Below are 55495 nucleotides of genomic sequence, written 5' to 3'. Positions count from 1 at the left end.
GAGGCTGCCAGTGCTCGCCGCCGGTGGCATCGCGACGGGGCGCGGGCTTGCCGCGGTTCTCGCCGCGGGAGGCGAGGGCGTCCTCATCGGCACGGTGCTGCTCGGCAGCCCGGAGGCGATCGGCCCGCGCTACGCGGTGGACCGGCTGCTCGAGGCAGGAAGCACGGACACCGTGTATACCGATGTGTTCGACAAGGCACGGCACCAGCCGTGGTCGCCGCGCTGGTTCGGCCGCGCGATCCGCAACGATTTCAGCGATCGCTTCCATGGCGCAGGAGCGGAGGAGGACCAGATCGCGGCGGCGTACGAACCGGACGATCCGGACGCGGGCGTGGTGTATGCGGGGCAGGCCGCGGGGCTCGTGAACGCCTCCAGGCCTGTGGCAGATGTGGTCTCGGGCATCGGAAGTGACGCGGAGAAACTACTGAGTCGGTTTTGCGGTATGTGACCGGCACGACGTTGGCTCGCCCGCGCCGATCGGGTCGCAGTGCCCTAGGATTCAGGCATGCGGATCCGCCCCACGGCGGGTCCCGCGACCAGGGTCGGCGTGCTAGCTAAGGAGAACCAATGACTGTTTCACCCCCGGAGACGACCAAGGGCTGGGGCCCGGGCCGCAAGATCAAGCAGCTCACCAACGCGGTGCTCAACCTCGACGAGACCCTCGGCCGGCTCGACATCATCACTGACCGCCTGCTCCTCGTCCTCGAGAAGCTCGACAGCACCCTTGGCAAGCTCGACGGCAGCCTCAACACCCTGAATACGTCGCTCGATTCGCTCAACGAGTCGCTGAGCCGGCTCGACAACGTGCTCGACAACGCCGACTGGATGCTTAGCCCCGCGCAGTCGCTTCGCAAGCCGCTCAAGCGGCTCACCTCGCGGGGCGGCAAGGAAGCCGTTGTCGCCCGCGAGGAGGACTTGAAGGATACCGAGCTCGAGAAGTAGGACAACCGAGGCGGCCCGCCATGCGGAGGCTGCGCTCCATTGCGACGACGATCCCGCTCTGCCCCCCCGCCCGAAGAGGGTGGTGGCAGAGCGGGATCTGTCGTCCGGGCGGCCGCTGGCGCGGCTCCGATCCCACGTGCTCCCCGAGATCTGCTAGCTAATGTGCTCCGCCACGCCGCGACACGAGGCTGGGAACGTGACAATGACTAGCAAATCCGGCAGGAGCCGCCCGTACCCAGCCCGGACCGGGCCCAGCCCGTGCGCCGAGCCCCGCGCTACTGGTGCGGGTGGGCGGGGCTGAACGCCCCAGCCTCCTGATCCTCCTCGGCGCGGATGACATGCACGACGGCATTGATCAGCGCGAGGTGCGTGAAGGCCTGCGGGAAGTTGCCGAGGTGCCGCCCGGTGCGCGGATCGATCTCCTCGGCGTAGAGCTCGAGCGGGCTCGCGAAACCAAGGAGCCGCTCGAGCAGGTGCTTCGCGCGCTGCACCTCGCCGATCTCCACCAGGGCAGAGACGAGCCAGAACGAGCAGATCGTGAAGGCGCCCTCGTCGCCGCTGAGCCCGTCGTCGGTCTCGTGCACGCGGTAGCGGAGGACAAGTCCTTCCTCGGTGAGCTCATCAGCGATCGCGAGCACAGTGTTGCGCACCCGGTAGTCGTCGGCGGGCAGGAACCGCATCAGGGGCACGAGCAGCAGAGACGCGTCGAGCGCGGGGTCGCCGTAGCGCTGGGTGAACACGCCGCGATCGTCGACGCCGTGCGCGAGGATGTCCTCCTTGATCTCGGTGGCGATGACCGACCAGCGCGTGGCGTAGTCATCCTCGCCGTGCATCGCGGCGAGCTTGGCGCCACGGTCGAGCGCGACCCAGCACATGACCTTCGAGGAGGTGAAGTGCTGCGGGGCGCCGCGGACCTCCCAGATGCCGCGGTCGGGCTCGCGCCAGTTGTCGATGGCTTCCTCGACCTGCCGCTTGAGCAGGGGCCATAGCGATTCGGGAACCTGGTTGCGCGACCGCACGTGCAGGTAGACCGAGTCGAGGATGATGCCCCAGATATCGTGCTGCTTCTGGTCGAACGCGCCATTGCCGATGCGGACGGGCTGGGCTCCCTCGTAGCCCGTCAGGTGGCCGAGCTCGGCCTCGGTGAGGGTCTTCTCGCCGCCCACGCCGTACATCACCTGCAGGGGCACTGGCTCGCCGTTCTCGTCCCTGCCCATATCAGAGATGAAGGCGAAGAAGTCGTTCGCTTCCCGGTCGAGGCCGAGCGTGTAGAGGCCCCATAGGGCGAACGTGGAGTCGCGGATCCAGGCGTACCGGTAGTCCCAGTTGCGCTCGCCGCCGGGGGTCTCGGGAAGCGAGGTAGTGGCGGCGGCGAGAAGCGCCCCAGTGGGCGCATAGGTCAGCCCCTTGAGCGTGAGCGCGCTGCGTTGCAGGTAGCTGCGCCAGGGGTGGTCGGGGAACCGGCCAATAGTGTTCCACTGCCGCCAGCACTCGGCCGTCTGCCACATCTTCTCCGCGGCCGCGTCGTAGGACTGGGGCGCGGCGAGGTCGCCCCAGGAGAGCGCCACGTACACGCGGTCGCCCTCGCTCAACCTGGTGCGGGCGCGGGCCTCCCTGCCCTCGAGGCCCAGTCGCAGGTTCGTGGTGAGGGTCAGCTGCGGCTCGCCGTCAGGAGACTCGATGCAGTACGCAGTGGCCTGCTCGTACACCTTGCCGGAGTAGTCCCAGGCCGCGGACTTGCGGTGGTAGTCGAAAGCGGGCTCGCAGCTCAGCTCGAGCTCCACCGTGCCACTGACACACTTGACGGTGCGGAGCAGCATGTGCTCGGCATCCCAGTCGGTAGGCGTGCGGCGGTGGGTGCGGGACCGTTCCTCGGTGTTGTGCCAGGGGCCCATGACGAGGGCATCACGGACGGTCAGCCAGCCGGTCTCGGTCTGCCAGGTCGTCTCGAGGATCAGCCCGCCTGGCAGATAGCGGCGCGCGGCGGGCACGGACTGGCCGTAGGGACCGATGCGGAAGTGCCCGGCGCTGCGATCAAGGATGGCGGCGAACACGGATGGCGAGTCGGGACGGGGCACGCACATCCACTCGACCGACCCATTGGGCGCGATGAGGCAGGTGGTCTCGCAGTCGGAGAGGAAGCCGTAGTCTCCGATCGGCGGGAATCCGCTGTGGTGGGCGCGCGGCGGTGCGGGCAGCCCGGGATCGGCAGCGCCTCGGTCGCGGCGGTCGGTGGGGGTCGCCTCCGGGGAGGTCTCCTGAGGGGGTGTCGCCATGGCCTTATTGTGGCCCGGCAAGCGGGCGCTCGCGCGCATTCGGCATCCGGCGGTTCCGCGGCGGCCTCGAGCTGGCGCCGGGGAGCCGGGAGCTGGCGGCCTGCCCGAGCGTGATCCTTCGGAGCGGTCCACCGGGTTGCTCCCGCACCGCGCCCGCTAGAGTGGGGGCGTGGATATGGTGGCCCGCTGGTGGGATGGTGCCGAGCTGTGGATCACTGGCTTGTCGTTCCTGCCGCAGGTCACCATCGTTGCCCTGATCGTGGTGCCACTGTGCTTCCTCCTCGCTCGCTGGCTCGATGCTGTCGGCAGCGCCGTGTACTACAACGTGCTGAAGCGCGCCAGGCGATGGGGCGGCGAACAGGCATCGCAGCGGGGCAATGATGGAACGACGGCTAGGAATGGAGAGCACTGATGCCGAGGTCCCGTGTATCGCTGGCGCTGGTGGCCCTGCTCGTGCTGGTGCTCATCGCGTGGGGGATCTCGATGCTCTGAGCCGCGAGCGCGAGCAGGGGCGGTGGCTGCGCGTTTTCCCGCTTGCGGCTGCCCCTGTTAGGATTGGCGCCGTGGAAGCAGCCGAGCAATATGTAGTACGCCATCAGTTGGCGCTCATTGCTGTCGGTTTTCCTGCTGTCGCCGACATCATGTGTTGTCGCTGAGCCAAGCCTTGCTCGTCACGCCTTGCGTGCACAGGAGCTGGCCGGGTGCCGCCCCCGAATCATGGCGGCTGTTCACATCCTCGGAATGATCGTGGCTGCACGCCGCCGATGTGAATCGCTCAGTGTCATGTCAGTCGAGACGGGAAGGCTAGTTCACCAATGCGACCTCAGCCGCGTGGATACTGGGGGAGGCGGATCTCTGCTCTGGCCGCCGCGGCCGCCCTCATGCTGGCAGGCTGCGCGGGCGGGCCCAGCGACATCCCCGGGAAGGCCACTATCGGTGGCGACGGCAGCCGTGGCACGCTGGCGCTATTCGCCTACGCTGTAGCCAAGCCTGGCTTCGACGAGGTCATCCCGGCGTTCGCGGAGACCCCCGAGGGCGAGGGCATCTCTTTCCTCCAGTCCTTCGGCGCCTCCGCCGACCAGTCCCGCAAGGTCACCTTCGGCGCCCCCGCGGATGTCGTGGCTTTCTCCACTGCGCCCGATGTGGAGCGGCTCGTTTCCGAGGGGCTCGTGCGCGAGGACTGGAACGACGGCGAGCATGGCGGGGTGCCCTTCGGGTCAGTGGTGACGCTGGTCGTGCGCGAGGGCAATCCGCTGGGCATCACGGAGTGGGATGATCTGCTGCGCCCCGGCATCGAGGTCATCACCCCGAACCCGTTCAGCTCCGGGTCGGCGAAGTGGAACCTGCTCGCGCCCTACGCGGTGGCGAGCAAGGGGGGCGAGGATCCGGAGGCGGGCCTCGAGTTCGTCGAGCGCCTCGTCAACGATCACATCACCATCCAGCCAGGCTCGGCGCGCGAGGCCACCGAGGCGTTCCTGCAGGGCCGCGGCGACGTGCTGATCACCTACGAGAACGAGGCGATCTTCCTTGAGCGCAATGGAGATCCGCTCGAGCACGTGATCCCGCCCCGCACGCTGCGCATCGACAATCCCATGGCGATCGTGGACCGGCCCGGCTCAGCCACCCGCCCGCTCGCCGAGGACTTCCTCGAGTTCCAGTACACCGCGGCGGGCCAGCGCGCCTGGGCCGAGGCCGGGTATCGGCCGGTGATACCGGGAGTCCTCGCGGAGTTCGACGAGGAGTTCCCCGAGCCCGAGCAATTGTGGACCGTCGATGAACTCGGTGGCTGGGACGAGGTCAACGCCACCTTGTTCGATCCCGAAAAGGGCTTCATCTCCGTCATCTACTACGAGGCATTGAGGTAGCAGCATGACTACGACATCCGTCCCGGCGCGGGCCCGGCGCCGATCACCGAGCTTTGGCTCGCTTGGCGTCGGCATGGCTGTCCTGTGGCTCAGCATCATCGTGCTGCTGCCGCTCGCCGCGCTCGCCGCCACCGCGCTGGCCGGGGGCATCGGAGGCTTCTGGGACGCCATCACCGCGCCCGGCGCGCTCGCCTCGTTGCGCATCACCGTTCTCGTCTCGATCGCGGTCGCTCTGCTCAACGTCGTGTTCGGCACGATGATCGCCTGGGTGCTGGTGCGCGATGAATTCCCCGGCAAGCGATTCGTCAATGGCATCATCGACCTGCCGTTCGCGCTGCCCACTATCGTGGCGAGCATCGTGCTGCTGTCCCTGTACGGCCCGGGCAGCCCGATCAACGTGCACCTCAACGCCACCAAAGCCGGCCTCGTGGTGGCGCTCGCGTTCGTCACGCTGCCGTTCGTGGTGCGGTCGGTGCAGCCCGTGCTGATGGAGCTCGACCGGGATGTCGAGCAAGCGGCGGCCTCGCTCGGCGCGGGCAACCTGACGATCCTGTGGAAAGTCGTGCTGCCCGTGCTCGCCCCCGCGATCCTCGGTGGCGCAGGGCTAGCCTTCGCCCGCGCGATCGGCGAGTTCGGCTCGATCATCCTCATCGGAGGAAATATCCGCGGCGAGACGCAGGTGACCTCCCAGTACATCCAGCAGCTCCTCGAGATGGACCGGCCCAGCGACGCGGCCGCGACCTCCGTGGTGCTGCTCGCTATCGCGTTCGTCACGCTGCTCGCGCTGCGCGTCCTCGCCAACCGCGCTACCCGGCGGGAGGAGCAGGACACATGATCCTCAGCAAGAATGCCCGCTACCTGCTGCGCTTCGTCTCGCTGGCCTATCTCGCGCTGCTGCTGCTCATCCCGATCGGCATGATCCTGTACCGATCCTTCGAGAGCGGCTTCATCGCGTTCTGGGAGGCCATCAGCACCCCCGCTGCGATATCCGCGCTGAACCTCTCGCTGCTGATCGTCGCTATCGTCGTGCCGCTCAACGTTGTCTTCGGCATCGTTACCGCTCTGGCCCTCGTGCGGGGCAGGTTTCCCGGACGCCGGATCCTTGAGGCCGTGGTGGATATTCCGTTCGCGGTCTCGCCCGTGGTGGTGGGCGTCGCGCTCATCACCCTATGGGGCGTCGGCGGCTGGTTCGGCAGCCTCATGGAGCTCACCGGCATCCGCGTCATCTTCGGGCTGCCCGGCATGGTGCTCGCCACGATCTTCGTGACGCTGCCATTCGTCGTGCGGGAGGTCGAGCCGGTGCTGCGCGAGATCGGTGAGGAGCAGGAGCAGGCGGCGTCCACCCTCGGGGCCAACAACTGGCAGACATTCCGCTTGATCACCCTGCCGGCGATCCGCTGGGGGCTCACCTATGGCGTTGTGCTGACCGTGGCTCGCGCCCTTGGCGAGTTCGGTGCCGTCCTCATGGTCTCGTCCGGGTTCGCGGGGGTCTCGCAGACCCTCACGCTGCTCGTTCACGCCCGCTACATCGACGATCACAACACGTTCGGCGCCTACAGCGCCGCTACCCTGCTAATGGGCATCGCGATCCTGACGTTGCTGCTCATGACCCTACTCGACCGCAAGCGGAGCACACCATGATCACCGTGACCGACGTCCGCAAGAACTACGGGGACTTCGTCGCGCTCGACGGCGTCAACCTCGACATCCCGTCGGGCAGCCTCACCGCGCTGCTCGGCCCGTCCGGTTCCGGCAAGTCCACCCTGCTGCGGTCCATCGCCGGGCTCGAGAGCCCCGACTCGGGCATCATCACCATCGGTGGGGAGGACGTCACCGGGGTGCCGCCGCAGAAGCGAGGCATCGGGTTCGTGTTCCAGCACTACGCGGCGTTCAAGCACATGACCGTGCGGGACAATATCGCCTTCGGGCTACGCATCCGCCGCCGCCCCAAGAACGAGATCAACGATCGTGTCGACGAGCTGCTGCGCATCGTGGGGCTCGACGGCTTCCAGCGCCGCTACCCGTCCCAGCTGTCCGGCGGGCAGCGGCAGCGCATGGCCCTCGCCCGGGCGCTCGCGGTCGACCCCAAGGTGCTGCTGCTCGACGAGCCCTTCGGGGCGCTCGACGCCAAGGTGCGGGCCGATCTTCGTGAATGGCTCCGCCGGCTGCACGACGAGGTTCACGTCACCACCGTTCTTGTCACCCACGACCAGGAGGAAGCACTCGATGTCGCCGACCGCATCGCGGTGATGAATCGCGGCAACATCGAGCAGGTTGGCACGCCCGACGATCTCTACGAGCGGCCCGCGAACGACTTCGTCATGTCCTTCCTCGGCCCCGTGGCCACGATCAACGGCGCTCTCGTCCGTCCCCACGACCTTCACCTCGACCGGACTTTCCATCCCGGTGCCATCGAGGCGACCGTTGATCGCATCGTCCGGCTCGGGTTCGAGGTGCGGGTGGAACTCGTGCCGCTCAATGATGATCCCCGACTCTCTGCCCAGATCACCCGCGGTGATGCCGACGATCTCGGCCTCGAGCGAGGGGAGCAGATCTACGTGCGGGCCGCCCATATCCCCGGAGTCGCCCCCGCCGGGGCTCGATAATCCGAGCAGGGGAGCGCGATGAGCACCTCCTGGCGGCAATATCCAGTGGTGAACTCGGGCAATGTGGCACAAGCTAGGGATGACACGCATTAGTGTCGGATTCATGGCGCACCCTGGGCACGCGAACAGGACACACCACGCTCCGCCGAATCGTGGCACGGCTCGGCGCCATCTTGCTGCCCTCGCGGTAGCACTGCTCGCCGCCTCGTGCTCGTCCACGCCGGACGATTCCCCCGAGGCCTCCACCGAGCCTTCCCCGGAGACCACCGAGGTGCCGCCAGCCGAGCTGCGGGAGCTCACCACCGCGCCGGTCGATGTGCCGGGCTCGCTGTTCCGGACCGGTGAGTTCGCTGGCCGTGGCCTCGACCTGCTGCCCCCGGCCGAGAACGCGCCCTACGCCGTCGCGCTCAATATGGCCGCCCCGGGCCGCTCGACCCGGCCCGTGGTGTGGGTCGCCGACAATGGCGAGGCGTGGTCTCCCGTCGAGGTGGCGCCCGACTACCCGCACGCCTTCTCGGGCGGTCTCGTCGGCAATGATGCCGTGAGCGCGGTGGTGGGAACTGCTTACGAGGAGGGCGCCCTGGTCTCCCGCGTCTGGCGGTCCGCCGATCGCCGCGCATGGGACGCGGTGCCGCTGCCCCCGGAATACGCCAACGAGTTCCGGGTCGTCACCGGAACCGTTACTGGCAACAAGATCATTACGGCCGGGAACTCGCTGGACAAGGAGCTCGGTGTCGCCATCATCGAGGGCGACTCGGTCGAGTACACGCTGCTGCCTGGCATCCCGGACCGCGAGCAGCGCCTCATCGTGGACATGGCGGCCCACGGCGACACCGTCGTCCTCATCGCGCAGCGCGGCGACGAAGGAACCGCTGGCACCTTTGTCTCCTATGCCTCGACCGACGCGGGCAGCACGTGGGATGGACCCCACCCCATCGGCAGCAGCACTGACATGGCGGTCTCCGGCGTCGAGAGTGTCGGCGATCAATTCGTCCTGACCGGCGGAACGCTCGCCCCCGAGGCCGAGAGCGGACAGGTCCCGGCCGCATGGGTCTCCGGCGACGGCGCCGAATGGACCGCGGAGACCGTGCCCGCGCCCCCTGCGGAATCGGTCTTCTTCATCGCCGAGGGAGTAGACACCACGCTCGGGCGGCCCTCGGCGCGCGGCGGCGATCTCTTCGCCGTGGCAAGCAACAATGATTCCCTCCGGGCAGGCTTCTACCACCGCACCCCCGACGGCCAATGGTTCTTCAACGGCGTCTCCGAGCCCATGGAGTTCCCCGGCGTCGGCGGAGTCGTCATCGGGATGAACCCGGAGCAACGCGCCGCCCTGCTCGGCTCGTTCGCCGTCGGAGAGGTCGTCATGGGCGTCAAGGGCCCCGGCGAGGAATGGCGCGAGGTGCAACGGGTCGGTACCAGCGAGCAGATCGCGCAGGTCGACGATATCGTCTCCGCTGCTGGCCGCGTGCTCGCCACCACACTGCAGGTGCGCTACGAGATCGACGGAGCGGACTTCAGCAGCGCCGAGCAACGCGACCTCTTCGAGCTTCGTGGCGGCACCGCGCCCGAGGATCCACTGGTTCTCGCCCCGATCACCCTCGATCCGCCCGAGGTGGCCGACCTCATCGGCGGCGTGGTCTCCAGCACCGAGGCCGGTGAGATCATCACTCTCGGCTCCCAGTTCAGCCTCGAGAGCAACCGCATCGAAGCGCGCGGCTGGTTCCAGCCCGCCGGCGACCAGCCCTGGGTTGCCGTCGAGGGGTTCGGCGCGGTCGCGGACGCCAGTCTCACCGCGGTCACCCGGACCGACGAGGCCTGGTATGCCGTCGGCACGTCCACTGGAGCCGAGTCTGATCATCCGCCCGCCGCCACGGTCTGGTCATCCGAGGACGGGCGCACCTGGGCGATGGAGCAGATCCTGGGCGGCACCGACGAGGGCAGTTCCGCGAACGCGGTCTGCCAGGTCGCCGACGGCCCCGTGCTTGTTGCCGGATCGACCGTCGATGATGGCTCGCCCGTGCCCGCGATATGGCGCAAGGACACCGACGGATGGACCCGCGCCACCGCCGAGATCCTCGGCAGTGGCCAGGGCGAGCTCACTGGATGCGCCACCAGCGAGGATGAAGCCATCCTCAGCGCCACCACCGGTGGTCGCAACATCGTGCTCCGCACCGAGGATGGCATCCAGTTCGAAGGCACCTTCCGCACCGGGTTCGGCGCCACCATGCGCGAGCCCGTGCGCGTCGCGGGAGGATTCGCCGCCGCCGGCCGCTACACCTCCAACCAGGCCAGCGGGCCCGTGGTGTGGCTCTCCGACCACGGCGTGCGATGGGAGCCCTGGCGGGTCCCCTCCCGCAGCGACGGGATCGTGCGCGACGTCCAGCCCTTCCGCGACGGCATCGCCATCACCATGGACTCCGAGGTCGGTCACCCCATGCAGGTCGCCGAGCAGCTCGACTTCACCCCGCAAGGTGGCGGCGAGTAGGTAGCGCGCGACATTCGGCGGGTAGCGGCCGGCTTCCGCTGGCGGGAGCGGGACCACGGCTCGTGGTTGTTGGCCCGCCGGTGCTGGACGCCAGGATTCCGTTCGCGGAGGGGTGCGCGCCGGAGGGGTGCGCGCCGCTAGTGGAAACTTCTCCCGGCCAGAGCGGGAAAAGTTTCCACTAGCGCGCGACATTCGGCGGGTAGCGGTCGGCTTCCGCACCGCCGGTTGCATTTCTCGGCTAGTGCCTCGCACGGGGAGCCAGTGGCTGCTCGCAGTATGCCGAGCGCCCCGGATCTGCCACTGCTAGCCCGGTGCTGCCACGGATCGGCCCCAGCTGCCACGTGTGTGTCCGTGGCAGATTCGCGCAACGGTGGCGCCTGTGCAATAGGGGTCGCGGATGCCAGCGGTGCCCGCGGATTCCGCCAGCCGCGCGAACCCAGCTAGCTGTTGCGCCGCTCGCCGATCTCCACGGCGGAGAGGACGTCTCCGACGAGCCCGGCGGCGAGGGAGTTGCCGCTGGCGGGATCGATCAGCAGGAAGCTGCCGGTGTGGCGGTTGATGGCGTAGTCATCGGCCACGATGGGGCTTGCTACACGGATCTGGATGCGCCCGATGTCATTGAGCGCGAGAGTCTCGGGCGCGGGATCGGCGCGCAGCTCCTGCTCGTTGAAGCGCTCGATGAGGGAACCGACGATCGCCTGGGTGGTGTGGGTGCCGTGCTTGAGCAGCAGCCGGGCACCGGGTCGCAGCGCCTTATCGGCGAGCACGCACACAGTGGCCTCGAACTCACTGATGGGCTCGGGGGCATCGCCGGGGGAGGTGATGACGTCGCCGCGGGAGATGTCGATGTCATCGGTGAGCAGGAGGGTGACGGAGCGGCCAGCCTCGGCGTGGTCGAGCTCTCCGTCCATCGTGTCGATCTTCGCGATGGTGCTGCGGATGCCGGCGGGCAGCACGAGCACCTCATCACCGGGCCGGACTTCTCCGGCGGCGATCTGGCCGGCGTAGCCGCGGTAGTCGGGGTACTCGGCGGTGCGGGGGCGGATCACGTATTGAACGGGGAAGCGCAGGCCGACATTGTGCGGCTCGGCATCGACGGGCACGGCTTCGAGGTGATCGATGAGCGTGGGGCCGCTGTAGTAGGGGGTGCGATCCGACGGCGTGGCGATGTTGTCGCCGTGCAGGGCCGAGACGGGGATCTCCTGCACGTTCTCCGGCGCCCACCCGAGCTGGGTGGTCAGCGAGGTGAACTCGGTGCAGATCTGGGTGAAGACCTCGGCGGGATTGTCCACGAGGTCGATCTTGTTGACGGCCAGCACGAGGCGGGGCACGCCGAGCAGCGCCATAACAGCGGCGTGGCGGCGCGTCTGCTCGATGACACCCTTGCGCGCGTCGACGAGGAGGATCACGAGCTGCGCGGTGGATGCCCCGGAAACGGTGTTGCGGGTGTACTGCACATGCCCGGGGGTGTCGGCGAGCACGAACGAGCGGCGCGGGGTGGCGAAGTAGCGATAGGCCACATCGATCGTGATGCCTTGCTCGCGCTCGGCACGCAGGCCGTCGACGAGCAGGGAGAGGTCTGGCGTGGAGAGGCCGCGGTCCACGGAGGCGCGGGTGACAGCATCGATCTGATCGGCGAGCACTGACTTGGTGTCGTAGAGCAGCCGTCCGACGAGGGTGGACTTGCCGTCATCGACGCTGCCGGCGGTGGCGAGGCGAAGTAGGTCGCTCATGCTCAGAAATATCCCTCTCGCTTGCGGTCTTCCATGGCGGCCTCGGAGACACGGTCGTCGCCCCGGGTTGCTCCTCGCTCGGTGAGCCGGGATGCGGCGACCTCGGCGAGGATCGCGAAGTTGTCGGTGGCGTCCGACAGCACCGCGCCGGTGGTGGATCCGTCGCCGACGGTGCGGTAGCGCACCGAGAGGGACTGGAGCTGCTCGCCGTCGCCAGGACCGCCCCAGGGCCCGGGGGCGAGCCACATGCCGTCGCGCTGGTAGACCTCGCGCTCGTGCGCGTAATAGATCGGACAGAGCTCGACGTTGTCGCGGGCGATGTAGCGCCAGATGTCGAGCTCGGTCCAGTTGGAGAGGGGGAAGACCCGCACGTGCTCGCCGGGGGAGTGGCGCCCGTTGTAGAGGTTCCACAGCTCGGGGCGCTGCTTCTTCGGGTCCCACTGGCCGAAGGCGTTGCGGAGGCTGAAGATGCGTTCCTTCGCGCGGGAGCGCTCCTCGTCGCGGCGGCCGCCGCCGAACACGGCGTCGAAGCGGTGCTCGCTGATCGCGTCGAGCAGGGGGACCGTCTGGAGGGGGTTGCGGATGCCGTCCGCGCGCTCCTCGAGGCGCCCGTCGGCGATGTACTCCTCGACGCTAGCGACGTGCAGGCGCAGGTTGTACCGCTCGACCATGCGGTCGCGGAAGTCGAGCACCTCCTGGAAGTTGTGCCCGGTGTCGACATGCAAGAGAGTGAAGGGCAGCGGTGCTGGCCAGAACGCCTTGATGGCCAGGTGCAGCAGCACCGTCGAGTCCTTGCCGCCAGAGAACAGGATGACGGGGCGCTCGAACTCGCCCGCAACCTCTCGGAAGACGTGGATCGCCTCGGATTCGAGGGCGGTCAACGTGTCGAAGTTCGTTGCTGCCGCATGGTGCTGTGGTGAGTCTTCGTCAGCGCTGTGCGTGCCCACGTCAGGCAACACCCCGTTCATCTCTCGTGCGGACGCCAGTCCGGCTGTCTGTGATGGTGTCATGATGCGTGCAGGCCGCATTCGATCTTGTTCTTCCCCGCCCAGCGGCCGCTGCGCGGATCAGTGCCAGGCGTGGGCTTGGCCGTGCACGGCGCGCAGCCGATCGAAGGGTAGCCTTCGTCGACCAACGGGTTCACCAGTATGCCGTGCTTGTCGATGTAGTCCTGCATCTGCTCGTCGGACCATGCCGCCAGCGGGTTGATCTTCACGAGGCCGAATGCCTCGTCGTAGGAGATCAGCGGGGCATTGGCCCGGGTGGGAGCCTCGACGCGACGGATCCCCGTGACCCAGGCATCATAGCCCGCGAGGTTCTCCCGCAGCGGCACCACCTTGCGCAGGAAGCAGCACCGGTTGGGCTCGCGCGCGAACAGATCCTTGCCCTCGATGCTGTCCTGCTCGGCGACGGTGTGCTCGGGGGTGGCGTTGATGATGTTGACGCCGTAGACCTGCTCGACGGCGTCGCGGGTGCCGAGGGTCTCGGCGAAGTGGTAGCCAGTATCGAGGAACAGCACATCCACGCCAGCGTGGACCTGCGCGGCGAGATGCACGAGCACGGCGTCCTGCATGTTGGATGCCACGATGTAGCGACTGCCGAAGGTGTCCTCGGTCCACTGGAGCAGTTCCTCGGCGGACGCGCCGTCGAGATCGGCAGCGCCTCGCTCGGCGATGCGGCGCAACTCGCTCTCGGTCGCGATACTCATGATGTCACCTTTCGGTCGGGAACGGGCCGGCCGCCGGCGATGCCGGTCGGATGACCCTGTTCCGGTTGCCGGTCAGCGGGGCTGCGCTGCCGGCCACGTGCGTTCACGGGACGCGCGAGGGGGCAATACAGTGGAACGGCGCGCGGACGGGTTCTGTTCCCGCCGCCCCGCTGCCGGGCTCCACCGCTGTCCCTCCTCATGCGTGCCTGCTCCTCGACCTTCCCTGCTCAGCGCAGCTTGTCCTCGTCGGCCCGCAGCACCCAGTCGGCGAAGCGCTCGCCCTGGTCGCGGTCGTCGATGAACTGCCGCACTACTCGTTCCACGTAGTCACCGAGCTCGTCGGTGGTGACCTTGTGCTGGCGCAGCTTGCGGCCAAAGTCCGCGGCGAGGCCGAGGTGGCCGCCGAGATGCACCTGGAAGCCCTCCACCTGGTTCTCGTCCTCGTCAAGCACGAGCTGTCCCTTGAAGCCGATATCGGCGACCTGTGCGCGCGCGCACGAGTTGGGGCAGCCGTTGATATTGATCGTCACGGGCACATCGAGCTGCTCGTTGAGATCCTTGAGCCGCTCCTCGAGCTCGGGAACGAGATCCTGCGAGCGCTTGCGGGTCTCGACGAACGAGAGCTTGCAGAACTCGATGCCAGTGCAGGCCATCAGGTTCTTGCGCCACAGCGACGGCCGGGCGGGCAGCCCGAGCTCGGCGAGCTCCGCGACGAGCGGCTCGACCTTGTCCTCGGGGACATCAACAATGATGAGCTTCTGGTAGGGCGTCAGGCGCACCGCGTCCGAGCCGGCACGCTCGGCGGCATCCGCGACAGCGAGCAGCTTGGTCCCGGAGACACGGCCCGCGATCGGTGCCACGCCTACCGAGTAGTTGCCGTTCTTGAGCTTCTGGATTCCCACGTGGTCGCGGGGCATGGTCTGTTCCTCGGGCGCTGGGCCGTCGAGGAGCTTGCGCCCGAGGTACTCGTCCTCGAGGACCTGGCGGAACTTCTCGACGCCCCAGTCCTTCACGAGGAACTTCAGGCGTGCCTTGCCGCGCAGGCGCCGGTAGCCGTAGTCGCGGAAGATCGCGACGATGCCTTCCCACACATCGGGCACCTCGTCGAGGGGCACCCAGGCGCCGAGGCGCTGCGCGAACATCGGGTTCGTGGACAGTCCGCCGCCGACCCACACATCGAGGCCGGGGCCATGCTCGGGATGGTCCACACCGATGAACGCGCAATCGTTGATCTCGTGGGCGACGTCCTGCAGGCCCGAGATGGCGGTCTTGAACTTGCGCGGAAGGTTCGAGTAGCGCGGATCACCGAGGTAGCGGCGGGTGATCTCCTTGATCGCGGGGGTGGGGTCGATCACCTCGTCGCTGGCGAGCCCGGCGAGCGGCGATCCGAGGATGATGCGCGGGGTGTCGCCGCACGCCTCGGTGGTGGTCAGGCCCACGCCCTCGACGCGCCGCCAGATCTCGGGCATGTCCTCGACCCGGATCCAGTGGCACTGCACGTTCTGGCGATCGGAGAGGTCCGCGGTGTCGCGGCCGAACTCCTGGGCGATCCCGCCGATGGCGCGCAGCTGCTCCAGATCGAGGAGCCCGCCATCGCAGCGGATGCGCAGCATGAAGTGACTGTCCTCGAGCACATCGATGTTCTCGTCACCCGTCCAGGTGCCGTCGTAGCCCTGGGCGCGCTGGGTGTAGAGGCCGTACCAGCGGAAGCGGCCGCGAAGGTCGGCCTTGTCGATGCTGTCGAAGCCGCGCACCGCGTAGATGTTCTCGATGCGCTGGCGGACGTTGAGGGGGTTGTCGTCCTTCTTGGACTGCTCGTTGGCATTCAGCGGCTCGCGGTAACCGAGCTTCCACTGCCCCTCGGACTTGCGGCGGCGCGGCCGCGTCGAGCGGGCACGGCCGCCACGGTCACTGCGCGCGGTGGCGTCGTGGGCTGACGACATTCAAGTCTCCTGGGAAATGGTGTGCTGGGGACGATGCCATGTGGCGGTGCAGGGCCTGCACGGCACACCCTGGCAGCAAGCGGAAAACTGTGGGGCCATGGGCCAGACGCGCGAGCTCGGCCAGCCACGCAAGGGGAGCGGGCGCGCGTTCAGGCAGTGGTGCTGCGACAGCAGCAACTGCAAACGCGCTTGAAATCGATATGGCGGCGTTGCACCAGGTGCATCCCTGCCAGCCATTCTTCTGGTCCACTCACGCGTTCATTGTGCCATGAACACCGACGGCCGCCACAACGTGCAGCTAGAGCATCGATTTCCAGGCAGGGGCCGCGGGCGGGCACACTGGCACGAGGGGCCCGCAGCGAGCCCCGGTAGGCCCGGCCAGCACGATAGCGAGGACATGCCCGTGACCAGCGAAGCCCGATCCGTCTTCCCCGAGCGGGCGCGCGCCAGCCTGCCGGATCGGCCGCTCGGGATCTATGTGCACGTGCCGTTCTGCGCGACGCGCTGCGGCTACTGCGACTTCAACACCTACACCGCGGGCGAGCTCGGCACCAGCGCCTCGCCTGGTTCCTGGTTCGGCGCGCTCTCCCGCGAGCTCGAGCTTGCCGTCGAGGCGTGCGGCCCGGGCGCGCCCGCGGCGAGCACGGTGTTCATCGGCGGCGGCACGCCGTCGTTGCTCGGCGCGGAGATGCTCGGCGATGTGCTCGGCGTGATCCGCCGGACCGTGGGGCTCGTCGAGGGCGCCGAGGTCACCACGGAATCCAATCCCGAGTCGACCTCGCCGGGGTTCTTCGGGTCGCTGCGCGAGGCGGGATTCACCAGGGTCTCGCTGGGCATGCAATCAGTGGCCCCGCACGTGCTCGCCGTGCTCGACCGGACCCACACCCCCGGACGGGCGGTTGCCGCGGCGGGGGAGGCGCGGGCCGCCGGCTTCGAGCACGTCAACCTCGACATGATCTACGGCACCCCGGGCGAGACCGATGCGGACCTCGCAGCGACCCTCGATGCGGTGCTCGACGCCGGAGTCGATCATGTCTCTGCCTACGCGCTGATCGTCGAGGAGGGCACGGCGCTGGCCCGGCGCGTGCGCAAGGGCGTGGTGCCCGCCCCCGACGATGACGTGCTCGCCGCCCGCTACGAGCTGATCGATGACCGCCTCTCCGGCGCGGGCCTCGAATGGTACGAGGTCTCCAACTGGGCCTCGGGCCCCGATGCCCAGTGCCAGCACAACCTGGGCTACTGGAACGGCGACAACTGGTGGGGCGCGGGCCCTGGGGCGCATGGGCACCTCGGGGGCATCCGCTGGTGGAACGCCAAGCATCCCGCCCGCTATGCCGAATCCCTCGGCCAGGACGAGTTGCCCATCGCTGGGCAGGAGGAGCTCACCGCGGAGGACCAGCATCTCGAGCAGATCATGCTGCAGGTCCGCATGCGGAGCGGCCTGGATCTGGCGCTGCTAGCGGACCCCGAGCTCGAGGCCGCGCGCGCGTGCATCCGGGAAGGGCTGGGCACCGAGGCTGGTGGCAGGCTGGTGCTCACGGGCCGTGGGCGATTGCTCGCCGATGCCGTCGTGCGGCGCATCGCGGCCGCCAGCTGAGCAGCGCTGGGGGCAGCTGTGGCCGAGGCAACCCCGGCAGTACTGCCGATCGCGCTAAAATGGGAGGTCGACCATGGATCTCCCGGCGGCAACGCCGCGGCTCCCCTCGAGAGGGTGGGCCGGCAGTGGGGATCCGGACGCTCGCGAGGCCGGCGAACACCGGCGAACTCAGAGGAACTACGGGGAGGTGGTGGACGCATGCCAAGCCCGGAGGACAGGCGTTTTGCCGTGCTGCAGGCAATCGTGTCCGACTACATTTCCACGCATGAGCCCGTGGGATCGAAGACTCTCGTGGACCGCCACAGCCTTGGGGTGTCCTCGGCGACGGTGCGCAACGATATGGCCGTGCTCGAGGCGGAGGGCTACATCCGGCAGCCCCACACCTCGTCGGGGCGCGTGCCCACTGACCGGGGATACCGGCAGTTCGTGGATCGCCTCGCCGAGATCAAGCCGCTCTCCCCGCCGGAGCGCCGCGCCATCATGGAGTTCCTCGAGGGCGGCGTGGACCTCGATGATGTGCTGCACCGCGCGGTGCGGCTGCTCGCGCAGCTCACCCGGCAGGTGGCGGTCATGCAGTATCCGCGGTTGACGTCCTCCACGGTGCGGCACATCGAGGTCGTGCCGCTGAACCCGGCCCGGCTGCTGCTCGTGGTCATCATGGATACGGGACGAGTGGACCAGCGCCTCGTCGAGCTTGGCGATGTCATCAACGAGGAGCAGGTCGCCCGGCTGCGCTCGCTGCTCGGCACGGCGCTCGAGGGCAAGCGGCTTGCTGCGGCGTCGGTGGCGGTGGCCGAGCTCGCCTCGCAGGCCCCGCAGGACGTGCGCGACGCGGTGGTGCGCTCGGCGACGGTGCTCGTCGAGACGCTCGTGGAGCGTAGCGAGGACCGGCTCGTGCTCGGCGGCACCGCGAACCTCACCGCGAACGCTGCTGACTTCGGAGGAACCACCACGGGCATGCTCACGGTCCTCGAGGCGCTCGAGGAGCAGGTGGTCGTGCTCAAGCTGCTCGCAGCGGTGCAGCAGCCTGGCATGGTGACTGTTCGCATCGGCGAGGAGATGGAGGACGAGCAGATCCGTGGGGCCTCCATGATCACCACGGGCTATGGGTCGGCGGGCACCACCTTCGGTGGCGTGGGAGTGCTGGGCCCTACCCGCATGGACTATCCGTGGGGCATCGCCGCGGTCTCCGCGGTGGCCCGATATGTCGGCGAGGTGCTGTCGGCGCGATGATGAGGCGCTGGCGATGTGGCAACTCGGGAATGAGCGAGTACCGTCGTTCAATGGCCGTCGTCCGCCGCGACGGCAGGGCATACGATCCGCAGAGCGAGAACAGGACGAGACACAGACGTGGCACGTGACTACTACGGGACGCTGGGACTGACGAAGTCGGCGACCGAGCAGGAGATCAAGCGCGCGTATCGGAAGCTCGCACGCGAGTATCACCCGGACGTGAACCCTGACCCAGCTGCGCAGGACCGCTTCAAGGAAGCCACGACGGCCTACGAGGTGCTCAGCGACCCCCAGAAGCGCAAGATCGTTGACATGGGCGGCGATCCGCTCGAGGGCGCGGCCGGAGCGGGCGCTGGCGGTGGATTCAACGGCCAGGGCTTCGGAGGCCTCGGCGATGTGTTCGAGGCATTCTTCGGCGGGCAGGGCATGGGCTCGCGCGGGCCGCGCAGCCGCGTCCAGCCCGGTGCTGATGCACTGATCAAGGTGCGCCTCGATCTCGCCGAGTGCGCGCGTGGCGCCACCAAGCAGGTCACGGTCGATACCGCCATCCTGTGCGACCTCTGCCACGGATCCGGCGCCAACGGCGACTCCAAGCCAGTGCAGTGCGACACGTGCCGGGGCGCGGGCGAGATCCAATCGGTGCAGCGCAGCTTCCTCGGCCAGGTCATGACCAGCCGTCCCTGCCCCACGTGCAACGGCTTTGGCAGCATCATCCCCGACCCCTGCCGCAAGTGCAGCGGCGATGGGCGCGTGCGGGCCCGCCGGGACATCAGCGTGCGCATTCCCGCCGGGGTGGCCAGTGGCATGCGGGTCCGCCTGGCCAGCCAGGGCGAGGTCGGTACCGGTGGTGGCCCCGCTGGCGACCTGTACGTCGAGGTCGTCGAGCAGCCCCATGACACGTTCGTCCGCGATGGCGATGCCCTGCACTGCACCGCGCGCGTGCCCATGGTCGATGCCGCGCTCGGCACCACGGTCACGCTCGAGAGCCTCATCGACGGGCCGATCGAGATCGACGTCGAGGCAGGTACCCAGCCGGGCGCCGTGGCGACCGTTCCGCGCCAGGGCATGCCGCGGCTGCGCGCTGACAGCCGCGGAGACCTCTACGTGCACCTCGAGGTGGTCGTGCCGACCAAGCTTGATCACAAGCAGGCCGATCTGCTGCGCTCCTTCCGCGAGTCCCGGCATCGTGACACCGCGGAGGTCGTCACGAGCGGCTCCCACCATGGCAGCAAGATCTTCTCGAAGCTCCGAGACTTCGTGAGCGGTCACTAGCACCGTGGCCGCATCGATCTTCCATCTGGATGTCCTGCCCGACCACAACGGTGGGCTCGTCGTGCTCGCTGGCCCCGAGGGCCACCACGCTGCCACCGTCCGCCGCATGCGCGTGGGCGAGGAGCTCGTGCTCACTGACGGCGCGGGCGGCACTGCCCGGGGAATCGTGGAGCGCACCGCCAAGGACCTCGTCGAGATCCGCGTCACCGAGCGCGCGCAGGTGCCGCCGCACGGCCCCCGCATCACCATCGTCCAGGCCCTGCCCAAGTCGGAGCGATCCGAGCTGGCGGTGGAGCTGGTCACCGAGGCCGGGGCCGATGTGATCGTGCCGTGGTCGGCATCGCGCTGCGTGGCCCGGTGGGATGGCTTGAAGATGAAGAAGGGCGTGGACAAGTGGCGCAAGACCGCGTTCGCCGCGGCCAAGCAGGCGCGCCGCACCCACTTCCCCGAGGTGCGTGACCAGCACTCGTCGAAGCAGGTTGTCGAGCTCATCGAGTCCACCCTCGGTGCGGGCGGGATCGCACTGGTCCTCCACGAGTCCTCGATGCGCCACATCAATGACATTCCCCTCGCGGAGGCATCCGAGCTGCTGCTCGTCATTGGCCCCGAGGGGGGCGTGGCGCCGGAGGAGCTCGATCTCTTCGTGGGCGCGGGCGCTCGCTGCGCGCTGCTCGGGCCGACGGTCCTGCGTACCTCCACCGCCGGCGCGGTGGCGCTCGGTGCGCTCGGCGTGCTGACGTCCAAGTGGAGCACCACTCCTATCGACTGACACGGCAATCGACTAGCGCGGCTATCGATTGGGCCAGGTGGGCCCGGATCTCCACCGGCGGCCGTGCCCGCGCAGGATTCTCGCGCGACGCCGGGCGGCAACCCGGCATAGACTGAAGCCATCCGATCACGCGCTACGCGTGGTTCCCGCATCGCTACCAGGAAGCAGGTTCGCGACCCATCGTGTCGGCCCAGGACGATGACCAGAACACGTCGACCCCGTCGACGCCCATCCAGTCGGCGCGCGCTGCATTGGAGCGCTCGGTGCGCTCGAGCTTGCAGTTGCCGCCCCACACGGTGCTCCCGCTGCTCGGCTCGGCGGACGAGAACCTTCGCCTTCTCGAGCGCTTGCTCAACGCTGATATCCACGTGCGCGGCAACGAGGTGACCCTTACCGGCCATGCCTCGGACGTGGCGCTCGCCGAGCGCGTGCTCGATGAGCTGCTCACCATCGTGGGACGCGACCAGGCGCTCACCCTCGATGCCGTGGAGCGCAGTGTCGCGATGCTCACCGAGGGCACGCATGAGTCTCCCGCCGAGGTGCTCAGCCTCGATATCGTTTCCCGGCGCGGCAAAACGATCCGCCCGAAGACCGTGAACCAGAAGACCTATGTCGATGCGATCGACGAGTCCACGATCGTCTTCGGGGTCGGGCCCGCGGGCACGGGAAAGACGTACTTGGCCATGGCCAAGGCCGTGCAAGCGCTGCAGGCGAAGAATGTCACCCGGATCATCCTCACGCGTCCCGCTGTGGAGGCGGGGGAGCGGCTCGGGTTCCTGCCGGGCACCCTCAACGAGAAGATCGACCCGTACTTGCGGCCGCTGTACGACGCGCTGCATGACATGCTCGATCCCGATGCGATCCCCAAGCTCATGCAGGCCGGGGTGATCGAGGTGGCTCCGCTTGCCTATATGCGCGGCCGGACGCTCAATGACGCGTTCATCATCCTCGACGAGGCGCAGAACACGACTCCCGAGCAGATGAAGATGTTCCTCACCCGCCTCGGGTTCGGGTCGAAGATCGTCGTCACCGGTGACGTGACGCAGGTGGACCTGCCCTCGGGCACTCGTTCTGGCCTGCACGTGGCCTCCGAGATCCTGCAGGGCATCGACGGCATTGCTCGCATCGAGCTCACCAGCAAGGATGTGGTGCGCCACCGGCTCGTCTCCGACATCGTCGATGCCTACGCGCGGTTCGAGGATGCCGAGCGGTCCGCCGGGCCGCGGCCGGTGGGGGACGGTCCGCGCCGGCGTGGTCCCGATCACCGGTTGCCGCGCAGGTAGGAGCCGACCCCGGTGGGCGGTAGGGTATGAGCACCATCGGCAGCGCACCGCGCGCGGCACGAGAATCGGGCCAGCAGAACCATGAAAGGTAGCACCGCAGGGTGAGCATCGAAGTCAGCAACGAGAGTGGCGTGGCAGTACCGGCGAAGCGCCTGATGGCGGTGGCGCGATACGCCCTCGACCGGCTTGATGTGCACCCGGCGGCAGAGCTATCGATGGTCTTCGTGGACAAGGAAACCATGGCGGAGCTGCATGTCCAGTGGATGGATTTGCCTGGCCCCACGGATGTGATGTCGTTCCCGATGGACGAGCTGACGCCGGGCGGGCGGCCCGATGCGGCGGAGCCAGGTCCCGCGATGCTCGGCGATATCATCATCTGCCCCCAGGTGGCCGCGGAGCAGGCCGAGCAGGCCGGTCATTCGCCCGAGCACGAGCTCGCGGTCCTCACCGTGCACGGGGTTCTCCACCTGCTCGGCTACGACCATGCCGAGCCGGACGAGGAGAAAGAGATGTTTGGGCTGCAGAACCAGCTGCTCGCCGATTGGGTCTCGGCCCAGGAGGAGAAAGCGCGCAAGGCCGCGCAGGTCGAGCGTGACCGGCGGCTCCTCGGCAAGGTCGGCCTCCTCGACGACTCCTCGGATCGGTGACGGGACCGGCCACGGAAAGCCTCGACGCCATGCTGCTCGCCACCATTGCCCTTCTTGTCCTTCTCGGCGGAGTCTTTGCCGCCATCGATGCCGCCCTCAATACGCTATCGGTGGCGCGCGTCCAGGAGATCGCCGAATCGGGCGCCACCGGTTCCCGCGGTCTCCGCAGGCTCGTCGATGATCGCGCGGAGTACATCAACCTCGCCATCCTGCTGCGGGTGGTGTGCGAGATCGCCTCGACGGTACTGCTCGCGTCCCTGCTCCTCGACCGGCTCGAGACCCACTGGGCGCTCGTGCTCAGTGCCATCATCATGGTCGTCGTGTCCTACGTGCTCATCGGCGTGGGGCCGCGCACGCTGGGGCGCCAGCACGCCTACAGCGTCTCGGTGGCCGTCGCGATCCCGCTGCGTGTCCTGGGCACGCTGCTGGGTCCATTGATGCGCGGCATGATCCTGCTGGGCAACGCCGTCACGCCGGGCAAGGGTTTCCGGCACGGTCCGTTCACCTCGGAGATCGAGCTGCGCGAGCTGCTTGATCTCGCGCAGGAGCGGGGAGTCGTGGCGGCCGACGAGCATCGCATGATCCAGTCCGTGTTCGATCTGGGAGACACGATCGCGCGGGAGGTGATGGTGCCGCGCACCGAGATGGTGTGGATCGAGCAGGACAAGCACGCGGGCCAGGCGACCTCGCTGGCGATCCGCAGCGGGCACTCGCGGATCCCCGTGGTCGGTTCGAACGTCGACGACATCCGCGGTGTCGTCTACCTGAAGGACCTGGTGACCAAGACGTACACGGCGGTCGATGGCGGGCGGAGCGTCGTGGTGCGGGAGCTGATGCGCCCCGCGGTGTTCGTCCCCGACACCAAGCCGCTCGATGTGCTGCTCGCTGATATGCAGCGCGATCGCAACCATATGGTGGTGCTCGTCGATGAGTACGGCGGCGTGGCGGGCATCGTGACGATCGAGGACATCCTCGAGGAGATCGTGGGCGAGATCGCCGACGAGTACGATACGGACGAGACACCGCCCGTTGTCCCGCTCGAGGACGGCATGTTCCGCGTATCGGCTCGCATCTCCATCGATGATCTTGGCGAGCTGTTCGACGAACGGATCGAGGAGGATGTCGAGACCGTCGGCGGGCTGCTCGCCCACGAGCTCGGACGTGTCCCGCTGCCCGGCTCCGAGGTGCACATCAACGGCATCAGGCTGGTGGCCGAGGGTGGCAAGGATCTCCGCGGGAGGGTGCGTATCCATACCGTGCTCGCTAGCCGGGTCATCGAGGCCGACCCCGAGGTCACCGAGCATGAGGAAGAGCTCTCGGGCGCAGCCATGACAGATGCTGGCCGGAAGCCGGACAAGACAAAGGAACACCACCATGACCACTGACTTCCGATCCGGGTTCGTCTGCCTCGTGGGCCGTCCCAACACGGGCAAGTCCACCCTGACCAATGCGCTCGTGGGCGCCAAGATCGCGATCACCTCCTCGCGCCCGCAGACCACCCGGCACACCATTCGCGGCATCATCCACCGCGGGAACGGGCAGATCGTGATGGTCGACACCCCGGGCCTGCACCGCCCCCGCACGCTGCTCGGCCAGCGGCTCAACGACCTCGTGCGGGATACCTACGCCGAGGTCGATGCCGTGGGCGTGTGCATCCCCGCGAACGAGAAGATCGGCCCTGGTGATCGCTGGATCCTCGAGCAGCTCCAGGCGGTGGCCCCCCGCACACCTGTGATCGGGGTGGTCACCAAGATCGACAAGGTGTCCAAGGCCGAGGTGATCGAGCAACTCGTTGCTGTGTCCCAGCAGCTCGGGGACAAGGCCGAGGTGATCCCGGTATCGGCGAAGACCGGCGAGAACGTCGAGCGCTTCACCGAGCTGCTGCGCACGATGATGCCCGAGGGACCCGCGCTGTATCCCGAGGGGGAGCTCACCGACGAGCCCGAGATCGTGCTGATGGCCGAGCTCATCCGCGAGGCCGCGCTCGAGGGCGTGCGCGATGAGCTGCCCCACTCCCTCGCGGTGGTCATCGAGGAGCTCAAGGACAGCACGAACAAGAAGGGCCAGCCCGTGCTGACCATCTTCGCGAACCTCTACGTCGAGCGGCCCAGCCAGAAGTCCATCATCATCGGCAAGGGCGGTACCCGGCTGCGTGCGGTCGGCAGCGCGGCCCGGGCGCAGCTCGAGCGGATCTTCGGCACGAAGGTCTTCCTCGACATGCATGTCAAGGTTGCAAAGGATTGGCAACGCGATCCCAAACAGCTGGGAAAACTAGGCTTCTAGGACCAATGGGACAAGCTTGTCCGGGTGTCCCAGGACACACCCCCGGCAGAGGTTCATTGCGGCGATCAGCTCTGTTCACCTTTCGTTTGCCTACAGGCACTCCTCGTTCATTCGAACCGGATACGTTCACCTTGTTTGGCGGAACCGCTGAAAACGAGAACGAACTCTTCCAAGGAGAAAAGCATGGGCAAGTGGCGTTCCCTGATCGCCCTCGGCGCGACGGTGCCGGTCGTGGCATTCGGCGCGGCCTGCAGCAGTGATAACGGCGGCGGCGAGGGCTCGCTCAACGGCACCCTGACCGGTGCCGGTGCTACCTTCCCCAACCCTGTCTTCCAGGAGTGGGCTGCTTCCTACCAGCAGACCGAGCCCGGCGTGCGCATCAACTACCAGAGCATCGGCTCCGGCGGCGGCATCGAGCAGTTCCTGCGCCAGACCGTCGACTTCGGCTCCTCCGAGCGCTTCCTCACCGACCAGGCCCTCCAGGAGGCCTCTGACGGCCGCGGCTGCGAAGCCATCCAGTTCCCCGTCATCTTCGGTTCCGTGGCAATCGCGTTCAACGACCCCGCGCTCGACGGCATGGTCCTCACCCCTGAGGTGATCGCGGACATCTACGCGCGCGACATCACCAACTACAACGATCCGGCCATCGCGGAACTGAACCCGGACATGGATCTGCCCGACCTCAACATCATCCCCGTGCACCGCTCCGACGGCTCCGGCACGACCTTCGTGTTCTCCCACTTCCTCAACACCGAGGACGAGGACTGGGCCAGCGAGTTCGGCGAGGGCACCGAGATCCAGTGGGCCAACGGCACCATCGGTGGACAGGGCAACGAGGGCGTCTCCGGCCAGATCGAGCAGAACCGTGGCGCGCTCGGCTACGTGAACCAGGCCTACGCTCTCGAGCTGGGCATGCCGCAGGCGGCCGTCGTCAACTCCGATGGCAACGAGATCTACCCGACACTCGAGGCCACCACCGCGGCCTCCGAGGAAGCGGAGATCCCGGAGTCGTTCCAGTTCACCATCGATGGCATCGGTGGCGACGGGTACCCGATCACCGGCACCAACTGGATCTTCGCCTACGAGTGCGGCTACGAGGAGAACACTGCCGAGATGCTCAAGGACTACTGGACCTGGGTGCTCACCTCGGAGGAGGCTGACGAGCTCGCCCTCGAGCTCGGCTACGCCCCGATGGGTGACGGCCTCAAGGATCGCGTGCTCGAGCAGGTCGAGCGCATCAACTCGCAGAACTGAACGCAGTGACTGCTAGGCGGTAGAACCCCAGCGCGGTCGGTCATCGCCGACCGCGCTGGACCGCGTCCCCAGCACCACCCTTGCCCCGACGCAGACATACGGAGACAAGACCCCATGTCGGTACTCACACCACCTAGTGGTCCCGAGTTGCGAAACCGCTCGCGCGGCCGCTTCGCAGACCCCATATTCCGCTGGACGATGGCCATCGCGGCCACGACCGTCCTGATCATCCTCGCCATGATGGTCATCCGCACCACGCAGGACGCGTTGCCGATCTTCCAGAAGGAAGGCTTCTTCGGCTTCCTGTTCGGCCCCGACTGGGAGGCCGGGTACTCCCGCACCGAGATCACCGGCACCTACGGCGCCTGGCCGTTCATCTATGGAACCTTGGTCAGCGCGCTGATCGCCATCGTGATCGCCCTGCCGCTCGCCATCGCGGTCGCGCTGTTTCTCACCCAGCTCGCCCCGAACAAGCTCCGCGGCCCGCTCTCCTACAGCGTCGAGCTGCTCGCCGCGGTGCCCTCCATCATCTTCGGCATGTGGGGCTTCTTCTGGTTCATGCCCAACGTGCTGCGCCCCTTCGTGCTCGAGCCGCTCGCGGATACCTTCGGCTGGTTCTTCCTCCTCGAGGGCCCTGTCTTCGGCACCAGCTACCTCAGCGCTGGCATCGTGCTCGCCATCATGATCCTGCCGATCATGACCGCGATCTTCCGCGAGGTCTTCCTCGTCAACCCGATCGACCAGCAGCACGCTGCCTACGGTCTCGGGGCCACCCGCTTCGAGGTCATCCGCAAGGTCATCCTGCCCTCGAGCCTCTCGGGCATCGTCGGCGGCACCATGCTCGGGCTTGGCCGCGCGCTCGGCGAGACCGTCGCCGTCCTGTTCCTCATCGGCAGTACCCAGAAGGTCAGTACCAGCCTCGTGCAGGGTGGTGACTCCATGGCCGCGCACATCGCCGCGACCTTCCAGGACGCCGCCCCCGAGGCCATCCGGGGCCTCATGGCGATCGGTGTCGCGCTCTTCGTCGTCACCATGATCGTCAACGTTGTCGCTCGCATCATCGTATGGCGGCTCGGTCGCATGACGGGAGACTCAGCAGTATGACCACCCAGCTCGATAAACCAACCCCCGGCGCGGAGCATCGCAGCCTGCGCAACCGGGCCGGCAACGCCGGTCGGCGCACCATCTCGAACACGGTGTTCAGCAGCCTCCTCACCGCAGGCATGGCGATCGCCGCGATCCCCCTCGTGCTGATCGTCTCCTACATCGCCTACCGCGGCGCGGGCGTGATCGGCATCGAGTTCTTCACCGAGAACGAGCCCCCCTACACCCGCGAGGGCGGCGGCTACCTGGCCGGCTTCTTCGGAACGTTCTACATCACCGGGCTCGCCATCCTCATGGCCGTGCCGCTGGGCATCGCCACGGCGGTCTATCTCGTCGAATATGGCACGGGCAAGCTCTCCATGGTGGTCCGGTTCTTCACCGACGTCATGACCGGCATCCCCTCGATCTTCGTGGGCCTGTTCGTCTACGGCCTCTTGGTCTCGGGCTGGATCTCGCTCGGCTTCGGCACCTTCGCCGCGGCCGTCGCCATCGCGATCATCATGCTCCCGATCGTCACCCGCTCGGCCGAGGAAATGCTCAAGCTCGTCCCCGACGAGTGGCGCAATGCCTCGTATGGGCTCGGCGCGGGCAAGGCGCAGACCATCATGCGGACCGTGCTGCCTGCTGCGGCGCCGGGGCTGATCACCGGCTCCATGCTCGCGGTGGCTCGAGGCATCGGCGAGACCGCGCCGCTCATCCTCACCGCGCTCGGCTCCGTCTTCCTCGTCACAGCCTTCCAGGGCGATCCCCAGGCCGCCGTGCCGCTGCAGATCTACAACGGCGCCCGGCAGCCCTTCGAGGCGGGCCTCGAGCGCGCCTTCGGCGGAGCGCTCGCACTGTTCGGGCTCGTCCTGTTCATGATCATCGCAGCCCGCATCATCGGGGCCCGGGCCAACAAGCGGAAGTGATAACCATGACAGTCCAGGAAAAAGCAGCTTCGGCCACACCGACCGGCAGTGCCAAGGATCCGGTGTTCGAGATCGACCAGGTGTCGGTCAAGTACGGCAGCTTCACCGCTTTGCGCGATGTGAGCTTCACCATTGCCCGCAACGAGGTGACCGCGTTCATCGGACCCTCCGGCTGCGGCAAGTCCACGCTGCTCCGGTCGCTCAACCGCATGAACGATCTCGTGGCCGGCGCCAGCGTCGACGGCGAGATCCGCTTCAACGGCGAGAACATCTACGAGTCCGATATCGACGGGGGCGAGGTGCGCCGCCGCATCGGCATGGTCTTCCAGCGCCCCAACCCATTCCAGATGTCGATCTACGACAATGTCGCCTTCGGCCCCCGCCTCAACGGCTACAAGGGCAACATGGATGACCTCGTCGAGAAGTCCCTGCGGCGCGCTGGGCTCTGGGACGAGGTGCACAAAAAGCTCAAGGAAAGCGGCACTGCCATCTCCGGCGGGCAGCAGCAACGCCTGTGCATCGCGCGCGCGATCGCCGTCGAGCCCGAGGTGCTGCTGATGGACGAGCCCTGTTCAGCGCTCGATCCAATCGCTACCCTGAAGATCGAGGATCTGATCCGCGAGCTCGCCGAGTCATTCAGCATCGTGATCGTGACGCACAACATGCAGCAGGCAGCCCGCGTGTCCGACAAGACTGCGTTCTTCAGCGTCGAGGACGGGGACGGCGACCGCCGCGCGGGCGAGCTCGTGGAGTTCGCCAGCACCGACTACATCTTCACCAAGACCACCAACAAGCGGACCGAGGACTACATCAGTGGCCGCTTCGGCTGACGCCGAGTCACCGGACGGGCAGGAAACCCCGACCGTCCGGCCCGATTGGACCCACACCACGCGAGGAGCAAACCCCATGGCCCATGTGACGTCATCTGGAACGGATCTGTCCCACACCACCGACGCTGGCGCGAAGCCTGGCCTCCGCCTCGATCTGGGGCATGCCCGCCCAGCACGTTCCGCGAGCCGCAGCGGCCCCGCCATCACCTGCGATGACGTCCGGGTCTTCTACAAGAAGCACCTGGCCGTGCGCGATGTGAACATGACGTTCGCGCGCAACGAGGTCTCTGCCCTCATCGGTCCCTCGGGCTGCGGAAAGTCCACCGTGCTCCGGTCGCTCAACCGCATGAACGACCTCATCCCCGGCGCGCGCGTCGAGGGCATGGTCCGCTTCGAGGGCACCGACATCTACGGCGAGGGCGTCGACGCCACCGAGGTGCGCCGCCGCATCGGCATGGTCTTCCAGAAGCCCAACCCCTTCCCCAAGTCGATCTACGAGAACGTCGCCTACGGCCCGCGCGTGACCAACATGCAGGTCGACAACATGGATGACCTGGTCGAGGAAGCCCTCCGCAAGGCCGCGATCTGGGACGAGGTGAAGTCCAAGCTCAAGGACAGCGCCCTCGCGCTCTCCGGCGGGCAGCAGCAGCGCCTGTGCATCGCCCGGGCCATCGCCACCAAGCCCGAGGTCATCCTCATGGACGAGCCGTGCTCCGCGCTCGACCCCATCGCGACCCTCAAGATCGAGGACCTGATGGCCGATCTCGCCCAGGAGTTCACCATCGTCATCGTCACCCACAACATGCAGCAGGCCGCGCGCGTCTCGCAGCGCACCGCCTTCTTCACTGCCGAGGCTGATGACCATGGTGATCGCACCGGCCGCCTCATCGAGTACGACGACACCGCCAAGATCTTCTCCAACCCCAGCGATCAGCGCACCGAGGACTACATCTCCGGCCGCTTCGGCTGATGGTCCTTCCCCGCGCCGCTCGCCACAGGCAGGGCCCCGAGCAGAAAGTGAAGTGACAACGCGGTGGTGGCGAACATCGATGTCGCGTTCGTGGGCGCGCGCAAGCTATCCGAGCTCAGTGATCCAGCAACCGCCCGCCACCATCCGATGGTCCTCGTGGTCGACGATGACAAGGACGCCGTCACCGCGCTCGCCGAGGGCCTGCGCGGGCAGCCCTACACCGTCCAGGCGTGCCTCGAGCCCGCGGAGGCGCTGCTCATCGTCGGCAGGCTCCGGCCCGACCTCGTGGTGCTCGCCCCCGTCGGTGGCTTGATCAGCTCCTTGGAGTTCCTCGAGCTCGTGCGCCAGGGCGATCCCGACCTGCCGATCCTGGTCGCAGCGGCACCCAGCGACGGCGACTTCGTCGCCCGTGCCTCCACCGCGGCGAACATCGTGGTGCCCAAGCCCTACCGCACCCAGGAACTTGCCGTGATCGTGCAGTCCTACCTCAACAGCGTTGCCATCCACGAGGCCAGGCGCAGCACCATCGATCTCGGCAGGCTCCGCATCGACGGCGCGGCGCCCCAGATGTGGCTCGACGGTGACTGCGTGCGCCTGCCCCCGCGCGAGTACCTCCTGCTGCGCTACCTCGCCGAGCGCCCCGGCATGGTGGTGCCCCGCACCGAGCTCGTCCATGCGGTGTGGGGGAGCAATGCCACCAACAGCAATACCCTCACCGTCCACATCGCCCGGCTGCGCAAGCGCTTCGGCGATGACGAGCACGATCCCGAGTGGCTGCGCGCCATCCGCGGCCTCGGCTACCAGTTCCAGGTGCCCGAGCGGCACGCAGCGCCTCCCGCGCGTCGTGCGGTCCCGGCCCAGCGCGAGCCGCGGTGAACATGTCGTACCGCGATGGCACACTAGGTTCGTGAGGTTATACCGGGAACGCGCGATCGTGCTTCGCCAGCACAAGCTGGGCGAGGCTGACCGCATCCTCACCCTGCTCACCCGCGAGCACGGCATCGTCCGTGCCGTCGCGAAGGGCATCCGCCGCACCCGCTCCAAGTTCGGCGCGAGGCTGGAGCCCGGCAACCACGTCGATGTGCTGCTCTACCCCGGCCGCAACCTCGACATCGTCACCCAGGTGCAGGTGCTCGATGGGTTCGCCGCGGAGACCGTCACCGACTACGGCATCTATACCACCGCCTGCGCGATCCTCGAGACCGCCGAGCGCCTCGCGGGGGAGGAGCACGCACCCGCCCCGCGCCTCTTCCACCTCACCGTGGGCGCGCTGCGTGCCTTGGTCGCCGAGGAGCGCCCCACCGAGCTGATCCTCGACGCCTACCTGCTGCGCGCCATGGGCCTTGCCGGATGGGCGCCCGCCCTGTGGGATTGCGCGCGCTGCGGCACCAGCGGCCCGCACCGGGCCTTCCACGTCGCCGCGGGCGGAACCGTGTGCGTGGCCTGTCGCCCCGCCGGTGCCGCTACCCCCAGTGCAGAGGTGCTCGCCCTGATGGCCGCGCTCGTGCAAGGGCACTGGGACCACGCCCTCGCCACGACGCCCGCGGTGCGCAGCCAGGCCAGTGGACTCACCGCCGCGCACCTGCAATGGCACCTCGAGCGGCAACTGCGCACGCTGCCCCTCATCGAGCGAAACCGCCCTCACACCGGGCCCGCCCCGGACCCGGTCGGCGCGCCCGCCTAGACACCGCGGGTCCGGCCCGTGCGTCCCCGTTCCCAGGCCGCAGCGCCCGTCAGGCAAGATGAGAACCGTGGCACAGCGACGATCATCCTGGCGGAAGACTGCAGCAAGCGACGCGCGCGAGGTCCGCCCCCCGGACCCGCACCCCTCCGGCGCGACACCGCCCCGGCTGCCCGCCGAGTTCGTGCCCCGCCACGTCGCCCTCGTCATGGATGGCAACGGCCGCTGGGCCGAGCAACGTGGCCTGCCGCGCACCGAGGGCCACAAGCGCGGCGAGTCCGTCCTCATGGACGTCGTGTGCGGTTCCCTCGAGATCGGTGTCCAATGGCTGTCGGCCTACGCCTTCTCCACCGAGAACTGGCGCCGCAGCCCCGAGGAGGTCCGCTTCCTCATGGGGTTCAACCGCGACGTCATCCGGAACCGTCGCGACGAGATGCACGAGATGGGTGTGCGGGTGCGCTGGGCCGGGCGCAGGCCGAGGCTGTGGCGCAGCGTCATCCGCGAGCTCGAGATCGCCGAGGAGATGACCAAGGACAACACCAAGCTCACCCTCACCATGTGCGTCAACTACGGGGGCCGCGCGGAGATCGTCGACGCCGCCCGGGAGCTCGCCCGCAAGGCCGCCGCGGGGAAGCTCGACCCAGACCGCATCACCGAGGCCATGCTCGCCCGCCACCTCGACGAGCCGGACATGCCCGACGTCGATCTCTTCCTGCGGCCCTCCGGCGAGATGCGGACCTCCAACTTCCTGCTGTGGCAGTCCGCCTACGCCGAGTTCGTGTTCCAGGAGACCCTGTTCCCTGACTTCGACCGGCGCGACCTGTGGAACGCCTGCGTCGAGTACGCCAAGCGGGACCGCCGCTACGGAGGGGTCAACACCAGCTAGGGGCTCTGGGGCCGGGGCGTGCTCGCCCCTACCCGGCCGCGACAGTGCGAAGAACGACAGCTCCCGTGCTCGAGCCTGTCGTTTTTCGCACTGTCGCGGGGTACGAATCGCGGGGCATGGCGAGGCCTATCCCTTGCGCTGGCATTCCCCGCACACGCCAAAGATCTCCACGATGTGGGAGACGTCCGAGAACCCGTTCGCCTTCGCCACTGACGCGGTCCACTTCTCGACGACATCGCCGTGCACCTCCACGGTGTACCCGCACTCGCGGCAGACGACGTGATGGTGGTGCGAGCTCGAGCACCGGCGGTACATCGCCTCGCCAGTGTCGGTGCGCAGGACGTCGACCGCGCCCGTATCCGCCATGGACTGCAGGGTGCGGTAGACGGTGGTCAGCCCGATGGTCTCGCCACGCTGGCGCAGCACGTCGTGGAGCTCCTGGGCGGAGCGGAACTCGTCGACGTCGTCGAGCAGTGCAGTGATGGTGCTGCGCTGGCGGGTGGAGCGCACGCCGATGGTGGGCGCGGCGCGCTTGCCGGTGCTGGTGGGGGGGTTGGTGCTCATCGGGTTTCCTCCGAGTGTGCGATGGCGTCGGCGACGATGTGCGCGAGGTGGTCGTCGACGAGGCGGTACAGGACCTCGCGGCCGGAGCGCTCGCCCTCCACGACGCCCGCGGACTTGAGGATGCGCAAATGCTGGCTGATCAGTGGCTGGGTGACGCCGAGGGCGTCCTTGAGCTCGTGCACGCAGCGCTCGGACTCGCGCAGTTGCAGGACGATGCCGATGCGCACGGGCGCGGCCAGGGCGCGGAGGAGCTCGCCGGCGGCGATGAGGGTGCGCTGCGGGGGGAGCGGGGCCGCGGGCGTGGTCGGCTTGGTGTGCTCGACCTCGCTGCTGTCGTCGAAGATGCCGGTGCCGGTCAGGGTAAGCTCCTCACGATTAATGGAAACAATAACCATGATTATATGCACGGATGTGCATGTCAAGGCGCAAGCCTAGCGCAGCAGGCCGGGCCGGTTTAGCGTTCGTCCCAGCGTTGCCTAGACTGGCCGGGACTGAGAAGTCTCCCGGCTGGCCCCACAGTGCTGGCCGACAGCGCTGAAGAGATCAGTGACCTCGCGACAAGATGGAGTGCACCCCCAGTGGCAGGCAAGTCCAACCGTATCGACACGGTCGTCAACCTATGCAAGCGCCGCGGTCTCGTTTACCCCTGCGGCGAGATCTACGGCGGCACCCGCTCCGCCTGGGACTATGGCCCGCTCGGTGTCGAGCTCAAGGACAACATCAAGAAGCAGTGGTGGCGCAACATCGTCACTAGCCGCGATGACGTCGTTGGTCTCGACTCCTCGGTCATCCTGCCCCGCCAGGTCTGGGAGGCCTCCGGCCACGTCGATGTCTTCACCGACCCTCTCGTCGAGTCGCTGCACACCCACAAGCGCTACCGCGCCGACCATCTCATCGAGGCGTACGAGGCCAAGCACGGCCACCCGCCCGAAAACGGCCTCGCCGACATCAACGATCCCGACACCGGCCAGCCCGGCAAGTGGACCGAGCCGCGCGCCTTCTCCGGGCTCCTCAAGACCTTCCTCGGCCCCGTCGATGACGAGGAGGGCCTGCACTACCTGCGGCCCGAGACCGCCCAGGGAATCTTCGTCAACTTCGCCAACGTCATGACCTCCTCGCGCAAGAAGCCCCCGTTCGGCATCGGGCAGATCGGCAAGAGCTTCCGCAACGAGATCACCCCCGGCAACTTCATCTTCCGCACCCGCGAGTTCGAGCAGATGGAGATGGAGTTCTTCGTCGAGCCCGGAACCGACGAGGAATGGCACCAGTACTGGATCGACTACCGCCTCAAGTGGTACACCGACCTCGGCATCAACCCCGAGAACCTGCGCCTGTTCGAGCACCCCAAGGACAAGCTCTCGCACTACTCCAAGCGCACCGTCGACATCGAGTACCTCTTCGGCTTCTCCGGCAGCGGCTGGGGCGAGCTCGAGGGCGTCGCCAACCGCACCGACTACGACCTGAGCACCCACGCCAAGCACTCCGGTGTCGACCTGTCCTACTACGATCAGGCCACCGGAACCCGCTACACCCCCTTCGTCATCGAGCCCGCGGCCGGACTGACCCGCTCGCTCATGGCATTCCTTGTCGACGCCTACAGCGAGGACGAGGCGCCCAACTCGAAGGGCGGCGTGGACACCCGAGTCGTGCTGCGCCTCGATCGTCGCCTCGCCCCCGTCAAGGCCGCCGTGCTGCCGCTGAGCCGCAACGCTGACCTCACCCCCAAGGCCAAGGACCTCGCCGCCCAGTTGCGCCAGCACTGGAACGTCGAGTTCGATGACGCCGGAGCCATCGGTCGCCGCTACCGCCGCCAGGACGAGATCGGCACCCCGTTCTGCATCACCGTCGACTTCGACACCCTCGACGATCAGGCCGTCACCATCCGCGAGCGCGACACCATGACGCAGGAGCGCATCGCCCTCGACAAGGTCGAGGAATACCTGGCACAGCGCCTCATCGGGGTCTAGCTGCTAGCTGCCACTCGGCAGAGTCCCTGCGCGGAGCCCGCTTGGCTGGATCCGCGCAGGGACTTCTCGCATTGTGCGGGTCCGCGGCGGGGCGCCTATCGAGGTGCCGCCACCGCACGTCGCCCTCCCGACGCTGCGTTCGCCCTCCCGTCGCCAAACGCACCGGAAACTGTTCGACACGCCGGGGTGACACGCCGGTTCGAGAGTGGTTTCTATCGCGTTTGCCGGGGTCGGCGCCCAGCCACCGCCGAAGCCCAGCCACCCGCCAACCGGAAGCCCTAGCCCGGCCACACCCCGGAGCTGCCGCGGCGGTGGCTGCCCACGAGATGTGTATCGATCACCCCGATCGCCTCCATGAGCGCATGCATCGTGGTGGGCCCGACAAACCGGAACCCGCGCCGCTTGAGCTCGCGGCTCAGTGCCACGGACTCGGGCGAAGTGGTCGGGATCTCGGCGAGAGCGCGCGGCGCGGGGGTACGCGAGGGCTGGAACGACCAGACCAGGATGGGCAGCCCGGGCTCGAGCAGGGGAGCGCGGACCTGGCGCTTCCCAAGCGAATTGAGCGCGGGATCGTCGCGGAGCGCGAGGGTGGCGCGGGCATTGGCGATGGTGGCCTCGATCTTGCGGCGATTGCGCACGATCCGCGCGTCGCCCATGAGCCGGTCTATATCGCGCTGGTCGAATCCCGCGACCGCTTCGGACTCGAAGCTTGCGAACGCCTCGCGGAAGGCGGGGCGCTTGCAGAGGATGGTCGCCCAGGACAGGCCCGACTGGAAGCCTTCGAGGCAGAGCCGCTCGAGCACGCCCCGCTCGGTGGTGACGGGCACGCCCCATTCGGTGTCGTAGTAATCGCGCAGCAACTCGTCGCGGGCGGCCCACGGCGGGCGGGCGAGTCCATCCGGGCCGAGGACGAGGTCGTTGGCCGGTTTCATCCAGGCAGTCCCGTCATGCGGAGCGTCATGTTGATGCGCCCGGTCTCGAGGCCGCAGCCCGGCGGGGCGGTGCCGGGGTGGATGCGGGTGACGCCGTGGTAGGCGAGCCGTGCCGCGCCCTCGAAGACGAATGCGTCCCCGGAGGCGAGCGGGATGTCCACGTAGGGGCGAGCACGGGTGCGGGTGTTGCCGAACCGGAAGGTGCAGGTATCCCCGATGGAGAGGGAAACGACGGCGGCGTGGGCGTGCTCGCCCTTGTCCTGGTGCATGCCCATGCGGGCATCGACCGAGTAGTAGTTCGCGAGGATGACGTCGGGCTCGTAGTCGGGAGCGGGCTTGCCGCGGGCGGCGGCGACGGCAGCCCGGCCGAGGCGTATGGCCCACTCGGGGACGGGCAGAACCTGCTGGCCGTTGACGTCGATCGCTTGACGGCGGTATCCGGTGGGGGTCCAGTGCCAGCCCAGGCACACCATGCGGGTGGACATGCGGTTGCCGCGGATCAGTGGCGAGGAAACAGGGACGGGCCCCTCGGCCCAGGCCCGGAACTGGTTCGCCAGCCATCGCTGCTGGTGCGGAGCGAGCCATCCAGGCAGCCAGGTGGCACCCTCCGCGACGGGGACGGTGCTGGTATCGAGCAGGTCAGGGAACTCGTCAGTCATGCTCGAGCTCCAGCAGGAGGGTCTTGGCGTCGAGCCCGCCGAGGTAGCCACCAAGAGTGCCATCGCTGCGCAGCACGCGGTGGCAGGGCACCACGATGGGCAGGGGGTTGGTGGCGCACGCGGTGCCAACGGCCCGGACGGCGCGCGCATTGCCCACGGCCTCGGCGACTTCCTTGTAGGAGCTGGTGCGCCCGTAGGCGATATGGGGCAGGTATTCCTGCACGGTGCGGCGGAATCCGGTGGTCAGCGACCAGTCGAGCGGGATCGTGAAGGTGGTGCGACGGCGGTCGAAGAACTCGTCGAGCTCGCGGCGGACGTCGTCGAGGACGCGGGGGCTGGTGAGGATGCGCGGGCCGAGCGTTCGGGAGAGCCGCTCGAGCACGGCATCGTGGTCCTCGCTGGCGAAGGCGATGCGAGCGAGGCCGGCGGGTGTGGCGGCGAGCAACAGCTCGCCCACGGGGGTGTCGGTGGTGCAGATGGCGACGTCGAGCAGCTCGTCGCGGGCGGCCTGCTGGGCGAGCCGGTCGCGGAGCGCGGAGAGGTGCGCGGAGCTGGTACCGGAGAGCGTTCGCAGGAGCTCCGGGGGCAGCATCTCGGGGGGCTGGTTCATCGGACGTCCTCGGTGGTGGCAAGCGTGCGGCGGAGGGTGGCGATGCCGTCCGCGGCGGCGCGGCGGGCTGCGGCCGCGGTTCCGCCGGTGATGGTGGCGATGTCGGAGTAGGGGAGCCCGGCGAGGTAGCGGTAGGCAAGCACCTGCCGCTGCCGGGGTGGCAGCGCGGCGACCTGTTGCCAGATGCCAGTGTCGGCACTGTCGGGTAGATGGTGCGGTGGCGGCTCGGGCACCTCTGCGAGGGGGACGGGTCGCCGGTGCCGGGAGCGGACCACGTCGATGGCCTTGCGGTGCGCGATGGTGACCAGCCACGCCTCGGTGTTGGCGTCGGCGGGCAGCTGCGGGTAGGCGCGCAGCGCGGAGAGGAACGTCTCGGACCAGGCATCGTCAGCATCGGCGCCAGGGCCGAGCAGGGCACGGCATACGCGGAGCACCATCGGGCCGTGCTGTTCCACGACGTTCTCGAAGGGCGGCGCGATGCGCGATCGGGTGGACATCACCAAGGTAGACGCGCGGGGCGCGCAGGATGTGAGGTGAGGCTGGTCACGGCGCGGGCCACCATCGGTCAATGCGGGCGAGGGAGCGATCCGTGCCTAGCTCGTCGCGGTCCGCGGTGGCGATCGCATAGTGCGCGAGGCAGGCAGCCAGCACTTCCGGCGGAACCCGGAAGCGGCGGGTGTCGAGGTCGATGATCGGGACCACCGCGACGCGGTCGATGCGCCACAGCCGGACGGTGTAGGCGTGCTCCCACTTCTTGCCGGGGTCCCCGATCAGCTGGATGCCATGGTGCCGATCCTCGAATACGGGCTGCGCCACGAGCAGGGTGCGCCAGGGCATCGTGGACTCGAAGCTCCAGCCTCGGTGATGCACGCCTCCGGCGGAGAGATCGAGGTGCCCGGCGGCGAGCGCTCCGGTCGCGGCGGCGAGCACGTAGGAGCCGAAGAAGCCGGCGAGCAGCACATAGATGAGCACCCCGAGCAGGCCTTCGCTGCCGGTGGTGGCGTAGTGATCGATCGCGGAGATGGCGAACGCGAGGGCGAGCGCGCTCATGATGGCGGTGCGCAGGTGGAAAAGGGTCGCGGACTGGCGGATACGGGTCACCGGGGTGCCATCCCGGTTGGTGGTGGCAACGATGTCATGGTGCTCGCGCTCGGGGCGGATGCTGCGCACCACCAGGTAGGTGGCTGTCAGGCCAAGGGCGGTCGTGAAGAGCAGGCCGATCGCCAGGACCACGAGCTTGCCGTCGGCGAGCCCGGCGATTCCTGTCCCGAGGGCAGCGGCGGCGAGGAGGCCGAGCAGGATGATGCCAAGCCACGTCCGTCCCAGGGGTGCGGTGCTCGGCCACTCCGGTGGCCAGGGTGCTCGGGTGGTGTCGTTCACGAAGCTCCTTCGGATCAGTGCCACCGATCTTAGAAGCGGCCGCCGGTGCCGCGCCGCCCGGAAGTGCGGGGGCCACCGAACGAGCGGGTCTGCGCGGCCCGGCCATGTCGGCGCGCGGGCCGGGCGGCCCTGCTGGGCTTGCTGCGGTTCTGCATCCCGTGGGCGAGCGCGCCACCAAGCACCCCGCCGAGGACAGCGCCGGTCGCGGGATTGCGGGACTGCCGGAACGTCGCTCCACCGCCAGGGGTGTATCCGAACGCGCGCTGCTGCTGGCCTTCCCAGGTGCGGACCTCGTTCTGGGCCTCGGCGAGGGCTTGCTGGGCCAGTTGCATCGCGGCGCGCGCGAGGTTGATCGCCGCGATCGGGTCGGTCGACGACTTCGCCTCGGCCTCGGCGAGATGCCGGTGGGCCTCGGAGAGGCGGGTGCGGGGCTGCGCGCCCACCGCGCCGCGCCGGGTGGAGATGTAGTCCTGCGTCGCAGTGACGTTGGCCCGGGCGGCAGCGAGGTCGTTCGCCAGCGCGCGGGCGGCATGCTGGCGGCGCCGCTCGTTCTCGCTGGCCTCGTCGAGCACATCATCGAGGGCATCGTCGGCGAGCACGATGTGCTTCATGCTGCCGAGGGGATCACTGCCCTGGGCGCGGCGCGCGTGCGCGAGGGCCGCTTCGGCACGGGCGCGTGCTTCCGCGAGCCGGGTGCCGCCGCTACTGGCGAGGCGATCGGCCGCTGCGATGTCGCGCTCGAGATCCGCCATCGCGGCCGGCAGCTTGTTGATCGCGGAGCGGATGTCGTTCTCGGCGTTCTCCACTCCGGCGATCAGGGCGCTGGCGTGGCTGACCGCGGACTCGGCCGCACGGACCTGGGCGACAGCGCCTTCAGCGTCGCCGCGGCCGAGGGCCTCGTGGCCCTTGCTGCTTGCTGATTCCGCGAGCTGCAGATGGTCACGGGCGAGGCCGGTGTTGGTGTTGATCGACGCCAGTGCCTCGGGGGCGAATTGCTCCTTGAGGGCGGCGAGCGCCTTTTCCGCCTCGGGGAGGCGCACGCTGATCGTGACGATGTCGCGGGCCACGGCGTCGAGCTTGTCCGGTGCCTGGACGAGAAGATCACGCTTCTCGTCGAATGCCTCGACCTGATCGTCGAGGGCAGCGTCGGCGCGCGCGCAGAGCGTCACGAGATCCACGAGCATGGCATGGCGCTGCAGCATCGGGATGCCGGTGCCGGTATCAAGCTGCTGGCGCAGCTGGAATGCTCGCACGAGATCGTTGCTGGCGGCATCCACGGCGGCGCGGAAGCTCGCGGCGCCACGGTCACCGAACTCGTCGGCGGCGCGCGCGAGCTCCTCGGCGCTGGAGCTGATGGCGTTGTCGGTCTCGACGAGCATGGTGCGCGAGAGCGGGTCGAGGACTGTCACGGGCTGCTGCGCCACGATCGCCCGATTGGTCAGGTCGAGCCCCGCGAGCCGCGCCGCTTGCTGGCTGGCGCTGGACCTGCGGCGGCGCACGAGGAGCACGGCGAGCACAGCGATGCCCGCGATCACACCGACCACGATGACAAGTCCCGCCGCGCCGCCGCTGGTGGAGGGTGCCGCGGCCCGCTCGAGCCCGCTGGCCGCCCCGATCGCCGCGGCGGCCCACCGGTCCGCCGCGAGGTGCGGCTCGATATCGTCACGGGCGATCGCCTGCTCCTCCGCGCTGGTCACGCGGGTGAGTGCCGACGCCAGGTCCAGGTAGTAGTCGCGATCGCCGACTGCCACGGCGAGCAGGACATCCTCGTCGCCCAGCCTGCTCAGCTCTGCCACGCTGTCTGTCCAGGCGCTGCCCTCGATGCCGGAGAAACTGTCGGTGAGCACCACCCACAACCGGATGCCACGCGTATCGGAGAGCGTGTTCATCGCCTCCCGCACCGCGGCTGTCTCCTCGGCGGTCAGCACGGCGGCGTTGTCGGTGATGCGATCACGCAGCTCGAATGGTTGCTCGGCATGGGCGATCGAGAGACCCGGCCCGAGGGCGACGCCCGGGGCGATCACGAGCAGCAGGGCGAGCAGCGCAGCCCATGCTGTGCGGCGAGGACCTGTGCGGACGGCAGGGCGCGGGCGATGCATGGCGTTGAATCTAGTCGATATGCCTGACGGGTGAAGGACGTCACTCTCCGCGGACCGTGCAAGCTGGCACACTGGTGGACGCGGACCCCGCAGCGGGCGCGCTGGCATGGTGGCGAGGCAGGAGGAACGCGACAGTGATCCTACGGTGGATCGGTCGGATCGTGATCGGGGCAATCCTGATCGCGCTGGTCGTCGTGCTCGGCACCGCGGGGCGGGTGTGGCAGGTAGCCCGGACGACCGACACCGGGCCCGCTGATGCGATCGTCGTCCTCGGCGCGGCCCAGTACAACGGCGTTCCCACCGATGTGTTCCAGGCTCGTCTTGATCAGGCGGCATCGTTGTACCGCGAGGGTGCAGCGCCGCTCATCGTCACTGTCGGCGGAAAGCTCGAGGGCGATGCGTTCACCGAGGCCGGGGCCGGTCGCGACTACCTGATCGAGCAGGACATCCCCGCAGCCCATGTCCTTGCCGTGGAGGAGGGCAGCGACACCCTCAAGAGCGTCGATGCTGTCGCCCGCGAGCTCGTCGAGCGTGGCCTCGGCTCGATCATCATCACCACCGACCCCTGGCACAGCCTGCGCACCCGCATCATGGCCAACGACGCCGGGCTCGACGCGACCACGGCCCCGGTACGATCCGGTCCTGCCGTGTGGACCCGCGAGTCCCAGGTCAAGGGAATAGCGCGAGAGACCGCGGCCCTGCTCTACTACCAGGTGACGCACTCTTCGCTGGACCTGCCGTACGCGCCCAGCCTGTAGGAGCGCGAGCTCCCCGAGACCGAGGACGGTGCATCATGACGCAACGCCGTTACATCTATGCCGACCATGACCTCGAGCGCAGGGTCGACGAGGCGCCGAAGCGCTCCGCCCTGCCCGGGGCAACCTCGACGCACCGGGGACAGTTCAGCCGCGACCGCGCGCGGGTACTGCATTCCGCGGCGCTGCGCCGCCTCGCCGACAAGACACAGGTGGTGGGCCCGGGGGAGGGCGATACGCCGCGCACCCGCTTGACCCATTCGATGGAGGTCGCGCAGATCGGACGCAGCATCGCCGATGGGCTCGGTGCCGACCCGGACCTCTGTGATCTCGCGGGCCTCGCGCATGATCTCGGTCATCCCCCCTACGGGCACAACGGCGAGCGGGCCCTCGAGGAGGTCGCTGAGGGTTGCGGCGGATTCGAGGGCAATGCCCAGAGCCTCCGCATCCTTGCCCGCCTCGAGCCGAAGGTGCTCGATGAGGAGGGGCGCAGCGTGGGCCTCAACCTGACGCGGGCCTCGCTCGACGCGGCGACGAAGTATCCCTGGACAGCCTCGTCCGCCCCGGGTGGCTCCCGGAAGTTCGGTGCCTACGATGACGATGCCGCGACCCTGGCCTGGCTGCGCGATGGCGCTCCTGGTGCCGAGCGCGCCCTCGAGGCACAGATCATGGACTGGTCCGATGACGTCGCCTACTCGGTGCATGACGTCGAGGACGGCGTGATCGAGGGCAGGCTGGACCTGCGGGCGCTCACCGACCCCACCGAGCAGCGTGACCTCGCCGAGGTCGGGTGCCGCGAGTTCGGGTTCGCCGACCCCGCTGTGCTCGTGGAGGCCGCCAACCGGCTCGCGGCACTGCCAGTGGTCGAGGCGGTCGGCAAGTATGACGGCACGCTCGGCAGCTCGGTCGCGATGAAGACCATGACCAGCGAGCTCGTGGGACGTTTCGCCTCCGCCGCGATCCTCGCCACGCGCTCGGCCGCGGCGGACGGGCCCATCGGCCGCTATGCCAGCGGCCTGCGGATCCCGCCCGTCGTGGAGGCAGAGGTGATCCTGCTCAAGACAATGGCCCTGCGCTATGTGATGACCAATCCGCAGCACCGGGCCGGGCAGGAGCGCGAGCGCGATCGCATCCACCGCGTCGCCCAGTACCTCCTGCACACCGCGCCCGTGGGCCTCGATGCGCTGTTCGTCCCGGCCTGGGACAACGCGGCCGACGACGCCGCCAGGATGCGCGTCATCGTCGACCAGATCGCCTCCTACACCGAGCACCGGCTCGAGCGGGTCGACAAGTCCAGCCGCGGCGCACAGGCGGCCTGGGGCTAGCAGCGCGCGGTCGGCAATCCGCGCGCCGGGCCGTACACTCGTCGCGTGGCTGGCCGTATCCCTGACAGAGACATCGCGGCGATCCGCGAGCGCATCGCGATCGACGAGCTGATCGGCGAGTACGTGTCCCTCCGTCGCGTCGGATCGTCGATGAAGGGACTGTGCCCGTTCCACGACGAGAAGACCCCGTCGTTCCATGTGCGCCCCAGCCACGGGCACTTCCACTGCTTCGGCTGCGGCGAGGGCGGCGATGTCTACTCGTTCCTGCAGAAGATCGAGCACGTCAGTTTCGCCGAGGCCGTCGAGCAGCTCGCTGACCGGGTCGGCTACCGCATCAGCTACGAGGGCGGCGGCACCTCCGTGCAGCGCGACCGTGGCACCCGCGCCCGCCTGGTCGCCGCCAACGCCGCCGCGCAGGAGTTCTACGAGCAGCAGCTGCTCTCCCCGGAGGCCGAGACCGCCCGCCGCTACCTCGCCGAGCGCGATTTCGACCAGGCCGCGGCGGGACGCTTCGGGTGCGGGTACGCGCCATCGGGCTGGGACACCCTCACCAAGCACCTGCTGCGCAATGGCTTCGAGTTCAAGGAGCTCGAGGCGGCGGGACTGTCCCGCGAGGGCAAGCGCGGACCCATGGACCGGTTCCACCGGCGCCTCGTGTGGCCCATCCGCAACCTCTCCGGCGACGTCATCGGTTTCGGCGCGCGCAAGATCTTCGAGGACGACCCCCAGGCCAAGTACCTGAACACCCCCGAGACGATGCTCTACAAGAAGTCCAACGTCCTGTTCGGGCTCGATCTCGCCAAGCGCGACATCGCCCGCCAGCACCAGGCAGTGATCGTCGAGGGCTACACCGACGTGATGGCGCTGCACCTCGCGGGCATCACCACCGCCGTCGCGGCCTGCGGCACCGCGTTCGGCGACGAGCACACCTCGGTGCTGCGGCGCCTGCTGATGGACGACGACTACTTCCGCGGCGAGATGATCTTCACCTTCGACGGCGACGAGGCTGGCCGCAACGCCGCCCTCAAGGCGTTCGACGGCGACCAGAAGATCACCGGCCGGACCTTCGTCGCCATCGCCCCCGATGGAATGGACCCCTGCGACCTGCGCAAGGAACGTGGTGATGCCGCCGTCCGGGATCTCATCGCCCAGCGCACACCGATGTTCGCGTTCGCCGTGCAATCCATCCTCGCCGAGCATGATCTCGACACCCCCGAGGGCCGCGTCGAGGCGCTGCGGCGCACCGTGCCCATCGTCGCGCGCATCAAGGACAGCGCTCTGCGCGATGACTACGCCCGGCAGCTCGCCGAATGGGTCGGCTGGGACAAGGTGGCGCAGGTCCGCAAGCGCGTGCGCGAGGAAGCACAGCACGCCCGCTCCACGGCCACGACAACGACCACCAGCCACCAGGACAAGCGGACCAAGGCGCCTGGTCCGGAGGAGGCCACGAGCGCTCCCGCCGCCCCGCGCATGCCAGCCCCGCGCGACCCCGCCCTCTGGCCCGAGCGGGAAGCGCTCAAGGCCGCGCTGCAATACCCCGCCATCGCGGGAACGATCTTCGCCGCGCTGCCCGACGAGACCTTCACCCACCCCGCCTACCACACAGTTCACGAAGCAATCCTCAACGCGGGCGGCACCACTGCCGGGATCAGTGGAGCGGACTGGATCACCGCGGTGACCGCCAGCCTCGACACTCCCTACATCCGGCTCGTCTCCGAGCTTGCCATCGAGAACATGCCCGTCGACGAGGACGCCGTGCCCCGCTACATCGGCGGCGTTCTCGCCCGGCTCCAGGAAGTGTGGGTCGGCGGCCAGATCGCCGAGCTCAAGTCCCGGCTGCAACGCATGTCACCCACCGAGGACCCTGACGCCTACCACGGCCTGTTCGGCGACCTCGTGGCGCTCGAGGAGTACCGGCGCAGCCTGCTGACCAAGGCCGTGGGCGACGCCGACCCCGCCATCAGCGGCTACTGAGCTCGCGGGGAACCCTGCGGGGCATAGACCGAGGTGGTCTCGTCGATCTCCGCGACGCGCTCGAGCTGGGGCGCGGTCGAGAGCGCCTCGGAGAGCTTCTGGCGTCCCACTGCGACAGCCTTCTTGGTCGCGGGGCTCGTCGCGATGGTGCGCGCGACCCGGTTGAGCTGCTCGTACCGCTCGCGTCCCGCTCGAGTACCCAGCACATAGCCGGCAGCCACGCCTACAACAACACCAATCATCCGCCAAGCCTCCCGAGGCTCCCGTTGCTCGTTCATCCGACCGCCCCCATCTTGCCCTAGCGAGAGGCCATAATCCGGTCGGGACACAACTTCGCAGCTCATCGACTGAATCACGAACCGGTTGGCGCAACCGCCCCCCGATGCGCTATTGTCGTCAAGGCCTGCAAGCAGGCAATGAACGGTCCTCCGTAGCTCAATTGGCAGAGCATCCGACTGTTAATCGGACGGTTGCTGGTTCGAGTCCAGCCGGAGGAGCACGCCATCAGGCCCCTCAATGCACTGAGGGGCCTGATTCGTTGTGTAAGGTAAGTCTGCCTTCGAGGGGCGGTAGCTCAGTCGGTTAGAGCCGCGGACTCATAATCCGCTGGTCGCGGGTTCGAGCCCCGCCCGCCCCACTTTCAATCCCAGCCGCTCAAGCCGGATAGATCCGTGTCTCGGTCGCTTTGACCACGAGCTGGACTTCCACGCCGGGCGCGAGATCGAGCTCGGTCGCGGCGGTGGGCGTGATGTCGGCCATCAGGCCGGGTTGCTCGTTGGTGTCGTGGCCGGTGATGCGGATGAGGTCGCCGCGATGCTCATGCCCAGCGACTGTGACGGTGAAGTGGTTCCGGGGGCTGCCGTGGGGCAGCTGGGTGTAGACCGCGACCGCCGATGGAGAGAACACGGCTACCGCTTGGCTTCCGGCGGGTAGCGATTCCGCCGCGATCCCGTAGACATGCTGGCCTGTCGCAGTGCGCAGGCATCCGGGCTCGCTGACGCGGCCGAAACAGATATTGACGCCCGCGATGCGCGCTCCGAAGCTGCTGCGGGGGTGCGAGAGAACGGTGTGGACGCTGCCGTCCTCGACGATGCGGCCGTTGTCGACGATGATCGCTCGGTCAGCGAGGCCTAGCGCGTCGAGCGGGTCGTGGGTGACAAGGATCGCTGTGCGCCGTGCTTCGCGGAGGACCCTGCGCAGCAGTGATCGCAACGCTGGTGCCGCCGCGACGTCGAGCGCGGCCATGGGTTCATCGAGCAGCAGCAGTTCCGGATCGGCAGCGAGCGCCCGGGCCACGGCGATCCGTTGTGCCTGGCCGCCGGAGAGCTGCCTGGGCCTGCGCGCGGCGAGATCCAGCGCATCGACTTCCTCGAGCCACCGGGCGGCGATCCCGCGTGACCCGGACCGGTTCGAACCAGTGCTGCGAGGTGCGAAAGCGACATTGTCGATCACCGTCATGTGCGGGAACAACAGTGGCTGCTGCGCGAGCAACGCGATGCGGCGCCGATGCGGCGGAACACCGTCGAGGATCCGGCCGCCCAGCTCGATGTGGGAAACCGACGGTTGGTGCAGCCCGGCGATCGAGTTGAGCAGCGTCGATTTGCCAGCCCCGTTTGGCCCGAGGATCGCCGTCACTGTTCCCGCTGCGACATTGAGCTCGGCCTCGACGCCGCGGGCCGGATCGCTCACCCGCGCGCGCAGGCTCGTCATGATGGCCGTCCGCGACGGTAGACCGACGCCACGATCACGACGGCGACGGCGACGAGGACCAGCGAAAGCGCTACCGCCGCATCGGGATCGGTCTCGCGCTGCAGGTAGATCTCCAGCGGCAGGGTGCGGGTTACTCCTTGCAGGCTGCCAGCGAAGGTGAGGGTGGCGCCGAACTCGCCGAGCGCCCGCGCGAACGCCAGCACGGTGCCGGAGAGCAGCCCGGGCAGGACGAGCGGGATGGTCACGCGGCGCAGCACCGTGGTGGGGCGGGCGCCGAGCGTCGAGGCGATGGCCTCGTAGCGGGTTCCTGCGGTTCGCAGGGCGCCCTCGAGGCTGAGCACGAGGAATGGCATGGCGACAAATGTTTGCGCGAGCACGACGGCGGTGGTGGTGAAAGCGATGCGTATCCCGAGTGCCTCGAGGTGCTCGCCGAGGAGTCCCTGGCGGCCGAACGCATAGAGCAGCGCGATTCCCCCCACGACCGGGGGAAGGACCAGAGGCAGCAGGATCAGGGCCCGGACCAGGCGCAGCCCGGGGAACGAGCCGCGTGCCAGGACGAGCGCCATCGGGGTGCCGAGGATGAGGCACAGCACGGTGCTCGCGGTGGCGGTGCGCAGGCTCAGGCCCAGCGCGGCGAGCGAGGACTCGGAGGTGATGAGGCTGATGAACCGGGGCCACTCGACGACGCTGGCGAGCGCGATGACGGGAACGAGGATGAAGAGCGCTCCCGCCGTAGCAGGAATGATGATCCAACGTGGCATCACGGGCGCGGTGTCTCCACGATCACGGTTGTTGCCTTGACGACGGCCACCGCGATGCTGCCCGGTTCGAGCCCAAGCTCATGGACGGACTCAGTGCTCATCAGGGACACGATGGTGAATGGTCCGCATTGCATCTCCACCTGCGACATGACGGTGTCGGAGGTGACGCGGGTGACGAGGCCGGTAAGCCGGTTGCGCGCGGAGCTGCCGATGCCGATCGGATCGGTGGGGGCCGCGGCGTGCGATCGCGCGAACTCCGCGAGCGCCGGTCCGTCTATCACTTTGCGTCCTGATCGGTCCTTGCGGCTCTCGAGGGTGCCGCTGTCGATCCAGCGTCGCACGGTGTCGTCGCTGACGCCGAGGAGCTCTGCCGCTTGCCGGATTCTGACTGCCACCACACGGACGATCCTAGCTGCAGCGGGCTATTGTGGCGCATGCACGGAGAAAATCAGCATATGGTTCCGTTTCTGCGGAAAGTGGGCAGTGTGAGACGAGTACTGGCGGGTTCGCTCGCGTGCGTGGCGATGGGCATCAGCGGATGCGCGGAGCAGGCCGGAACCGGGGACCGGGTCACGGTATTCGCGGCCGCGTCCCTGCATTCGTCGTTCACCGAGCTCGCCGCGGCCTTCGAGGCCCAGAATCCTGGAATCGATGTCGAGCTAAGCTTCGCAGGCTCCTCGGATCTCGCGGCCCAGCTGATCGCGGGCGCCCCCGCGGACGTGTTCGCCTCCGCGAACGAGGCCAACATGCAAAAGGTCGTGGACGCCGGCCTCATCACCGGGGAGCCGGTTCCCTTTGCCGCGAACGTGCTGACGATCATCGCCGCGCCGGGTAACCCGAAAGCCATCGAGTCGCTCGCTGACCTCGCTGATCCGGCGTTGCTGGTCGTGACCTGCGCGCCACAGGTGCCGTGCGGAGCTGCCGCGGAGACGGCCACCGAGGATGCGGGAATCACCCTCAGCCCCGTCAGCGAGGAATCGTCGGTGGCGGGCGTGCTCGCCAAGGTGACGTCCGGCCAGGCGGATGCTGGGCTCGTCTATGTCACCGACGCTGCTGCTGTTGGGGGCGCGGTTTCCGCAATAGCATTTCCCGAGGCCGAGTCAGCCGCGAATACCTACCCGGTGGCGGTGCTCGAACACGCAGAGAACCAGGCCGCCCGGGAGTTCGTGGACATGCTCACGGGGGAGGCCGGGCAGCAAGTGATGGCTGAGGCCGGGTTCCGGGTGCCCTAGCGAAGCGCGTCGAAAGTAGGCGCGGTGACTCCCAGAATGAGGTGGGTGACGTCGTCGGTGAGGTCGGCGATGGTGCCGGGCTCGTGATGAACGAGGTGATCAACGATCATTTCCATGACACCGCCAACGATGCCGCGCACGACGATGAGGTCCAGGCGCGGCAGGGCGGGGGCGAGTCTCCCGCGCAAGTGTTGCAGTGGTTGGTCGAGCATCGCGGTGAACTGAGTGATCGCGGCAGCACGGCGCCGGCGTACATCATCGCCCGCACCGAGGACCTCGAGGAAGAACATGCGTGCCCCGGCGGGATAGGCGCCGAGGAGGGTGAGCAGTGCTCGAACGAGCTCGCGCAGTTCCTGCGGCGAGGAGAGCGCGTTATTGCTCGCCGTCATGCCGGCGTCGCGGAGGAAGGTATCGAAGGCGCTGTAGGCGGCGACGATGACGGCTTCCTTGGTGTCGAATAGCTCGTAGAACGTCTTGCGGGATACGCCGGCGCGCTTGACGATGTCGAGAACAGTGGTGGCAGCGTAGCCACGGGAGGCGAACAGCTCGATGGCCGCGTTGATGATCCGCGCCGATTGGCTCTGCTTGACCTGCTCGCGCGTGAGGTTGTGCCGGTGGCGGGGGAGGTGGCCGTCGAACTCGTCGGGGACGAGGGAGCGTTGCCGGCTCTCGGGCACGATGCTCCCTTCGCATTCTTGGTCGGCGCATTCTTGGTCGGCGCGGTCCTGGTCGGCGCCGTCCTGGTTGGTTGAACATCAGTCTAGTGCGTGGTGATGGCCGGTTCCGGGGCCTTGTCGCGCGCGGCGATGCGGCAATATTCTAGGAAGCGCGGCGCGGATGGCGGGAGGTCGGATGGACGAGTATGCCAGCGGGTTCCTGGACGTCCGCGGTGTGGGGACGGCTGTGGAGTGGGCGGCCGAGGAGGGCTGGAACCCCGGCCTGCATGATGCCGACGCGTTCGCTGCTGCGGATCCATCCGGCTTTCGCGGCGCGTGGTGGGGCGACGAGCTGATTGCCACGATTTCCGCGGTGCGCTACGGCTCGGAGCTCGGGTTCATCGGCTTCTATATCGTGAGCCCGCGCTGGCGGGGCCGTGGCCTCGGCTACCGGTTGTGGGGCGAGGCGATGGAGGCGCTCGCGGACGTGCGAACAGTGGGCCTGGACGCGGTGGTCGAGCAGCAGGAGGCCTACGCGCGCTCCGGCTTCGTGCGCGCGTTCTCCTCGTTCCGTCATGGTGGGGTCCTCGAGGGACGGCCTTCCGTGCGGGCACATTCGGTCACGAACGCCGCGCACGGTGCTCTCATCGCCTATGACCGGCGGCATTTCCCCGCGGATCGCCGGGCCTTCCTCGCGGCGTGGTGGTCACTGCCGGATTCGCATAGCCGGTTCATCGTGGTCGATGGCGAGGTGGTGGCCTCGGGAACGATCCGGCGTTGCCTCGAGGGCTGGAAGGTGGGGCCGCTGTTCGCGGATTCGACGGACCTCGCTGAGGAGCTTCTCGAGGACCTCGTTGCGTGCGCGGGTGGCGGAGTGCTGGTGTTCCTGGACGCGCCAGAGCCCAATGGTGCCGCGGCGCGGCTAGCGCGCGAACGGGGCATGGAGGTGGTGTTCGAGACCGGCCGGATGTATCGGGGCCCGGATCCGGGCTTGCCGTTGCAGCGGATCTTCGGGGTCACGTCGTTCGAGCTGGGGTGATCGCGCCTCGTTCCGGCGGTATCAGCGTGTGGAGTGGAAACTTTTCCCGCTGGGAGGGGGAGAAGTTTCCACTGAGGCGGGGCTGCCGCGCCGGGGCCGCCGCCCCACCGTCGCCAGCGACACCGGTGGCACGCGTCATGCCTCTCCACTGCCGCCACCACTCAGGCCCCACCGGCAACGCATTGACAATCTAGAAACGCTCTGTACTCTCACTCGGAAGAAGTGAGAAACGTCGTGTATCTGGATCGGAGCTTCCCCATGCCTCGCTACCCCGGGATACCCCTGCACAGCGCCACCGTCATCGTCACCGGCGGAGCACGCGGCATCGGCGCCGCCACCGCCCGCGCCTTCAGCGAGCGCGGTGCCACTGTCTGGATCGGCGACATCGACGCCAGCCTCGCCGAGGAGACCGCTGCCTCCCTGGACAACACCCACGCCGCGCCCCTCGACGTCACCAGCCCCGAGTCCTGGAGCGACTTCATTGCTGCGGTCACCGCGCGCAGTGGTGCGATCGATGTGCTCGTCAACAACGCTGGAATCATGCCCCTCGGGCCGTTCCTCGAACAGCCCGAGGAGCTCTCGCGCCTCATGATGGACGTCAACGTGCACGGCCCCGCCCACGGCACGCGCGCTGTCCTGCCCGGCATGCTCGAGCGCCGCCGCGGCCACATCGTCACCGTCGCCTCGATGGCGGGCAAGCTGCCGATTCCCGGCATGGCCATGTACAACGCCAGCAAGTTCGCCGCGGTAGGCCTCTCGACGGCGCTGCGTGCCGAGAACGCCCGCACCGGCGTCAGCTTCAGCTGCGTCATGCCCAGTGCCGTGCGCACGGAGCTCTCGTCCGGTGCCCGCCTTGGCGGAGCACTGCCCACCGTGGACCCCGAGGACGTGGCCGGACAGATCGTCCGTACCGTCCGGACCCGTGCCGCCGAGGTCTCCGTGCCTCGCTTCGTCCACCCCGCCGTGGCACTGATGAATGCCCTCGTCCCCGAGCCGTTCGAGCGGATCGGCCGCGCGCTCATCAACGACAGGCGCGCCCTCGACCAGCTCGACCATCACGCCCGGCGCCCCTACGAGGATCGCGTCGCCAGCCAGCTCGGAGGCCACGAATGAGCACATCGAAGAGGCGCGCGCTCGTTCTCGGCTGTGGCGGAACCCTCGGCGGAGCCTGGATCATCGCCGCGCTCAAGGCGCTCGCTGACCACCTCGAGTGGGACCCCCGCACCGCCGACATCATCCAGGGAACGTCAGCGGGCGCGGAGCTCGCCACCATGCTCGGCAGTGGCATCAGTGTTGACGACCTCGTCGCGATGCAGCTCGGAACCACCCGCGACGCTCGACTGCGCGCCCATCTGGCTGACGCGCCTGGCCGATTCCCGCCCATGCCGCGCGCAGGACTCGGCTCTCCCGGGCTGCTGCGCCGAGCTCGCGGGCTCGCGGGACTGTCGGGCATCGCGCCTCGTGGCAGTGGCGATCCAGCCTGGCTCGAGCGACTCGCCATCTCCCTCAACCCTCGCGCTAGCTGGCCCGACCATGCCGGGCTACGACTCGTTGCCATGGACTACGACACCGGCAAGCGCGTCGCCTTCGGTGCGCCGGGTAGCCCGTCCGCGGCCATCGATCAGGCGCTGCAAGCCTCGTGGGCCATCCCCGGCTGGTACCCGCCCGTCGAGATCCACGGCAAGCGCTACATCGATGGCGGGGCTGCCTCCACTGCCTCGGTTGACCTGCTCGCAAGCGATCCAGCGGGCACCAGGGTCGACGAAGCCATCGTGATCGCGCCCATGGCCTCCCTCTCGGGGGATCGAGCGCCCGGCCTGCTCGGTCGTGGCGAGGACCGGCTGCTGCGGCGCGGCATGACCCGTGGCCTGCGCGCCGAGATCACCCGGCTCGAGGAGGAAGGAACCCGCGTCGTCGTCCTCGATGCCACCGTGGACGATCTCGCCGCGATGGGCGGCAACTTCATGGACCACCGGCGTCGCGAAGCAGTCTTCGAGCACGCTCTCGAGACGCTTCCGCAGCGCGTCACCAGAATGGAGGAGCTTCGATGACGCACCGCGTGCTTGCCGTGATCATCGGTGCCGGAATGTCCGGCATCGCCATGGGCACCACCCTGCGCCAGGCCGGGATCGACGACTTCGTCATCCTCGAGAAGGGCACCGACGTCGGGGGAGTGTGGCACTGGAACCGCTACCCCGGACTGACCTGCGACGTGCCCTCCCACTTGTACCAATACTCGTTCGCCCCCAAGCCGGACTGGAAGCGCGTCTTCGCCACCGGCCCACAGATCCAGCAGTACCACCGCGACGTGGTCGAGCAGTTCGGCCTCGGCCCCCGCATCCGCACCGGCACTACAGTCATCTCGGCGCGCTATACCGATCCCGGGTGGGTCGTGGAGACCGACAGCGGGGAGCGCTACGCGTGCGATTTCCTCATCGCCGCCACGGGCACCCTGCACCACCCCAGCATCCCCGCTATCGACGGGCTCGACACGTTCGGCGGGCCCGTTGTGCACACCGCGCGATGGGATGACACCGTCACCACGCGCGGCCAGCGGGTCGCCGTCATCGGTACCGGATCGACCGGGGTGCAAGTGGTCTCGGCGCTGCAGCCCGAGGCGCGGCAGGTCACCCAGTTCGCGCGCACCCCCCAATGGGTGCTGTGGGGCCCCACCGCGCTCCGCCAGGCCGCTGTGATCAGCAAGGCGCTCGCCCGCGTCCCCTCGGCCAACCGCCGCGTCTACAGCACCGCGCTGTGGGCCTCGGGCATCCTCGCCGACATCACCACCCGGCCGAGCTGGCGGCGCCGCCTCGTGCAATCCCTGGCGCGCCTGCACCTGCGCAGCGTCCGCGACCCCGCGCTGCGGGCGGCCCTCACGCCCGAGTACGAGCCGCTCTGCAAGCGGCAAGTCGTCTCCGGCAGCTACTACAAGGCCGTGCAGCAGCCCAACGTGGCCATCGTCAGCACCGGCATCGACCGCGTCACCGAGACGTCGATCCTCACCACCGATGGCGTCGAGCACGAGTTCGACGTCATCATCCTCGCCACCGGCTTCGAGGCCCACCACTACATGCGCCCCATGCAGCTGACCGGACGCGACGGCATCACCCTCGACGAGGCATGGGCGAAAGGGCCACGCGCCTACCGCATGACCGCCATGCCGGGATTCCCGAACTTCTTCACCATGCTCGGGCCAAACTCTCCCATCGGATCGATCTCCCTGCAGTACACCGCGGAGCTGACCTCCCGGTACATCCTGCAGTTCATCCAGCGGTTCCGCGACGGCGAGCTGACCGCAGCCGAGCCCACCGAGGAGGCCACCCGTGAGTTCAACGAGCAGGTGCGCGAGGCCATCGGACCGACCATCTGGAACACCGGAGGCTGCAACTCCTGGTACCAGAACGAGGACGGCACCATCGACCTGTGGCCGTTCGACCGCAAGACCATGACCGCGATGCTCACCACGCCCGACGAGCGGCACTACCGGATCACGCGCGGGCAGGCGGCTGGCTAGGGCGCTGGCGAGTGGCCGACAGCGCGAGTGTGCGAAGAACGACAGGGTTCGCGCCGAAAGGTGTCGTATTTCGCACTCTCATGGGCATGGGCCGCGCCTGGGGCCGAGGATTGTCGCCGGGACCAGTCGATGCGGCTAGCGTGGGGGCCATGCATTCATGCGCATGAATGCGACGCCGGTGGAAGGAAGTGAATGACCATGCCGCAACAGGTGCGGGGCGTGATCGCCCGCGAGCAGGGCGCCCCCGTGGAGCTCGTCGATATAACCATCCCCGACCCAGGCCCGGGCGAGGTCGTCGTCGACATCGCGGCGTGCGGGGTATGCCACACCGATCTGACCTACCGGGATGGCGGGATCAACGACGAGTTCCCCTTCCTTCTCGGCCACGAGGCCGCTGGCACCGTCGAGAGCGTCGGGGAGGGCGTGGAGTCCGTCGCCCCCGGTGACTTCGTGGTCCTCAACTGGCGCGCGGTCTGTGGCCAGTGCCGGGCCTGCAAGCGCGGCCGCCCCCAGTACTGCTTCGACACCTTCAATGCCGAGCAGCGCATGACGCTTCTCGACGGCACCGAGCTGACCCCTGCGCTCGGTATCGGCGCGTTCGCCGACAAGACGCTCGTCCACGCCGGTCAATGCACCAAGGTGGATCCCGCTGCCGACCCCGCCGTCGTGGGACTGCTCGGCTGCGGGGTGATGGCCGGGATTGGCGCGGCAGTCAACACCGGCGGAGTCGCACGTGGCGATACCGTCGCTGTCATCGGATGCGGCGGTGTGGGGGATGCCGCGATCATGGGCGCCCGCCTCGCTGGTGCGCGCACCATCATCGCCGTGGACCGCGATGAGCAGAAGCTCGCCTGGGCGCGCGACCTCGGCGCCACCGACGCGATCAATGCGAGCTCCACCGATGTCGTGGCGGCCGTGCAGGAGCTCACCGGCGGCTTCGGCACGGACGTCGTCATCGACGCCGTGGGCCGGCCCGAGACATGGAAGCAAGCCTTCTACGCGCGCGATCTCGCCGGGACGGTGGTGCTCGTCGGCGTGCCCACGCCCGACATGCGGCTCGAGATGCCGCTGCTCGACTTCTTCTCCCACGGGGGCGCGCTCAAGTCCTCCTGGTACGGCGACTGCTTGCCCGAGCGCGACTTCCCCATGCTCGTGGACCTGCACCTGCAAGGGCGCCTGCCGCTGGAGAAGTTCGTCACCGAGCGCATCGGCCTCGATGCCGTCGAGAAGGCCTTCCGCACCATGCACGAGGGTGCCGTGCTTCGTTCGGTGGTGATCCTGTGAGCGGCACGCTGCGCATCGACCACCTCTCCACCTCCGGCACCTTCGAGCTCGACGGTGGCGCGTGGGACGTCGACAACAACATCTGGCTCGTCGGGGATGACGATGAGGTGATCATCATCGATGCGGCGCATCAGGCCGCGCCCATCATTGACGCCGTGGACGGGCGGCACGTACGGGCGGTGATCTGCACCCACGGGCACAACGACCACGTCACCGTCGCTCCCGAGCTTTCCCAGCGGCTCGACGCGCCCATCCTGCTGCATCCCGGCGACGATCCGCTATGGCGCATGACCCACCCAGAGGAGCCCTACCGCGAGCTCGAGGACGAGCAACGCGTCGCGATCGCCGGTACCGAGCTCGAGGTCATCCGTACCCCCGGCCACTCGCCGGGATCGATCTGCCTCTACCTGCCCGAGGCGCACACCCTGTTCTCCGGCGACACGCTGTTCTCCGGCGGACCGGGCGCCACTGGGCGATCGTTCTCCGACTTCCCGACGATCATCCGCTCCCTGCGCGAACGCATCCTCACTCTCCCGGCCGCGACCCGCGTGCACACTGGCCACGGCGAGGCAACCACCGTCGGCGGAGAAGCGCCGCACCTTGAGGAGTGGATCGCGCGCGGGCACTAGGTTGCGGGCGCGTGTTGGCAGGCGCGAGAGTGCGAAAAGCGTCAGTCCCACGCGCCTGGGTTCAAGGGGTGGTCGCAACACCTTCTAGCAGAAGAGGTGTTGCGCATGGATGCACGTCGCGGCCGTCCAC

General features: G+C 68.3%; 55 protein-coding genes and 2 tRNA genes (1 of these 57 cut by a window edge). 38 read left to right on the top strand and 19 right to left on the bottom strand.

What is annotated here, in order from left to right; translation table 11 throughout:
- Nucleotides 1-448, top strand: the end of a protein-coding gene (locus tag QC765_RS14185) for an NAD(P)H-dependent flavin oxidoreductase (RefSeq protein ID WP_278315085.1). Its footprint begins 488 nt before the window's first position; 448 of the gene's 936 nt are visible here — the last part of the coding sequence; its start codon lies beyond the left edge, outside the window; it ends in the stop codon at nucleotides 446-448.
- Between the two features lie 119 nt (nucleotides 449-567).
- Nucleotides 568-942, top strand: a complete 375-nt coding sequence (locus QC765_RS14180; RefSeq protein ID WP_278315084.1) for a hypothetical protein — start codon at nucleotides 568-570, stop codon at nucleotides 940-942.
- Between the two features lie 275 nt (nucleotides 943-1217).
- On the opposite strand, the gene QC765_RS14175 is transcribed toward QC765_RS14180, so the two are convergent.
- On the bottom strand, nucleotides 1218-3218 hold the full coding sequence (locus QC765_RS14175; RefSeq protein ID WP_278315083.1) for a glycoside hydrolase family 15 protein: 2001 nt from the start codon (nucleotides 3216-3218) through the stop codon (nucleotides 1218-1220).
- A 175-nt stretch (nucleotides 3219-3393) separates the two neighbouring features.
- Here QC765_RS14175 and QC765_RS14170 point away from each other — a divergent pair, with 175 nt between their 5' ends.
- Nucleotides 3394-3630 carry a hypothetical protein gene (locus tag QC765_RS14170; RefSeq protein ID WP_278315137.1) on the top strand — a complete coding sequence of 79 codons (237 nt, stop codon included), beginning with the start codon at nucleotides 3394-3396 and terminating at the stop codon, nucleotides 3628-3630.
- Here the strand turns inward: QC765_RS14170 and QC765_RS14165 are convergent.
- On the bottom strand, nucleotides 3611-3814 hold the full coding sequence (locus QC765_RS14165; RefSeq protein ID WP_278315082.1) for a hypothetical protein: 204 nt from the start codon (nucleotides 3812-3814) through the stop codon (nucleotides 3611-3613). The two genes, QC765_RS14170 and QC765_RS14165, sit on opposite strands and share 20 nt — an antisense overlap.
- On the opposite strand from QC765_RS14165, the gene QC765_RS16500 reads away from it, so the two are divergent.
- From QC765_RS16500 to QC765_RS14140, 6 genes are all read left to right on the top strand, one after another.
- A complete protein-coding gene (locus QC765_RS16500; protein WP_372433637.1) occupies nucleotides 3782-3874 on the top strand; it encodes an Ms4533A family Cys-rich leader peptide in 93 nt (30 codons plus the stop codon). The two genes, QC765_RS14165 and QC765_RS16500, sit on opposite strands and share 33 nt — an antisense overlap.
- 159 nt (nucleotides 3875-4033) lie before the next feature.
- Nucleotides 4034-5083 (top strand): sulfate ABC transporter substrate-binding protein, encoded by a 1050-nt coding sequence (locus tag QC765_RS14160; protein ID WP_278315081.1) that lies wholly within the window; start codon nucleotides 4034-4036, stop codon nucleotides 5081-5083.
- Between the two features lie 4 nt (nucleotides 5084-5087).
- Nucleotides 5088-5918, top strand: coding sequence for a sulfate ABC transporter permease subunit CysT (gene cysT / locus QC765_RS14155; protein WP_278315080.1), 831 nt, complete (start codon nucleotides 5088-5090; stop codon nucleotides 5916-5918).
- Nucleotides 5915-6724 carry a sulfate ABC transporter permease subunit CysW gene (gene cysW, locus QC765_RS14150; protein ID WP_278315079.1) on the top strand — a complete coding sequence of 270 codons (810 nt, stop codon included), beginning with the start codon at nucleotides 5915-5917 and terminating at the stop codon, nucleotides 6722-6724. The genes cysT and cysW overlap by 4 nt, the downstream gene beginning before the upstream one ends.
- Nucleotides 6721-7689, top strand: coding sequence for a sulfate/molybdate ABC transporter ATP-binding protein (locus tag QC765_RS14145; RefSeq protein ID WP_278315078.1), 969 nt, complete (start codon nucleotides 6721-6723; stop codon nucleotides 7687-7689). The genes cysW and QC765_RS14145 overlap by 4 nt, the downstream gene beginning before the upstream one ends.
- Nucleotides 7690-7792: 103 nt before the next feature.
- A complete protein-coding gene (locus QC765_RS14140; protein ID WP_278315077.1) occupies nucleotides 7793-10174 on the top strand; it encodes a hypothetical protein in 2382 nt (793 codons plus the stop codon).
- A gap of 440 nt (nucleotides 10175-10614) precedes the next feature.
- Here QC765_RS14140 and QC765_RS14135 read toward each other — a convergent pair whose 3' ends face one another.
- The 4 genes from QC765_RS14135 to QC765_RS14120 all read right to left on the bottom strand — a co-directional run bounded on the left by QC765_RS14135 (nucleotide 10615) and on the right by QC765_RS14120 (nucleotide 15558).
- Nucleotides 10615-11907 (bottom strand): sulfate adenylyltransferase subunit 1, encoded by a 1293-nt coding sequence (locus tag QC765_RS14135; RefSeq protein ID WP_278315076.1) that lies wholly within the window; start codon nucleotides 11905-11907, stop codon nucleotides 10615-10617.
- A 2-nt stretch (nucleotides 11908-11909) separates the two neighbouring features.
- On the bottom strand, nucleotides 11910-12935 hold the full coding sequence (gene cysD / locus QC765_RS14130) for a sulfate adenylyltransferase subunit CysD (protein ID WP_373876760.1): 1026 nt from the start codon (nucleotides 12933-12935) through the stop codon (nucleotides 11910-11912).
- Nucleotides 12914-13615 carry a phosphoadenylyl-sulfate reductase gene (locus QC765_RS14125; RefSeq protein WP_278315074.1) on the bottom strand — a complete coding sequence of 234 codons (702 nt, stop codon included), beginning with the start codon at nucleotides 13613-13615 and terminating at the stop codon, nucleotides 12914-12916. The genes cysD and QC765_RS14125 overlap by 22 nt, the downstream gene beginning before the upstream one ends.
- A 227-nt stretch (nucleotides 13616-13842) precedes the next feature.
- Nucleotides 13843-15558, bottom strand: coding sequence for a nitrite/sulfite reductase (locus QC765_RS14120; RefSeq protein ID WP_278315073.1), 1716 nt, complete (start codon nucleotides 15556-15558; stop codon nucleotides 13843-13845).
- A 397-nt stretch (nucleotides 15559-15955) separates the two neighbouring features.
- Between QC765_RS14120 and hemW the strand changes: the two genes are divergently transcribed.
- The 16 genes from hemW (at nucleotide 15956) to QC765_RS14040 (ending at nucleotide 32275) form a co-directional block, all read left to right on the top strand.
- A complete protein-coding gene (gene hemW, locus QC765_RS14115; RefSeq protein WP_373876759.1) occupies nucleotides 15956-17155 on the top strand; it encodes a radical SAM family heme chaperone HemW in 1200 nt (399 codons plus the stop codon).
- 198 nt (nucleotides 17156-17353) lie between these two features.
- Complete coding sequence (gene hrcA, locus QC765_RS14110) at nucleotides 17354-18388, top strand: heat-inducible transcriptional repressor HrcA (protein WP_278315071.1); 1035 nt, start codon at nucleotides 17354-17356, stop codon at nucleotides 18386-18388.
- Nucleotides 18389-18505: 117 nt separating this feature from the next.
- Nucleotides 18506-19660, top strand: a complete 1155-nt coding sequence (gene dnaJ / locus QC765_RS14105) for a molecular chaperone DnaJ (RefSeq protein WP_278315070.1) — start codon at nucleotides 18506-18508, stop codon at nucleotides 19658-19660.
- A 4-nt stretch (nucleotides 19661-19664) separates the two neighbouring features.
- A complete protein-coding gene (locus QC765_RS14100; RefSeq protein WP_278315069.1) occupies nucleotides 19665-20429 on the top strand; it encodes a 16S rRNA (uracil(1498)-N(3))-methyltransferase in 765 nt (254 codons plus the stop codon).
- Between the two features lie 182 nt (nucleotides 20430-20611).
- On the top strand, nucleotides 20612-21712 hold the full coding sequence (locus QC765_RS14095; RefSeq protein WP_373876758.1) for a PhoH family protein: 1101 nt from the start codon (nucleotides 20612-20614) through the stop codon (nucleotides 21710-21712).
- 101 nt (nucleotides 21713-21813) lie between these two features.
- A complete protein-coding gene (ybeY, locus tag QC765_RS14090) occupies nucleotides 21814-22359 on the top strand; it encodes an rRNA maturation RNase YbeY (protein WP_278315068.1) in 546 nt (181 codons plus the stop codon).
- A gap of 29 nt (nucleotides 22360-22388) precedes the next feature.
- A complete protein-coding gene (locus QC765_RS14085; RefSeq protein WP_278315135.1) occupies nucleotides 22389-23744 on the top strand; it encodes a hemolysin family protein in 1356 nt (451 codons plus the stop codon).
- The gene (gene era / locus QC765_RS14080; protein ID WP_278315066.1) at nucleotides 23734-24642 is read left to right on the top strand and encodes a GTPase Era; all 909 of its coding nucleotides are present in this window, start codon (nucleotides 23734-23736) and stop codon (nucleotides 24640-24642) included. The genes QC765_RS14085 and era overlap by 11 nt, the downstream gene beginning before the upstream one ends.
- A 183-nt stretch (nucleotides 24643-24825) precedes the next feature.
- Complete coding sequence (gene pstS / locus QC765_RS14075; protein WP_278315064.1) at nucleotides 24826-25896, top strand: phosphate ABC transporter substrate-binding protein PstS; 1071 nt, start codon at nucleotides 24826-24828, stop codon at nucleotides 25894-25896.
- 114 nt (nucleotides 25897-26010) lie between these two features.
- A complete protein-coding gene (pstC, locus tag QC765_RS14070; protein WP_278315063.1) occupies nucleotides 26011-27000 on the top strand; it encodes a phosphate ABC transporter permease subunit PstC in 990 nt (329 codons plus the stop codon).
- A complete protein-coding gene (gene pstA, locus QC765_RS14065; protein WP_278315062.1) occupies nucleotides 26997-27908 on the top strand; it encodes a phosphate ABC transporter permease PstA in 912 nt (303 codons plus the stop codon). Before pstC ends, pstA begins: the two co-directional genes overlap by 4 nt.
- Before the next feature lie 5 nt (nucleotides 27909-27913).
- Nucleotides 27914-28738, top strand: coding sequence for a phosphate ABC transporter ATP-binding protein PstB (gene pstB / locus QC765_RS14060; protein ID WP_278315061.1), 825 nt, complete (start codon nucleotides 27914-27916; stop codon nucleotides 28736-28738).
- Between the two features lie 76 nt (nucleotides 28739-28814).
- Nucleotides 28815-29708 (top strand): phosphate ABC transporter ATP-binding protein PstB, encoded by an 894-nt coding sequence (gene pstB, locus QC765_RS14055; RefSeq protein ID WP_278315060.1) that lies wholly within the window; start codon nucleotides 28815-28817, stop codon nucleotides 29706-29708.
- 66 nt (nucleotides 29709-29774) lie between these two features.
- Entirely contained in the window at nucleotides 29775-30584 is an 810-nt protein-coding gene (locus tag QC765_RS14050) for a response regulator transcription factor (RefSeq protein ID WP_278315059.1), read from the top strand.
- 31 nt (nucleotides 30585-30615) lie between these two features.
- Complete coding sequence (recO, locus tag QC765_RS14045) at nucleotides 30616-31392, top strand: DNA repair protein RecO (protein WP_309297306.1); 777 nt, start codon at nucleotides 30616-30618, stop codon at nucleotides 31390-31392.
- A gap of 58 nt (nucleotides 31393-31450) precedes the next feature.
- On the top strand, nucleotides 31451-32275 hold the full coding sequence (locus tag QC765_RS14040) for an isoprenyl transferase (protein WP_373876757.1): 825 nt from the start codon (nucleotides 31451-31453) through the stop codon (nucleotides 32273-32275).
- A 126-nt stretch (nucleotides 32276-32401) separates the two neighbouring features.
- Here the strand turns inward: QC765_RS14040 and QC765_RS14035 are convergent, their stop codons facing one another.
- Entirely contained in the window at nucleotides 32402-32839 is a 438-nt protein-coding gene (locus QC765_RS14035) for a Fur family transcriptional regulator (RefSeq protein WP_278315057.1), read from the bottom strand.
- Nucleotides 32836-33234 (bottom strand): ArsR/SmtB family transcription factor, encoded by a 399-nt coding sequence (locus tag QC765_RS14030; protein WP_278315056.1) that lies wholly within the window; start codon nucleotides 33232-33234, stop codon nucleotides 32836-32838. The genes QC765_RS14035 and QC765_RS14030 overlap by 4 nt, the downstream gene beginning before the upstream one ends.
- A gap of 183 nt (nucleotides 33235-33417) precedes the next feature.
- On the opposite strand from QC765_RS14030, the gene QC765_RS14025 reads away from it, so the two are divergent.
- Complete coding sequence (locus QC765_RS14025; protein ID WP_278315055.1) at nucleotides 33418-34806, top strand: glycine--tRNA ligase; 1389 nt, start codon at nucleotides 33418-33420, stop codon at nucleotides 34804-34806.
- Nucleotides 34807-35084: 278 nt separating this feature from the next.
- On the opposite strand, the gene QC765_RS14020 is transcribed toward QC765_RS14025, so the two are convergent.
- Genes QC765_RS14020 through QC765_RS13995 form a run of 6 tightly spaced genes read right to left on the bottom strand, consistent with a single transcriptional unit; the run spans nucleotide 35085 to nucleotide 40486 of the window.
- Nucleotides 35085-35738, bottom strand: a complete 654-nt coding sequence (locus tag QC765_RS14020; protein WP_278315054.1) for a DNA-3-methyladenine glycosylase I — start codon at nucleotides 35736-35738, stop codon at nucleotides 35085-35087.
- Nucleotides 35735-36397, bottom strand: a complete 663-nt coding sequence (locus tag QC765_RS14015; protein ID WP_278315053.1) for an alpha-ketoglutarate-dependent dioxygenase AlkB — start codon at nucleotides 36395-36397, stop codon at nucleotides 35735-35737. The genes QC765_RS14020 and QC765_RS14015 overlap by 4 nt, the downstream gene beginning before the upstream one ends.
- Nucleotides 36390-36989 (bottom strand): methylated-DNA--[protein]-cysteine S-methyltransferase, encoded by a 600-nt coding sequence (locus tag QC765_RS14010; RefSeq protein ID WP_373876765.1) that lies wholly within the window; start codon nucleotides 36987-36989, stop codon nucleotides 36390-36392. Before QC765_RS14010 ends, QC765_RS14015 begins: the two co-directional genes overlap by 8 nt.
- Nucleotides 36990-37003: 14 nt before the next feature.
- On the bottom strand, nucleotides 37004-37504 hold the full coding sequence (locus tag QC765_RS14005) for an RNA polymerase sigma factor (protein WP_278315051.1): 501 nt from the start codon (nucleotides 37502-37504) through the stop codon (nucleotides 37004-37006).
- A 46-nt stretch (nucleotides 37505-37550) separates the two neighbouring features.
- A complete protein-coding gene (locus tag QC765_RS14000; RefSeq protein ID WP_278315050.1) occupies nucleotides 37551-38387 on the bottom strand; it encodes a hypothetical protein in 837 nt (278 codons plus the stop codon).
- 29 nt (nucleotides 38388-38416) lie between these two features.
- Entirely contained in the window at nucleotides 38417-40486 is a 2070-nt protein-coding gene (locus tag QC765_RS13995; protein WP_278315049.1) for a TPM domain-containing protein, read from the bottom strand.
- 101 nt (nucleotides 40487-40587) lie between these two features.
- Between QC765_RS13995 and QC765_RS13990 the strand changes: the two genes are divergently transcribed.
- Genes QC765_RS13990 through dnaG form a run of 3 tightly spaced genes read left to right on the top strand, consistent with a single transcriptional unit; the run spans nucleotide 40588 to nucleotide 44540 of the window.
- Nucleotides 40588-41244: a YdcF family protein gene (locus tag QC765_RS13990; RefSeq protein WP_373876764.1), complete on the top strand. Its 657-nt coding sequence runs from the start codon at nucleotides 40588-40590 to the stop codon at nucleotides 41242-41244.
- A 35-nt stretch (nucleotides 41245-41279) separates the two neighbouring features.
- Nucleotides 41280-42566 (top strand): deoxyguanosinetriphosphate triphosphohydrolase, encoded by a 1287-nt coding sequence (locus tag QC765_RS13985; protein WP_278315047.1) that lies wholly within the window; start codon nucleotides 41280-41282, stop codon nucleotides 42564-42566.
- Nucleotides 42567-42611: 45 nt separating this feature from the next.
- Entirely contained in the window at nucleotides 42612-44540 is a 1929-nt protein-coding gene (gene dnaG / locus QC765_RS13980) for a DNA primase (protein ID WP_278315046.1), read from the top strand.
- Here dnaG and QC765_RS13975 read toward each other — a convergent pair.
- Nucleotides 44534-44782: a hypothetical protein gene (locus tag QC765_RS13975; RefSeq protein WP_278315045.1), complete on the bottom strand. Its 249-nt coding sequence runs from the start codon at nucleotides 44780-44782 to the stop codon at nucleotides 44534-44536. The genes dnaG and QC765_RS13975 overlap by 7 nt on opposite strands.
- Nucleotides 44783-44964: 182 nt before the next feature.
- Here QC765_RS13975 and QC765_RS13970 point away from each other — a divergent pair.
- Both QC765_RS13970 and QC765_RS13965 read left to right on the top strand, forming a co-directional pair.
- Nucleotides 44965-45037, top strand: a tRNA-Asn gene (locus tag QC765_RS13970).
- A 66-nt stretch (nucleotides 45038-45103) separates the two neighbouring features.
- Nucleotides 45104-45177 (top strand) — tRNA-Ile (locus tag QC765_RS13965).
- Between the two features lie 17 nt (nucleotides 45178-45194).
- Here QC765_RS13965 and QC765_RS13960 read toward each other — a convergent pair.
- From QC765_RS13960 to QC765_RS13950, 3 genes are read right to left on the bottom strand one after another with little or no spacing between them, the layout of a single operon-like run.
- Nucleotides 45195-46250: a sulfate/molybdate ABC transporter ATP-binding protein gene (locus tag QC765_RS13960; RefSeq protein WP_278315044.1), complete on the bottom strand. Its 1056-nt coding sequence runs from the start codon at nucleotides 46248-46250 to the stop codon at nucleotides 45195-45197.
- A complete protein-coding gene (locus QC765_RS13955) occupies nucleotides 46247-47011 on the bottom strand; it encodes an ABC transporter permease (protein WP_278315134.1) in 765 nt (254 codons plus the stop codon). The genes QC765_RS13960 and QC765_RS13955 overlap by 4 nt, the downstream gene beginning before the upstream one ends.
- A complete protein-coding gene (locus QC765_RS13950) occupies nucleotides 47011-47409 on the bottom strand; it encodes a TOBE domain-containing protein (protein WP_278315043.1) in 399 nt (132 codons plus the stop codon). Before QC765_RS13950 ends, QC765_RS13955 begins: the two co-directional genes overlap by 1 nt.
- A 69-nt stretch (nucleotides 47410-47478) precedes the next feature.
- Between QC765_RS13950 and modA the strand changes: the two genes are divergently transcribed.
- Nucleotides 47479-48243, top strand: a complete 765-nt coding sequence (gene modA / locus QC765_RS13945; RefSeq protein ID WP_373876763.1) for a molybdate ABC transporter substrate-binding protein — start codon at nucleotides 47479-47481, stop codon at nucleotides 48241-48243.
- On the opposite strand, the gene QC765_RS13940 is transcribed toward modA, so the two are convergent.
- Nucleotides 48240-48920: a TetR/AcrR family transcriptional regulator gene (locus QC765_RS13940; protein ID WP_278315042.1), complete on the bottom strand. Its 681-nt coding sequence runs from the start codon at nucleotides 48918-48920 to the stop codon at nucleotides 48240-48242. The genes modA and QC765_RS13940 overlap by 4 nt on opposite strands.
- Nucleotides 48921-49095: 175 nt before the next feature.
- Between QC765_RS13940 and QC765_RS13935 the strand changes: the two genes are divergently transcribed.
- The 6 genes from QC765_RS13935 (at nucleotide 49096) to QC765_RS13910 (ending at nucleotide 55365) form a co-directional block, all read left to right on the top strand.
- Nucleotides 49096-49938 carry a GNAT family N-acetyltransferase gene (locus QC765_RS13935; RefSeq protein ID WP_278315041.1) on the top strand — a complete coding sequence of 281 codons (843 nt, stop codon included), beginning with the start codon at nucleotides 49096-49098 and terminating at the stop codon, nucleotides 49936-49938.
- Between the two features lie 258 nt (nucleotides 49939-50196).
- The gene (locus QC765_RS13930) at nucleotides 50197-51051 is read left to right on the top strand and encodes an SDR family oxidoreductase (protein ID WP_278315040.1); all 855 of its coding nucleotides are present in this window, start codon (nucleotides 50197-50199) and stop codon (nucleotides 51049-51051) included.
- Complete coding sequence (locus tag QC765_RS13925) at nucleotides 51048-51989, top strand: patatin-like phospholipase family protein (protein WP_278315039.1); 942 nt, start codon at nucleotides 51048-51050, stop codon at nucleotides 51987-51989. Before QC765_RS13930 ends, QC765_RS13925 begins: the two co-directional genes overlap by 4 nt.
- Entirely contained in the window at nucleotides 51986-53452 is a 1467-nt protein-coding gene (locus tag QC765_RS13920; protein ID WP_278315038.1) for a flavin-containing monooxygenase, read from the top strand. The genes QC765_RS13925 and QC765_RS13920 overlap by 4 nt, the downstream gene beginning before the upstream one ends.
- Nucleotides 53453-53650: 198 nt before the next feature.
- Nucleotides 53651-54736 carry an S-(hydroxymethyl)mycothiol dehydrogenase gene (locus tag QC765_RS13915; RefSeq protein WP_278315132.1) on the top strand — a complete coding sequence of 362 codons (1086 nt, stop codon included), beginning with the start codon at nucleotides 53651-53653 and terminating at the stop codon, nucleotides 54734-54736.
- Nucleotides 54733-55365: an MBL fold metallo-hydrolase gene (locus QC765_RS13910; RefSeq protein WP_278315037.1), complete on the top strand. Its 633-nt coding sequence runs from the start codon at nucleotides 54733-54735 to the stop codon at nucleotides 55363-55365. Before QC765_RS13915 ends, QC765_RS13910 begins: the two co-directional genes overlap by 4 nt.
- Nucleotides 55366-55495: the final 130 nt, after the last annotated feature.

Origin of the sequence: Hoyosella levis (assembly GCF_026008515.1) — a bacterium.
Classification (GTDB): Bacteria; Actinomycetota; Actinomycetes; order Mycobacteriales; family Mycobacteriaceae; genus Lolliginicoccus; species Lolliginicoccus levis.
Note: the sequence above shows the minus strand (reverse complement) of the source record. Positions and strands in the feature narration are given on the sequence as shown.

What these genes read in the sequence shown, in the direction of transcription:
- QC765_RS14180 (WP_278315084.1), top strand. Translation starts at nt 568, where the DNA reads ATGACTGTTTCACCCCCGGAGACGACCAAGGGCTGGGGCCCGGGCCGC.
- QC765_RS14175 (WP_278315083.1), bottom strand. Translation starts at nt 3,218, where the DNA reads ATGGCGACACCCCCTCAGGAGACCTCCCCGGAGGCGACCCCCACCGAC.
- QC765_RS14170 (WP_278315137.1), top strand. Translation starts at nt 3,394, where the DNA reads ATGGTGGCCCGCTGGTGGGATGGTGCCGAGCTGTGGATCACTGGCTTG.
- QC765_RS14165 (WP_278315082.1), bottom strand. Translation starts at nt 3,814, where the DNA reads ATGGCGTACTACATATTGCTCGGCTGCTTCCACGGCGCCAATCCTAAC.
- QC765_RS14160 (WP_278315081.1), top strand. Translation starts at nt 4,034, where the DNA reads ATGCGACCTCAGCCGCGTGGATACTGGGGGAGGCGGATCTCTGCTCTG.
- cysT (WP_278315080.1), top strand. Translation starts at nt 5,088, where the DNA reads ATGACTACGACATCCGTCCCGGCGCGGGCCCGGCGCCGATCACCGAGC.
- cysW (WP_278315079.1), top strand. Translation starts at nt 5,915, where the DNA reads ATGATCCTCAGCAAGAATGCCCGCTACCTGCTGCGCTTCGTCTCGCTG.
- QC765_RS14145 (WP_278315078.1), top strand. Translation starts at nt 6,721, where the DNA reads ATGATCACCGTGACCGACGTCCGCAAGAACTACGGGGACTTCGTCGCG.
- QC765_RS14140 (WP_278315077.1), top strand. Translation starts at nt 7,793, where the DNA reads ATGGCGCACCCTGGGCACGCGAACAGGACACACCACGCTCCGCCGAAT.
- QC765_RS14135 (WP_278315076.1), bottom strand. Translation starts at nt 11,907, where the DNA reads ATGAGCGACCTACTTCGCCTCGCCACCGCCGGCAGCGTCGATGACGGC.
- cysD (WP_373876760.1), bottom strand. Translation starts at nt 12,935, where the DNA reads ATGCGGCCTGCACGCATCATGACACCATCACAGACAGCCGGACTGGCG.
- QC765_RS14125 (WP_278315074.1), bottom strand. Translation starts at nt 13,615, where the DNA reads ATGAGTATCGCGACCGAGAGCGAGTTGCGCCGCATCGCCGAGCGAGGC.
- QC765_RS14120 (WP_278315073.1), bottom strand. Translation starts at nt 15,558, where the DNA reads ATGTCGTCAGCCCACGACGCCACCGCGCGCAGTGACCGTGGCGGCCGT.
- hemW (WP_373876759.1), top strand. Translation starts at nt 15,956, where the DNA reads ATGCCCGTGACCAGCGAAGCCCGATCCGTCTTCCCCGAGCGGGCGCGC.
- hrcA (WP_278315071.1), top strand. Translation starts at nt 17,354, where the DNA reads ATGCCAAGCCCGGAGGACAGGCGTTTTGCCGTGCTGCAGGCAATCGTG.
- QC765_RS14085 (WP_278315135.1), top strand. Translation starts at nt 22,389, where the DNA reads ATGCTGCTCGCCACCATTGCCCTTCTTGTCCTTCTCGGCGGAGTCTTT.
- era (WP_278315066.1), top strand. Translation starts at nt 23,734, where the DNA reads ATGACCACTGACTTCCGATCCGGGTTCGTCTGCCTCGTGGGCCGTCCC.
- pstS (WP_278315064.1), top strand. Translation starts at nt 24,826, where the DNA reads ATGGGCAAGTGGCGTTCCCTGATCGCCCTCGGCGCGACGGTGCCGGTC.
- pstC (WP_278315063.1), top strand. Translation starts at nt 26,011, where the DNA reads ATGTCGGTACTCACACCACCTAGTGGTCCCGAGTTGCGAAACCGCTCG.
- pstA (WP_278315062.1), top strand. Translation starts at nt 26,997, where the DNA reads ATGACCACCCAGCTCGATAAACCAACCCCCGGCGCGGAGCATCGCAGC.
- pstB (WP_278315061.1), top strand. Translation starts at nt 27,914, where the DNA reads ATGACAGTCCAGGAAAAAGCAGCTTCGGCCACACCGACCGGCAGTGCC.
- pstB (WP_278315060.1), top strand. Translation starts at nt 28,815, where the DNA reads ATGGCCCATGTGACGTCATCTGGAACGGATCTGTCCCACACCACCGAC.
- QC765_RS14040 (WP_373876757.1), top strand. Translation starts at nt 31,451, where the DNA reads ATGAGAACCGTGGCACAGCGACGATCATCCTGGCGGAAGACTGCAGCA.
- QC765_RS14035 (WP_278315057.1), bottom strand. Translation starts at nt 32,839, where the DNA reads ATGAGCACCAACCCCCCCACCAGCACCGGCAAGCGCGCCGCGCCCACC.
- QC765_RS14030 (WP_278315056.1), bottom strand. Translation starts at nt 33,234, where the DNA reads ATGGTTATTGTTTCCATTAATCGTGAGGAGCTTACCCTGACCGGCACC.
- QC765_RS14020 (WP_278315054.1), bottom strand. Translation starts at nt 35,738, where the DNA reads ATGAAACCGGCCAACGACCTCGTCCTCGGCCCGGATGGACTCGCCCGC.
- QC765_RS14015 (WP_278315053.1), bottom strand. Translation starts at nt 36,397, where the DNA reads ATGACTGACGAGTTCCCTGACCTGCTCGATACCAGCACCGTCCCCGTC.
- QC765_RS14010 (WP_373876765.1), bottom strand. Translation starts at nt 36,989, where the DNA reads ATGCTGCCCCCGGAGCTCCTGCGAACGCTCTCCGGTACCAGCTCCGCG.
- QC765_RS14005 (WP_278315051.1), bottom strand. Translation starts at nt 37,504, where the DNA reads ATGTCCACCCGATCGCGCATCGCGCCGCCCTTCGAGAACGTCGTGGAA.
- QC765_RS13995 (WP_278315049.1), bottom strand. Translation starts at nt 40,486, where the DNA reads ATGCATCGCCCGCGCCCTGCCGTCCGCACAGGTCCTCGCCGCACAGCA.
- QC765_RS13985 (WP_278315047.1), top strand. Translation starts at nt 41,280, where the DNA reads ATGACGCAACGCCGTTACATCTATGCCGACCATGACCTCGAGCGCAGG.
- QC765_RS13975 (WP_278315045.1), bottom strand. Translation starts at nt 44,782, where the DNA reads ATGATTGGTGTTGTTGTAGGCGTGGCTGCCGGCTATGTGCTGGGTACT.
- QC765_RS13960 (WP_278315044.1), bottom strand. Translation starts at nt 46,250, where the DNA reads ATGACGAGCCTGCGCGCGCGGGTGAGCGATCCGGCCCGCGGCGTCGAG.
- QC765_RS13955 (WP_278315134.1), bottom strand. Translation starts at nt 47,011, where the DNA reads ATGCCACGTTGGATCATCATTCCTGCTACGGCGGGAGCGCTCTTCATC.
- QC765_RS13935 (WP_278315041.1), top strand. Translation starts at nt 49,096, where the DNA reads ATGGACGAGTATGCCAGCGGGTTCCTGGACGTCCGCGGTGTGGGGACG.
- QC765_RS13930 (WP_278315040.1), top strand. Translation starts at nt 50,197, where the DNA reads ATGCCTCGCTACCCCGGGATACCCCTGCACAGCGCCACCGTCATCGTC.
- QC765_RS13925 (WP_278315039.1), top strand. Translation starts at nt 51,048, where the DNA reads ATGAGCACATCGAAGAGGCGCGCGCTCGTTCTCGGCTGTGGCGGAACC.
- QC765_RS13920 (WP_278315038.1), top strand. Translation starts at nt 51,986, where the DNA reads ATGACGCACCGCGTGCTTGCCGTGATCATCGGTGCCGGAATGTCCGGC.
- QC765_RS13915 (WP_278315132.1), top strand. Translation starts at nt 53,651, where the DNA reads ATGCCGCAACAGGTGCGGGGCGTGATCGCCCGCGAGCAGGGCGCCCCC.